Below are 51,586 nucleotides of genomic sequence, written 5' to 3' on the forward strand. Positions count from 1 at the left end.
CGTCGGATCGCAGCAGCCGTCCGGAGCGCACGCGACCGTCCACTGTGGGGTACCCGCCCACATCACGCAGGTTATAGGTCCCGTTCACGGCGATCCGTGGCACAGTGCTCATTCGCCCAGGTGGTTCTTCGCCGACATGGCGCGGGCAGCCTCACGTGTCGCTTCGCGTTCGCGCAGGGTCTGCCGTTTGTCGTACTCACGTTTACCCTTGGCGATGGCGATCTCGACCTTGGCCCTGCCGTCGCTGAAGTACAGCTTCAGAGGGATGATGGTGTACCCGCCCGGCGCGACCTTGTGGCTGATCTTGAGGATCTGCGCTTTGTGCAGCAGCAGTTTGCGTTTGCGGCGAGGCGGGTGATTGTTCCAGGTGGCGCCGGTGTACTCGGGAATGTGCACGGCGTCGAGCCAGGCTTCGCCTCCTTCGATGAAGGCGTAGCCGTCGACGAGCGACGCCCGGCCGGCGCGCAGCGATTTGACCTCGGAGCCGCTCAGCACGAGTCCTGCTTCAAAGGTGTCTTCGATCAGGTAGTCGTGGCGCGCTTTGCGATTGGTGGCCACGACATTTTGGCCACGTTCTCTTGGCAACGGTTTGCTCCGACGGTCGGTGTGCGGCATCGAGCCGCGAGGGATCTGCCACGCCGGTCGCGCGACAGCCCATCAGTCTAACAACAGGACGGATGCCGCGCGGCCGGCTCCCGCTAGATCTTCAGATAGCGCTTGATCGCGAAGTTCGCGGACAACGCGGCGAGCAGCATGCCGAGCAGGATGAGCACCGGCACGACGATGAACGCGTCTGCGACGCCGACGAAGCTGACGAACGGCATCCGCGGTGCCAGGTATCCCGCGATGAAGTAGTGCACGATGCCGACGACCGCCGCCCCGGCGAGCACGGACCCGATCACCGCGGAGAACACACCCTCGAGGATGAACGGCGTCTGGATGAACCTGTTCGATGCTCCGACCAGTCTCATGATGCCGATTTCCTTGCGCCTGGAGTACGCAGACAGGCGGATCGTCGTTGCGATGAGGAGCACGGCGGCGACAAGCATCAGCCCGGCAATGCCGATGGCCGTGTAGCTGGCCACGTTGAGTACCTGGAAGATGGCGTCGAGGTATTGGCGCTGGTCGGTGACCTCTTCGACGCCGGCCGTGCTGGAGAAGGCCTCGACGAGCACCTCCGACTGCGATGGGTCCTTGAGGTTGACCCAGAAGGTCTCGTTCAGCTGTTCAGGAACGACGAGCGCTGCGAGGTCGTTGCCTTCGAACTGCTGCTGGAAGTTCTCGTAGGCGAGTTGGTGGTCCTCGAAGTAGAACTCGTCGATGAACGGGGCAAGGGTTTCCCCTTCGAGCTGTTCGGTGACACTCGCCTTCTGGTCGTCGGTCGCAGCCCCTCCCGCGCAGTTCTCGGTCGCTGAATCGGCGGTGCACAGGTAGACGGCCACCTGTGCGCGGTCGTACCAGTAGTTCTTCATCTGGCCGATCTGCATCTGCAGCAGCGCGGCTGTGCCGACGAAGGTCAGGGAGATGAAGGTGACGAGGATGACCGAAATCACCATCGAGACATTGCGGCGCAGGCCAGTCGTGGCTTCCTGCCAGATCAGTGAAAGCCTCATTTGACGGGCCCCACGCTCTGCTCGTCGTCAGTATCCGGGTCATCGGCGGCTCGCAGCCCGAGACGCTCGGCCAGCGACAGGTGATCGGTGACGGCGCTGAGGTCCTGCGGTTCTGAGCGCGGCAGGTTGACGGCTCCCGTTGCCGCTGCCGGCGCGATGCGGTCGGTCTCACCCGTCTCCGTTCGTGACGGAACCATGCGGCGCGGAGTCGGCACGGGCTCGTGCACGGGCGTGTTGATCAAGATCTGGTGTGCCTCGGTTTCGGCATCGGCCTGCGCAGTCGCTTCGGCGACTTCGCGGCGTGCGGCCTGGGCGGACTGGCCCTTCGCAACGGCGGGTTTCAACTCGGGCACGACTCCGGTCGTGCCGTACCCGCCCTCGAGCTCGTCGCGTACGATGACGCCGTCGACGAGTTCGATCACCCGGCGCTGCATCTTGTCGACGATGCCAGCCTCGTGGGTGGCCATGAGCACGGTGGTTCCTCCGGCATTGATGCGCTCGAGGATCTGCATGATGCCGGCACTGGTCGCCGGGTCGAGGTTTCCGGTCGGCTCGTCCGCGAGCAGGATCTGCGGCTTGTTCACGACGGCCCTGGCGATCGCTACGCGCTGCTGCTCGCCACCGGATAGTTCATGCGGCAAACGGTCGCCCTTGTTCTCGAGGCCCACCATCTTGAGCACGTCGGGCACGGCTTCCTGCACGTACCCGCGCGACTTACCGATGACCTGGAGCGTGAACGCCACGTTCTGGAAGACCGTCTTGTTAGGAAGCAGGCGGAAATCCTGGAATACGACGCCGAGATTGCGCCGGAAGTACGGGATCTTGCGGCTCGAGATCGACCCGAGGTCGTTTCCGAGAACAAAGATCGACCCATTCGACGGCTTTTCCTCCTTGAGGATCAGCCGCAGACAGCTCGACTTCCCGGAACCGGATGCACCGACGAGGAAGACGAACTCCCCCCTGGCGATCTCCAGATCCATCTCGTGGATTGCCGGTCGCTTGGTGCCGGAGTATTTCTTCGTGACGTTCTCAAACCGAATCATGACGATTCGAGCCTAGGCAGGCTTTGGCGCGTTCCGGGCGTGACACGCCTATGCCCGCCGTGTTGGCGGAGAGGCTCAGTCCTCCGCCGGCTGTTTGCGCCAGCGGATGCCGGCGGAGATGAATCCGTCGATGTCGCCGTCGAACACGTTCTGCGGGTTGTTGACCTCGTGCTCCGTGCGCAGGTCCTTGACCATCTGGTACGGCGCGAGGACGTAGGAGCGCATCTGGTCGCCCCAGCTCGCCGTGATGTTGCCCGCAAGCTCCTTCTTCTTCGCGTTCTCCTGCTCGCGCTGCACCAGCAGAAGACGGGACTTCAGCACCCGCATCGCCGCTGCACGGTTCTGGATCTGGCTCTTCTCGTTCTGGCAGCTCACCACGATGCCTGTGGGCAGGTGGGTGATGCGCACGGCGGAGTCAGTCGTGTTGACCGACTGGCCGCCGGGGCCTGACGAGCGGAACACGTCGATGCGGATGTCGTTGTCGGGGATGTCGACTTCTTCGGTCTCGGCCATCAGCGGAACGACTTCGACGGCCGCGAAGCTCGTCTGGCGCTTGCCGGCCGAGTTGAACGGGCTCATGCGCACCAGTCGGTGGGTTCCGGCTTCGACGCTGAGCGTTCCGAAGGCGTACGGGGAGTCGATTTCGAAGGTTGCGGACTTGATGCCGGCTTCTTCGGCGTAGCTCGTGTCGAGCACGGTGGCCTTGTATTTGTGCTGTTCCGCCCAGCGCAGGTACATCCGGAAGAGCATGTCGGCGAAATCGGCGGCGTCGACGCCACCCGCTCCAGCCCGGATTGTGACGACGGCGGGAAGCGGGTCATATTCGCCGTTGAGGAGGGTCTGCACCTCGAGGTCGCCGATCTGCTTCTGCAGGTCGACGAGTTCGCTGCGTGCTTCGGTCGCTGACTCTTCGTCACCTTCGGCGATGGCGAGACCGACGAGGACCTCGAGATCGTCAAGCTGGTTCTCGATCGCGGTGATCCGAGCAAGCTCGGACTGCCGATGGCTGAGCGCGCTCGTGATCTTCTGCGCCTTGTCGGTGTCGTCCCAGAGATCGGGGACACCCGCCTGTTCGCTGAGGTCGACGATGTCGGCGCGCAGCCGGTCAAGGTCGACGACTTGCCGGATGTCGGCGAAAGTGGTGCGGAGAGCGGCGATCTGGTCGTTCAGGTCTAGATCTAACATGTCGGCTCCAGCCTACCTTCCAGCGCGACCCCGCGGTCAGGCACGCGAACCGCCAGACATAGACTCGAAGCACGATGGCAGACGACACCCCGGCATTCAGCATCCGCTCCGTCGCCATCGTTGTTTTCCTCCCGACGCTGCTGTTCTCGATCGGCGAAGGTGCGCTCATCCCGCTCATCCCGGTCGCGGCCACCAACCTCGGTGCCAGCCTCGCGATTGCTGGCGTGATCTCGGGGATGCTCATGATCGGTGAACTCGCCGGCGACATCCCGAGCGGGTGGCTGGTCAGTCGCGTCGGCGAACGGCCGGCGATGATCGGTGCTGCCCTGTTGTCGATCGTCGCCGTCCTCGGGGCGGTTCTCGCCCCGAACCCGTGGCTGCTTGGCGCCTCGGTCTTCGTCCTCGGCCTGTCAACGGCCGTGTTCGCTCTGGCACGACATGCCTTCATGACGAGCTATGTGCCGCTCAGATATCGGGCTCGGGCGTTGTCGACGCTCGGCGGCGTGTTCCGCGCCGGCCTGTTCATCGGCCCGCTGATCTCCGTCCCGGTGATTCATGTCACCGGAGGCGCGCAGGGTGCTTTTTGGATCATGGTCGTCTCGTGCCTCGCCGCCGTGCTCATCCTGATGTTGCTTCCTGACCCCGAGTCGCTGTTCGGGGCAGAAGCGAAGGCCCGCAGAAGTGGGCACACTCACACGGCAGGCCAGGATCTCGCAGCCGAGGAATCACACGGCCTGTTCCGTACTCTCTGGCGGTTCAGGGGCGTCCTCGCCCGTATGGGTTCCGGAGCAGCGCTGATCGGAGCCATGCGAGCGGCGAGAACGGTGATCATTCCGCTGTGGGCGGTGAGCCTCGGGGTCAGCGAAGCGAACACCGCCCTTCTCATCGGCCTCGCCGGCGCGGTCGACTTTGCCCTGTTCTATGTCAGCGGGCAGGTGATGGACCGGTTCGGGCGCGCCTGGAGTGCTGTTCCGTCAACCATCGGTCTCGGTGCGGGGATGCTGATCCTCGCGCTCACCCACGACACACCACATGCCGTCGTGTGGTTGATCATCGCCGCCGGTGTGCTCTCCCTCGCGAACGGGCTGGGCAGTGGCATCCTCATGACACTCGGAGCCGACCTCGCTCCCCCGGCGCATCCGGCCCCGTTCCTCGGTGCCTGGCGGTTCACCGGAGATGCCGGATCGGCCGCAGCTCCCCTGATCGTCGCCGGCCTGACCGGCCTGGTCTCGGTGTCATTCGCGGCGGGTGCCGTCGGTATCGTCGGGTTGATCGGTGCCTGGCATCTGGCGCGGATGATCCCCCGCTACATTCCGCCGCGTCCTCGACCCGGGGCTTAGCCCAGCGACCCCCAGGCACTCCCGCTGATGAGGACGACACAGATCAGCGTCACCAGCGCGATCGCTCCGAAGACACTGGCCATCGCCACCAGCCGCCGGGAACCGGGTCTCACGGCGAACCGGACGATGAGAAGCCCCACGTAGAGAGCGACGACAAGGGCAACGCCGGTCCAGGCGACGACCGGTGCGAGCCCGACGAGTGTGAGGAGGACGGCAACACAGATTGCCGCGAGAACGGTGCCGAGCAGGATCCAGATCAACCCGGTGGATGTTGTCAGAGCGGCCTGGCTGCGCACTCGCGTGGGGTCGGTCATCGCCGTCACGCTTTCTTCGAACGCCAGTCGTTGCTCGTGAGATGTGAGCCGCCCTGTGGTCCCATCTGCAGCATGCCGCCGTCGACGGCCCAGGACGCACCGGTCACATAGCTGGACAACGGGGAAGCGAGGAATGCGATCACCGCGGCCACCTCACGGGCGTCGCCCGGTCGGCCGAGTGGGACCCCCGGCCGCTTGTGGTCGTGCGGGTCCTCGTCCTCCTGGTCGGTCATGCCGGTGGAGATCTCCCCTGGAGCGACCGCGTTTGCGGTGATTCCGTACTCGCCGAGTTCCAGAGCAAGCGTTTTGATGAGGCCACCGAGCCCGTGCTTGGCCGCGTCGTATGCGCTCGACCCGTACCGCGGCTGGTGCTCGTGCACGCTCGTCGTCGCGATGATCCGGCCACCGTTTCCTGCGTCGACCATTCGTCTGGCCGCACGCTGGATGGCGACGAACGCGCCGTCGAGGTCGGCAGAAACGGTGTGCCTCCACTGCTCGAGGGTCATGCCGAGGAACGGGACGTTGTCACCGAGTCCGGCGTTGTTGACGAAGACGTCGATCCCGCCGAGCTCGTCGCACAGTCCGTCGACCGCATCCCCGCAACGATCCAGGTCGGTGGTGTCGAGATGCGCGACGATCGCGCGTCTCCCCTGTGCGCGGACCTCTGCCGCCGTCTTTTCCGCGCCGGCCTCGTTGCTGCTCCAGGTGATCCCGACGTCCATTCCGGCTTCGGCGAGCGCGATGGCCGTCGCTCGCCCGATCCCTGAACTCGATCCGGTCACGATGGCGAAGCGGGGGCTGAATGTCATAAGGCTGATCTCCTGGTCGGGGACACGGGCTGTGTGTACTCCACCGAACACCCCCGCTCTCCTGGCCATCAAGCCCTTGACAGCATGATCGGTCGATACCGCCCAGCCGTCACGCCAGTGCGGTGACCGTGATCCGCCCGCCGTCAGGGGCGACGAGGGTGATCGTCGCGGTGAGCGGCCCGGCCAGGGGAATCCAGATGTCGTACACGCGTCCGTGGCCGTCCGACCGTCTCCAGCCGAACTGGATCCCCCCGCGCGGGAGCGGTGTGCTGCTCATCGGAATGTCCGGAAGGCTGATCGAAGCCAGCAGTGGCCGTCCGACGAGGCGCGGGTCCAGAGGAAACGGCGTGCGGCGCGGTCGCTGCGTCGCCCGCACGACGAGTTCGTACGGGGGAACCACGTCGACAGGCGCGTCGCTGCCGACCACGACGGCGACCCCGCGACCGACAACGGTGATCACGTCGATGAGCGAGAGGTCCAGCAGCGGCGGTTCCACCCAGCCGGGCACCGTCTCGGTTCGCTCCGTCACCCGGCCGAACGGATCGATGATCCGCACGGCGACCTCCACCGGGTCGGTGGCCACCGGGCGTGTGAACCAGACGGCGAGCGGCGAACGACCGGATGCCCTCGGCCCCCGCTCCACGATCACCGCGGTGTCCGCTTCGGCCGGGGGGCTGAGGAGTGGGGTTTCCGGTACTGATTGCAGCGCCACGAACGGCAGCGTCTCCGACCGTGCAGTCACCCCTACACGGTGAGCCCCCGCCGGAACGGGGCGCACCGGTGCTGACGTGGACGTGCGGAGGACGATTCCGGTATGGGCGGCATCCGTCTCGACCGCGATCGGCGCGAGGTCAGGGGGACCGTCGGGCCGCGCGCTGAACGACACGACGTCCGAAGGGTCCGACGGCATTCCACGAACCGCCTCCACCGGCACCTGGTCGACCGGGATGGCGATCGCGCGGACGAACCAGTCGTCCCAGCTCTCCGGAAACGGTCCGGTCCAGGCTGCCGTGTACACCGGGTCTCCGGTGACAACGTCCGGCGGGCCGGCCGTCGGGTCCGCCGCTACCTCAGCGAATGCAGGACCCATCGTGTCCGCACGACGCGCCGCACCCTCGGAACGCGTCCGGAGCAGTCGGAATCGGGCCACAGGCAGGGGGCTCGAACTCGACATCTCGATCACCGTGTTGCCGGTCGCATCCGGGCGTGACCGCACAAGGGGTGGAGCCGGATGCCGAAGCCTGGGAGCCATGGCGACGCGAACGGCGGTCTCGGCCGGTCCTGACGGCCACGGCGATTCGACTCCGGAGTCTGTGACGGTCGTCACCGCGAACAGGTGGATGTCTGTCGACCCTTTCGGCAGGACGGCGTCGAAGTCCCGAACGGCTCCGTCGAGTTCGGTCAGCCGACGGAACAGCTGGCGTCGCCTGTTGTCCGGAAGGGCGTCGTATGCCGTGCGGAGGGCATGCAGTCGGGCGCCGGGCGGATCGGTGTCCGCAGCCCGGGGAGCCAGCCCGACACTCTGACGCAGTGCCGTTTCCGCGCACTCCCAGATCGCGGTGGTCCTCACCGCGGCACCGGCGGGAAGCGACCAGGCGACACGGGCGTGCGCCCGCCCTTCAGCGTCTGGCAGACTCGCCAGCGGAACGCCCGGAAGCGGCGGGAGTGGGAGCGGCTCGACCGGAACAGGACTGGCCGCGCTCGCGAGCGCGGGGTGCGCCACATCCGGCGTCCAGCCCGACGGCGTGACCCCGACGAACAGAGCGCGGCGAACCCAGATCTGCACGCCCCACCGCCGGGTGGCTCCGAAGTCGAGGGTCGGAACGTCGGCGTGGACGGCGAAACGGCGCCCGCCGTCGCCCTGAGCGGGCCCTGCGGTTTCCTCTGCGGTGCCTTCTGCGTTCAGAGCGGTGACGTCGCAGCCGATGCCGGTGGGATCGTCACCAGCGAAGTCGACGCCGAGGTCGCGCTTGAAGCAGTTCGCCGGAATCACGGCTGTCGGCGACAGGCCGACCGGCGGGTCGCTTGTCGGCGTCAGCATCGGGAAGAACACGGCGACGATGTCGATCGACCGCGTCCTTCGCTGCAGCCATTCCGTTGCCACTTCGAGGTCCAGCTTTGACGGACACGTCGTGGATCCGGCGAAGCGGGTGGTGAGCGCGACCGAGACGAGCCGCGCGCCCTCGGGGCCGGGTTCGTCTCCGCTGTACGGAACATCACTCCAGCGCGACCACACGCCATACACATCGCTCACGGCGACCGCATAACCGACCTGCCGGCCCCCGCTGCCCAGCAGGATCTCGGCGCCCCCATCGACGACGCTCGTTGAGTCGCTCCCCGGCTTGGGTTTCGGCGCGTCTGCGCTGAGCACGAGCGGACGCCATCCACTGGGGTCTCGCCGCTCGATCAGCGCTTCGGCATCCCCGGCACCGGCGGCGTACCGGGCGAGCGCGGACTCCGTCGGGATGCCGAGGCCGGCGGCCGTCGGGGTGAGCTTCCAGTTCAATCGCACGGTCTCCCGCCACGCGAGATCCGCTTCCGCTGGCGGAACGAGTCCCGACCGCCCCGCTGTGAGAGCGGCTGGAGACGGTGTTTGCGCGTGCGCGATTCCCTGGGGGGCGTAAGCGGCGAACTCGGCCGAGCCGGTTCCCATCGGCGCGATTTCGCGGTAGGTGGCCGTGATGAGGAAATCAGAACCGCCGACGCCGATCTGTTCGGGGAGCATCCGTTCCTGCGAGTAGCAGCTGCCGAACCCCGTCACGAGGTTGAGAAACGCATCGCTGTGTGCGGGGATGTTGAGCGCAGCCCACGGTTTGGCGTCCGCCTTCGTCGCGAGCGCCGATTGTCTGGTGCCCTGCCGGGGTGGGGCGACTGCCCGCACATTCGACAGTGTCCACTGGTCGTACTCGGGAACGGTACCGTCGTACATTCCCGCGATCTCAGGCAGCACGAACTTCTGCACTTCCTCGATGAGCGCGTCACTGTCCGGGGCGGACCACTCCGGTGCCAGACGCCCGGCCTGGGTCACGGGATGCCAGCCGAACGGCGGGCCGCCACGGAGCAGGCGGGAAGCTGCGGCGTCTCGCGGGGCCATCAGATCGTCGATGGGCCCTTGGTCTGAGGTGTCATATTTCGTTCCCCAGCCGCGCTCGACCGGCAAGCCGACGATCTCGATCGGCTTCCAGGCGTCGTCATTGATGACGTCGTCGAGGCGAGTGATCGCCACCTGAGGGTTGGACCCGTTCACCAGGAGCCCCATGACGGCACCGGACGTCGACAGCTCAAGGGTGACTGAATTCGATGAGGGCTGCACGGCGACGGATGCAACGGCGTCGTAGAGCGACGGCGAGGTGCGGAAGAGGAACAGCCCGACCGGCTGGTTGATCGAGTCGACGTCACAGCGCACGCGAATTCGAGCAGCCTGTGTTCCGCCCCACCAGAAGGCGAGACCACCTTCTGCCTGCCAGGTGATGACGTCGACCGTCTCCATCCGGTCGTCCTGCCTCCCCCGGGTCCAGACCGTGAAGGGCCCGTACGGCACACCCAGCTCTTTCGCGGCCGCCCAGGTGACGCGGATGTCCCCCGCTCGGGCCCTCAACTGTTCCGGTTTCAGTCCGCGGAGCGGCGAGTGGTGGCCCCGTTGCGGCCTGGTCATCTTGTCGGCGATAAACGGCCAGTTCAGGCGCACAGCTTCGGCGCGGAACCGGAACACGTCGGCGATGCGAGACATCAGTCCTCCACCTCCCAGGGGGCACGCAGCAGCGAGATGCGCGCCGCGGTCACGAACGATTCGGGGGTTCCGGCCAGCTGGTCGGCGGCCGTTCGAAGGTCGAGCCGAGCTTCGGTGCCACGAGATCCAGCGGCAAGGAGCACAACGGCCCTGGTTCCTCCCGGTCCACGGATGATCCGGCTGATCCCGGCCCGTGGCGGGTCAGAGTCCGCAGGCGGCGCTGTTCCCGGCACGACGCTGAGCCAGTCGGCCGGTCGGCCCGCCCAGTAGGTGTGACTCGGGTCGGGCGAGTCCGGCGGGGCGGGGATCACCGTTGGAACGACGCGGGACCGCCAGAGCGGTTCGCTGCACTCCAGGACGACTGCGAACGGCTGAGGTACGGCATCCGTCGTCCAGAGCACCTGGACCCGCGGGAAGTCTGGAACCTGCGGCACGGCCAGTCCCGCCGCCTGGAACGCCTCGTCGACCTGGGCGCCTGTCGGGGTTGTCGGAAGTCCCGCGATCGGCCCCGTTAGCGGAACGACACGGTGCTCCACCGGCGCCGGCGAGATGAAGCCGGCCAGGCCGGCGGCGCTCTCGAAGCGCGATGTGGTGAAGCCGATGCGGTGCACGAGACCGGTTGTGGTCGGGGGCGATGCGGTCGGCACCGCGTGGATGTCGATGAGGTAGTCGGTGAGTGGCTCGAAGTCGTAGTCGAGGGTCAGCGTGTAGGTGTGCGAACCGGACCCGCTCGACGGCACACAGCGCTGGCCCGTTTCCCCGAGCATCTCGCGCACCGCCTGCTCCCACGGCGTCTGCACGCCGAAGGTGGCTCCGATACTTCCGAATGGGGCGGCGGCTTCGACAGGGATCACGAACGACGCGGCGGAGCCGCCTCCTGTCGGTGGTTCGGGGTGGTGCCCGGATGCCGCCCGCACGACGAGGCGCAACTGCTGACCGTAGGCGTCGAAGAGGGCGGCGACCTTCTGGGTGGCGAAGGCGATGCGGACCTTCTCGGTGAGAAAAACACCTACGTCATCCATCCCGGGCGTCGTGGCGAGAATCCACGGTGAGAGGTCTTTCGGCGACTCGGATGCCGGGTCTGCCTGGAACCGGTACGACTGCGTTTCCTCCGCTCCCCAGGTGGGGTCGGGGCTCGCCGCGGGCTGGACGTCCCCGTCGGCGGATGCCGCCTTCCAGGTCACGTGCACGGTGTAAAGCTCGCCGGGGACGAGGAGCGCGTGGTCGTCCGGCGCCTGCGTGAGCGCGTTCGACAGAGCCTGCCGATCGGATTCACGTGAGGTGCTGTCCCAGTCGTAGCGGCGCTGCTCGCTCCGCAGCATCCCCTCTGCGGCTACGACGTAGAACGCGGGGAAATCGCCGCTCTGACCGGCGTCGCGATCCCACCCGACGACCAGCCGAGACGCCCGGTCGGGGAGATCCCTGAGGCTGATGAGCACCGCGTAGAGGCCCTGTTGTGACGTTGCGGCGACCCGGGCTGCGATCCTGCCTGCCCGCTGTACCGGATCTGCCCAGGGGCCGGCCGGGTCGACCCAGCCAGCGGGCAGAGGGTTGCCTGCATTGATGAAGTGGCCGGTACCGATCCGCTCCTCCCCGAGTTCTCCGCCGTCCGCATCGCGGACGGAGACCACGGCGTTCCCGCCGAGCCCCCGTTCCGGGACGAGAAGGAGAATGCTGACATCCACGAACTCGTCCGTCCCGACGTCGATGGTGACGGCATCCGCCAGTCGGTCGGGCGAAAAAGCTGTGTCGTTCCAGACCTGCTTCACCCGTTCCTTGTCAGCGTCGGGGCCGAACGGAGCCGGTTCGGCCTCATCACGTTCGGGCGAGCGGAGGATGCGGCCCTCGCAGTCGAACGCCGTGCGGCGGCGGGGGTCTCCGGTAGACGGGTCCCAGGAATTCTCCTGACGGATGGCAACGAGGTCACGGAACAGACCGCCGGAAGCAAGCTGTGCTGTCACGTCGGCGAATGCGGCGCTGGGGAGCACCCGGTTGCTGAATGTCAGCGGCTGCCCGGTCTGCCAGTACTTCATCGGGTCGTCGGCCGTTCCCGGGCGGCCGTTGTAACAGGGCACGGCATCACCGATCACCGTTGCGGGCTGGGTGGCCTGGACCCGATCCGTCACCGGGTCGATCCGCCACGGCTCCGTGATGTCGACCCGGCCGGCGACGGGAATGGAGCGCGGGCGATCCGGGGGATCTGGCCAGGCGACGCCGTCGAGCCGCCAGCCAACCGGGCTCGGCCCTGTCGGGCACCGATCGAAGGTCCAGAGCAGTCGGGCCGGTGGTGCGGCGTTCCCACACACCGTCCCCCAGCGATGTTTCACCTGCGTCGTGAGCGCTTCGCCGTACGGGACCGCCGCCGAGTGCGGAGTGGGCAGCCAGTCGAGCAGAGCGAGGGTCGGTCCGGCCACCGGTCCGGCATCGGCGGGAGCCGCCCACCAGGTCGACGGAGTCTTGCCGGTCGCTGGGGTGAGGGGGCCGTCGAGTGTCACGTTGACGAGCTCGTACCGCCACCATCGGTCGCCGATCCGCGTCCACGGGTTCGCCGCGGCGCCGGAAGTTCCGAATGCGGCCGCGCCGAGGACGATCGGGCCGGCACCGGTCGGGGCGGTCCGGAAGGTGATGGCCGGGATGGCGTCGAGCGGAACGGTGGGCAGCTCATCCGGTGCTCCCGCCGACGGGGTGATGTCAACGGCATCCGACAGTTTGCCGTCGATCGAACTGTTCGCTCCGGTGCCTTCGAGCTTGGCCGGAGTGCGAGCGATGAGGCTCACGCCCATAACGAGCGGGAGCGGATCGGGTGTGGGCGTGGTCTCCTCGCCGATGGTGAGCTCCACGCAGCCTTTCACTTCGAAGAAGAAGAAGTCGACGCTGCCGCACACTTCACCGTGCACGTACGGTTCGGTGACCCACACGTCGCCGACCTTGCGTTTTCCGACCTGCACGACCAGTTCGGCGCTCGCGCTGATCCCGACGATCCAGAGCCGCAACTCCCCACGTACGTAGATGATGCCGCCGAGGTAGAACGGGTCGAGACCGAGGATGGCGTCGAACCCGGCGGCCACCTCGAGGTACAGGCCGACCGCCTTGCTCCCCATCAGCACTGCCTGAAGGTGGAACCCGGTGGCGACGGCGATGCCGCTCGGCACAGCAAGTGCCGGATCAGTGGGGAGACTGATGCCGTTTCCGTGCACCATGAGGTAGCCACTGCCTGAGAGGACGTCGAGCACCTCGACGGTGACACGGTCGGTGTAATTCCCCAGCTCAACGAACCAGTCCTCGGGCTGCTGGCTGTTGAAGAAGGCGGTGATCGGCACCCGGATCTTGAGGACGCTCTCGATTTCGTATGCAGCGACGATGCCGATGGTGATCGTGCCTCGACCGAAGTCGATATCGAGCACGGCCAGGAACGTGGCGCTCTGGTTGCTGTCCAGAACAGGCGGCAGCGAGAGCACGTCGGCTTTCATCACCAGCAGCAGTCGCGGACCGGGGACCTCGATGATGACGATGCCCTTGAGGTGCACGGTGAATCCGGCGTCGACGGTGCCGACGAGCATCCCGGCCGCGAAAGCGTAGCTCCCCGGGGTGAGTTGCCACCCCGTCGGGTCCATCACTCCCCCTGGCCTGGCGAACTGATCCTGCAACCAGACCAGGGCGGGAACCTGCAAATCGGTGCGCTCCTTGCGCGCGTAGTTGACGCCCACGCCACCCATGAATCCGTAGATCCCCAGGCCCGAGTTGCCGAGCAGGATCGGGACAGGGAATTCGACCTCGGCGCCGATGAGCACGCCGGTGACGCCGTCGTCGTTGCTCTCGACGGCGAGGACCGCGGACGCACGGATGTTGACGGGAACGATGGTGAGGTCGAAAGCGCCCTTGAACCCCTGATCGGTGAACTCGATCGACCCGGTGCCGTGAATGGTCCCAGGGATGTCGAGGGATGCCGCCAGTTTGGTCAGTTGCACGTCGAGCGTGGGACTGTCGAGACGGGCACGAACCCGCACGGTGTCCACCGTGACGATGCCCAGGTCGACGCCGAGCCCGACCTCGATCTCGAGGTAGGTCGGGTTGTCGCGGCTCACCCGGAAGCCGAGGATTCGGAGCAGCTCGTCGAGCGGAGGGGCCGCGCTGAGTGCCCCGGCGGGGACGTCGAGTGTGTAGCCCCTGCTCGGGTCGAACACCGGGAGCGGCACGTACTCGAGGTCACCTCCCGTTCCTTCGGTTCCCCACTGTGAGCGCACACCGACCGCCTTGTATCGGGTGGTCACCGGGTGGGCCTGGTCGACACGGACGATACCGAGGTCGAAGCTGAACACCACCTCCAGGTCGAGGAGCACGCTGACCTGGGTGCCACTGTCTGCGACGGTCGTCGTGCCGTCCGGCCCGACGATGCCATCGCTGACGGTCAGTTCGCCCCCACGGAGGATGAGGGTGTGGGTGTGGATGAGGTCGCTGGCGCCGAGCGCGACGCTGCCGAGGGCGACGACAGCGCCTGCCGCCGGCGACAGTTGCGTGGCAGACGAGGTGAGCGGCGCCAGAATGCTCAGGGCACCGAGAATGTTGAGTGCCGTGGCGTTTGCGGTCGCCTGATCCATTTTCGCGAGACCGTCGAGGTCGGCATCCAGCGCCCGGAATTCCCCGGTCATCTCCCACGCACCCCGGTCCTCGCTGAGCCGCAGTCGGAGGAGGAATACGCAGATACCGTCTGACGGGTTGCGCGCCCCGGTCCGCAGGGCCGGCTGTCCGTTGCGTTGCAGGGCGGATTCGGCGGCGGTTTCGATGTCGAACTCGCCGTAGATCTCACCGCGGATGAAGGTGCTGCGCACGAACTCGACCCGCACACCGATCTTCCGGAAACAGTCGGGGCGCTGCTGCGCGGGAGGTTTCGGATCGGTGTCGGTCGGCGGCGGCGTCGCCCGACGCCGGATTTCTGCCGTGCAGATCTCGGGAGCGGCGGGGGGTTCCGAGTACACTCGCGCCCGCCACCAGCCGGAGGCTCCCGCAGCGGGGATGGGTGGAGACGTGACGCCTGTCGGGCCGAGCGGCGCCTGGGTGCGGGCGGGGTCGTGCCCGAAAGCGGCGCCCTGGACCACATTTGTGAAACCGATGCGCCGGAGAATCGAGATGGCCATGTCGCGGCGGCGTTCGCTGAGCTCGCGGTTGTCGTCCTGTTCCGGTGACGAGTTGTCGCCCTCGTACGAGGCATAACCGTCGACGGTGAGCTTCGTACCCGCGCCGATCGCTGCGAGCCGGTCGCTCATGTGCCGTGTGAACGTGACGCTGGATCCGTGATGGTCACGGTCGGCTGCGGGTTCGGCGTGCGTGCGGCTTTCGTTCCGTGCGTATGGGTCGCCGTCTGAGGGGTGCGGACGGTCGAAGAGGAAGAAGCAGTCGGCGACGGCACGCTGAACCGCGGTAAACGTCGCGGTGACCACGACGGTCCCGCCAGCGCCGACAGGGACCTCAGCCGTTTCACCCGTCGACGTTCCGCCCGGCCAGGACCAGGCGACACTGTCGCGTGGTTCGAGTCGCACGGTGACGGTGGATGCCGACACGGCTTCGCGGACGATCACGTGCGAGTCCCATCGGGCGGGTGTCACGGTCACCAGGGAATCACCGGCACCGCCCGTGGTGACGGATGCCGTACGCCGCGTCGCGGTGAACGTCCGGGTCGTCTCGTGGGCGGCGGAATCGCGTGCCGAGACGGTGATCGTGATGGTGCCCGTCGCCGGTGTGGTGACCGCAGCACGGTCATCATTCGTTCCGATGCCGTTGACCGAGATGGCGATGCTGATCGGTGCGAGGCCGCCGGCCGTGTCGACGAAGATCGTGGAGGTCTCGGGGAGCTGGGCGGTGCCGGTGCCCGGGTCGGCGATGTACTCCCCGGACGAGGTACCGAACCGCACGGACAGCGACGGGGTCTGACCGCGGTTGACGACTTCCGCCTCGAAGATGCCGGTGACTCCTTCATGTTCGCCGATGCCGACCCACAGGTTGCGCACGCCCGCGCTGACCGCGAGCCCTTCAACACCGCTGGGTGAGACGAACAGCCGGATCTCGGGCAGATAAAGTCCTTGCCACGCATCGGGGAGCACTCGGGCTGTGGCCGGGACTCCGCTCGGCCCTTCAGTCCCTGACAGGTCGAGCACGGCGGTGCGGTAGGCGAAGCCGACGGTGTCGCCCGGGCCGATCAGGGCGTGCGGTGGTTCCATCCGGACGAAATCGTAGGTGTTTTCCGTCGGTGAGCCGGTCGTTGTCGCGGAGAGCAGTTTCGCCGCGGTCGATGCACCGGCGAGCTGCATCACCCTGATCCGGGTGGCGGGCAGCACGAACGCGACCGTCGGCTGAGCCGGATCGGCACGCAACTGGCCCCGGGAGTCGACGAAAGCTCCGCGAAGGAACGGGGTGCGGATGGCAATCGACGGGGCGCCGACGATGATCCGCCACCCGCTGTCTCGTGTCCCGCCAGGACCGGTGAGGTGCAAGCCAAGAGCGGCGGAGACGTTCGGGTCGCGGAACTCGATCGGTGTTCCGCTCGACCCGCCGCTTGTGCTGAAGCCTCCCGTGCGAGGATCGAGCGCGAGCGGACCGGTGAGATTCATCGTTGCGGTGTAGACAGACCACGTGCCATCGGCATCCGTCTCTTCGACCGGTCCGGTGCCGTCGACGCTTTCGAGAGTGGATCTGAGGCCGTCGAGATTTCCGGAGTTCTGGGCGCCTGCCGGGAGTTCGTCCCAGAGTGACATGTCCACCACCTAGCTCGCAGGCGCGACGCGCCTGCTATGAATAGTGCTCAGGTTCGGGTGTGGCTCACCATATTCCCGCGAATCGAGCGCCGTCAACCCGCTCCCGGGTGCGAAATTCCGAGCGGATGGCGGTGTCTGTCTGGGTCAGAGAAAGGTCGCAGCGAACGCCGGTGAACAGCTCGCGGGGACGCCGATTCGCGCGGCGCGCGTGCGGCTCCCGCTGAGGATGGATGCCCGGAGAGCCGGCTCCTCGACGAGGTGGAACGCGAGTTCGCCTTCGAAACGAGCGACGGTCGAGCGCAGCTCAGGGCCGGCGAGGCCGAACCACCCGGCGAGTGCGGTTTCGAGGTCGGTCTCGCTCTCGTTCACCATCGCAGCCAGTCGCGTGATCGGGGCGTCGACGGCGCCCCCGCGCCTCGGGATCGTGTCATCGGGAGAAGGGAGCGTGGCGGCAAGCAGACCGGCAGCATCAACGATGCCCGACCCGAAATCGCCCGCATCCCAGCCCTCAGGCACTCGCGAGCCAGCGGTGACGAGAACCCGACGAAAGGCATCCTGAAGCCCTGCGCCGTATCGCGCCCGCAGCGCCTCAGGGCCGTGGTGTGCCAACCAGAGAGCGGCCGCGCCGGCGACGTGCGCGACGGCGTAGGACGAGCCGGAGGACCGGAACACGCTGGCGTGCGGTGTGCCGTCCACCCATTCGTAACCCGCGACGTGCACGCCCCAGCCGGGAGCGCTGACATCGACGGCTCGTCCCCGCGAGGATTCCGGCCACGGCTGGCCGTCCGGACCTGTCGCCGCGACCGCCAGGCAGTTCGGGTAGGAGGCTGGCGCCACGACGATGCGCACGTTGTTGCCTGCTGCGGCCATCACGAGCATCCCGGCGTCGACCGCCCGCTGGATCGCGGCCCGCAGGCCGAAGAACCCCTTGCCGCCGACGCTGATCGACACGAGGTCGCACCCGGTGCTGCGGGCGTGGTCGACGGCCCGGGCGACGTCACTGTCGAAAAGCTGGACAACACTCTCCACCGCGCGCAGCGGCACCACGCGTGACCCGGGAGCCACACCGACGATTCCCCGCTCTTCAGTTCCCTGTCCTGCCATCACGCTCGCCGTCGTTGTGCCGTGGCCGGGGAACGGCAGCGGCCACGGGGAGTGGTCAGGGTCCATCAGCGGGTCGAGGGCGTCGTCGTCATCGTCGATCAGGTCCCGATCGGTCTCGAGGTCGAGTGCGTCACGACCGAGTCGAGGATGCACCGTGTACCCGGTGTCCGGGTGCCCGATCCGGATGCCGGCACCCCGCGTCGGTTCAATCGACCAGGCGTCGTCGCAGCGGATGGCGTCACGTGCCCATCGACGCACCTCGCTGCCCGGCGGGAACTCCGCGGCGTCGGACGACCGGAGAGCGTCGACACTCCGGCCGAATGCGGTGACAGGGAGATCCGCCTCGGCGCGGCTGGCCACGCCGGTCGTGAGGATCTCCTGCACCAGCGTGTGGGCGCGGCGCGCGTACTCGGGTGTGCCCACGTGCTCATCGACCCGGCCGCGGATCAGCCACAGCTCGCTGTCATCCGTTAGGAGTGTGTCGATGCGCCAGCCGGGAAGCGAGCCGTCGAGCACCTCACGCAGGGGTCCGGGTGGAGTCGACAGCGGCTGCGAGCTCTCGAGGCCGATCCGCAGTTCGTGCACCCGCTGCGCTGTTCCGGCGTCGTTGCCGTCCATGTTGCACATCCGCTCCGGTCCGTCTGGACCGGAGCCTAGCCACGCCAGACGCGCCCGGCAAGATCGGCCCCGGCATCTCAGCGGAACACCGACCGCGCGACGGCCGTCACTTCCAGCCGAATGCCATCGGGCACGAACAGGGTCAGCACGGGTGGTTGCCAGGCCGATGACACCGTTACCGTGGCACTTCGCCCGTCGTGCGAGACGGCATCCTCGAGCACAAGCTGGTCGAAACTGCCGATCGGATTGTCGTCGAGGAACCCGGCGACCGCCGAGCGCACCGCGGGCGAGCGGAGGGTGAGTGTCGGTTCGCCCCCGTCGAGAGAGACCTCCGACAGCTCAAACGCCTCGGCTCCGACGAGGGCAGCGGCGTCGGCGAGGCTGTAGAGGCGCTTCCGTTCGAGGTACAGCGACGTCGCTGCTGCCGCCACGAGAATGAGCACGAGCGCCATCATGCCGAAGAAGATCGCGAGGAGAAGGGTCGAGCCGTTTTCGGTGTCCGTACCGCGCAGCATCCGTCTCATCGTTCAGACCAGAAGCGCGAGACCTGCTGCTTCGCCGTCGCCTGGATTGGAATGGTTGCAGCGGTCGACAGGTCGAGCACGTCGGGAACGAGCGGCAGTGTCACATCGATCCGGATCGTGACGGTGACCACCGAATTGCGCGCGGGACACTCTCCCGTGCTCGTTCCGCCGCACGAGATGGCAACGGATGCCGCTTCGGCCGGGATGCCGTAATCGGCCAGGCCGAATTCGACGGCGCGAGCAGCACGAACCGACGCTTCGTCCGGACTGGGCGCCTGCACGAAAACGCGGGCAGCCTGGCGCGCCGCGCCTTCAGCAGCGAGGGCACCCGCCTGGACGGACGCGAGCGTGACGATCAGGTAGACGAGAGGCACAAGCAGGATGAGCCCCGCAGTCACGAACTCGAGCGCCGCGGTCCCATCATCAGCGCCGACCCGCCGGGCCGCGGAAGCCTCAATCCTCGAGGGTCTCGATCGCCGCATGACCGCTCACCTCGAGTGCTTCCTCTGCTCCGACCAGGCCGATGACCGGCAACCGCGTGACCACCGTGATCTCAACGCTGGCATGCCCGAGAAAGGTACCGGTCCGTGCTGAGACGTTCCTGGCGAAGTCCGGCCCGATGGCGACCGTGATGAGTTCTCGGGTGCGCTCGATGCCATCGGCCGGGCCGTTGTCGGCGAGCGCCGCAAATCGTGCGCCCTCCGCTGCGGCGTCGAGAACCGTGTTCCGGATGTGGAGGGCCAGGCCGAGTTGAAGCACCGCCAGGGTCAGGACGGTGAGCAGCACAGCCACGAACGTGAACTCGACGACAGCCGAACCGGCCTCGCTCTTCCAGGCCGGGCTGCTCACGGTCACATCCCCGAAACCCGGGCGATGGCCTGCTCGAAGATCTGGCTGAGCGCCGGCCCGGCCAGGCTCCAGATGAGGACGACGAGGCCAGCCGTCATCAGCGTGATCAGTACCCACCCGGGTACGTCTCCGGAGTCGTCGGTCACTCGGGCGCGCAGCGATCGGCGCCAGGTGGACAGGGTGCTCATGATGTCTCCTTCACTTCGACGGATGATGGCCGGGTCAGAATCCGGACTGGAGTACGAAGATTCCCGGGTAGATGGCGAACAGGATCGACAGCGGGAGTATGAGAAAGACGAGCGGGACCAGCATCGCCACCTCTTTCTTGCCGGCGATCTCCAGAAGACTGCGCTTCGCGTCGTCCCTTGCGTCCTGTGCCTGGGCGCGGAGCACCTCCGACAGAGGGGAACCACGCTCAAGCGCTGCGCTCAGCTGTTCGACGCATCGGGTGAAAGCTGGGAGGTCGATTCGGCGTGCGCCGTCGTTCAGCGCTGTTGCGAGTGGGATCCCGGTATGGACGGCACTGGCCACCACCCGGAACTCCCTGCCGAGTTCGCCGGACCCCACCCGGGCGATACGGCGCAGCGAGTCGAGGATTCCCTCTCCGGCCGACAGGCTGAGACTCATGAACTCGAGCACGGTCGGAAGCTCGGCAGTGATCCGGGCCAGCCGTCCGCGCGCGGACCGCTTGAGCTGAAAGTCTCGCAGAACGGCACCACAGACGGCGCCGATCACCGGGGCGAGTGCGGCGACGACGCCCGGGAGAGTTCGGTCACTGCTCCCGACGGTTGACACGACGAGACCGAGAGCGGCGCCGACCAATGCCCAGGCGAGTTGCTCCGCCCGGAAGCGTCGAACGGTGATGGTCCGCCCGGCCTGGCCGAGTCGTTTCTGGACGAGCGCGTTTCCGCCGAGAAGCGTTCCGAGCGCGTCCGCGAGTCTGATGATGGTCGGCGCGAGAAGTGTCCCGAGGATCGGTACCGGGTCCACGAGTCGTTTGAGAGTGAACAGCCGGGCCGGTTCCGAGACGTCGACGATGTAGGGCGCGACCCGATCGGCGAGAGTCGGCCCTCCCATCCGCGGCAGCAGCGCAACGACCGAACAGAGGCCGAGTCCCAGCACGACACCGAGCACGATTGCCCATGCCGATGCCGCGCTCACTGGAACCACCGCCTCTCCTGCGGCAGTCGGCCAATTGCCAGCATCATCCGATACGCCAGCAGGGACACCGCCGCGCCACCGGCGATGAGTACGGCACCTCCTGCCGAGTTGTACGCGAGTGCCGCTTCCGGGCGCGTTGCGAGCAGCAGAAGGATGCACCACGGTGCGGCGACGCCCAGCCTGGCCGCATTGCGGATCCAGGATTGCCGCGCTTCGACTTCGGCACGAATGGCGATGTCTTCACGCAGATAGGCGGCGAGACTGCGGAGCACCACGGTGAGATCGGTTCCTCCGACATCGCGGGCCATCCGCAGGGTTTCGATGATGCGGTCGGGAACCGGGTCGGCGAGGTTTGCTTTCAGGCGGTCGAGGCACCCACCGAACGAACCGGTGCGGCGGTAGTCGCCTTCGAAGTCGAGAAACTCGCCACGGAGTGACTCCGGGCCGGAGTGGGCAAGACTCGCAACGGCATCCGGGAGCGCGAGGCCGGAGCGAACGGCGCCGACCAGGTGATCGACGACGTCGGGCCAGAGCGAACGGTTCAACGCTCGGCGGGCGCGGGCACGCCAGATGACCGCGACCGCGGGAAGAACCCCACCCACCACAGCGGCGCACAGCGACAACGCCCCGACGCCGATCAGAGCCTGAGCGAGCCCGCCGGTGAGGATGGCGATGAGCAGCGACAGGGTGACGAACACCGCTGGAGGAACTCGACCGAGTCCGGCGAGCGCCAGTGTCGAGGTGAAGCCGCCACCGCCGGGAGCAGCCCTGACCTTCTTCTCGCGACGTCGAGGGACGAGCCAGGGTGAAACGGCGAGCAGTATCCCGGCGGCGAGCAGGCATCCCAGCAGCAGCCACATCATGCGCCTCGCCGAAGGATCGCCGCCGGGTTGATGCCGGCGTTCTCGAACTTGACGACGCGAGTGGGATGGCTCCCGGTCGGTTCAAGGAGCCCGTCGCGGAGCGCGAACAGCACACTCGCCTCGATCACCGGCCCGTTCAGGGCGCCGCTCGGTGCGACGATCTGCGTCACCCGGCGGAACCCGCCGCGGTCCATTTCGCAGTGGACGACGACATCGATGCACCCGGCGACCGTCGGCTGCACGAAAGAGGAATCGATGTTGCGCCCCGCGAGCAAGGGAAGCGTTGACAGCTTCACGAGAGCGTCTCGAGCGGAGTTGGCGTGAATCGAGCACATCCCCGGAACCCCACTGTTGAGTGCGATGAGGAGGTCGAGACTCTCCGCCTCACGCACCTCCCCGACGATCAACCGGTCAGGGCGCATCCGCAGCGCCTCCTTGATCAGCCGCCTCAGGGTGATCTCCCCGGTGCCCTCGAGGCTGGGCTGACGGCACTGCATCGCGACCACGTCGCCGGCGGCGAGGTCGAGCTCGAAGGTCTCCTCGACGGTGACGATGCGTTCGTTGCTGCGCACGCTCGACAGCAGAGCGCCAAGCAAAGTCGTCTTGCCAGCCTGGGTGGCACCGGAGATGAGGATGTTCTGCCCGGCCAGCACGCAGCAACGCAGGTATTCGGCCGCCTGCACGCTCAGCGAACCGTTGGAGACGAGGCTCGTGAGGTCGCGAACCTGCCGACTGAACTTGCGGATGTTGACCGCCATGTGCCGCCGCGTCACGTCCGGGATCACGACGTGCAGGCGTGACCCATCGGGCAGTGAGGCGTCGACGAACGGCGAACTGAGGTCGACGCGACGGCCGGTGCTCTGCAGCATCCGTTCGACCAGATCGCGGACCCCGGATTCGGTCAGAACGGTGTTCGTCAGTTCGGGGATGCCGTTCCGTGCGACGAATACGCGGGTGGGCGCGTTGATCCAGATCTCTTCGATACCGGGGTCGTCCAGGTACGGCTGAATCGGTCCGAATCCGGTGAGCGACGCAACCACCTCGCGCTCGGTCGCGCGCTCATCGGTGAGCAGTGGGAGGGTGCTGCCGAGCGCTCGTTCGCTATAGCGACGGACCTCTTCGCGTGCATAGTCCTCGGCGAGCCCGAGCGAACCGGCAAGGTCGACGCCTTCCCGTGTCACCCGGTCGCGCACGCGGCCGGTGATGATCTCTGTCGCCGACGTCATTGCAGAAGTCTGCCGAAAAGCATCCGGGGTCCGTGCGCGTTATCCACAGCCTCGGTGCCCCGCCCCAGTACTGGGTCACAGGATGCTGGGAATGCTGCCCCTAAACTGGTATTTGTTCGCGGGAGTGGTGAAATTGGCAGACACGCAGGATTTAGGTTCCTGTGCTTTCGAGCGTGTGGGTTCAAGTCCCACCTTCCGCACGATCTGATGGCCGACCGGCCCTGACGACCACCGAACTATCGGAGTAGTTGCGCATGATCCACACCGGGCTCATCCCCTGGCTCGACCCAGCGACCATCATCGACGGTGCCGGACCATGGGCGCTGCTCGTGATCTGCCTGATCGTGTTCGCCGAGACCGGGCTCCTCGTCGGCTTCCTGCTCCCTGGTGACACGCTGCTCGTCATCACCGGCATCTTCACCTTCGGCGGCATCATCAACATCGACATCTGGTGGGTCGCCCTCGCCATCGGGTTGGCGGCGTTCCTCGGCGGTGAGGTCGGCTATCTGATCGGCCATAAAGCGGGGCCGCGCATTTTCGAGCGCAAGGAATCCGGCATCTTCAGCATCGAGAACGTGAAGCGCACCAACGCGTTCTTCGAAAAGTTCGGCGGTATCGCCGTCATCCTCGCGCGGTTCGTTCCGATCATTCGTACGTTCGCACCGGTCGCTGCAGGCGTCGGCCACATGAACTACAAGAAGTACACGCTCTACAACCTCATTGGTGCCCTGATCTGGGGCGCAGGGCTCACATACTTCGGCTACCTTCTCGGGTACATCCCGCCGGTGGCTGCGTTCGTGCAGGAATATATCGACGTCATCCTCATCGGCGCCGTGGTCCTCACTCTCATCCCCACGATCTGGCACTACATCCAGTCAAGCCGCAAGGCGAAGCGCGCCGCGGCCGAGGGTGAGGATGTCATCACCGACGACGACGAAGCACGCCAGATGGTGCTCGACGCCGAGGCGTTTGACCAGAAGCCCGACCACCACTAGCCGCAGAGCGCAGCCGGCATCGCTCGCGCGTCGTCAGGAATGACGCGGATGCTCGTGCCCGGCGTGTTTTGCCGGCTCGAGCTGGAACGTCGAATGCTCGACATCGAAATGCTCGGCGAGGCACTCAGACAGGGTGTCGAGCATCTCGCCTGCGCGACCCTCGCTGAAGACTGCCGGTTCGACGACGACGTGCGCGGTGAAGACATGCTCCCCTGTCGTGATCGACCAGACGTGCACGTCGTGCACGTCGATTACACCTTCGGCACCCCGGATGTGCGTGCGGATGAGTTCGACATCCGTCTCGGGAGGCGATGATTCGTTGAGCACGCGCCAGACGTCACGCAGCAGCAGCCACGCCCGGGGAAGGATGCCTGCGGCGATGACGAGCGAGGCGATGGCATCGACCTGCACGAACCCGGTGAGCAGAATGATGACGGCTGCGACGATCACTCCGACCGAACCGAGGAGATCGCCGAGCACCTCGAGGTAGGCACCGCGCATATTGATCGACGTCTTCGCCGAGCTGCGGAGGATCACCATCGACACGGCGTTGGCGATCAGGCCGATCACAGCCACAACGAGCATCGGCGCCCCGAGCACCTCGACGTCCCCAGGGTCGAGCAGTCGCGACACGCCGGTGACCGCGATCGACACCGCCACCGCTGCGAGAATGAGCCCGTTCGCGAGGGCACCGAGCACCTCCACCCGACGATAGCCGTAGGTGTGGCGCTCCGTCGCCGGCCGTGCGGCGATGCTCAAGGCGACGAGGGCGATCGTGAGACCGGTGAGGTCGCTGAACATGTGGCCGGCGTCGGCCAGCAGGGCGAGCGATCCGGTGAGGATGCCGCCGATCACCTCGGCGATGAGAACGACGGCAACGATGAGGATGACGAGCACCAGCTTGCGCCGGTTCGTCGTGTGGGTCGCGTGATCGTGTGCCATGTCACTCCAACGCTAATCCCCCGCAATGCCGGATGACCACCTGCGCACGCTGATAGGAATGATCGCCGTTCTCAGTGCCGTGCCGCACCTTCAGGAGATGCCCGCACCTTCGGTGTTCAGGAGATGCCTCCAAGTTCAGGAGATCCAGACGACGCGCCGTACTGAGAGCGCTCCCTCTCGGCGTGTCGCAGTGGATCTCCTGAAATTGGAGCGAAGTCCGGGCCCCTGATGAAAACGACGAAAAGTAGGTCTACATGTTCATGGGCCATCGCGATCGACGTACCACGGAGTTCACGCGGGTGACGGAGTCATCGAGTGATCGTCAGGGCCAGGCGTCAGGGCCAGGTCAACGCCATCCTGCTGCAGGCGCCACGTCTTTCACGATGGATTCCAGGAGCGATGCACAAAAGGCCACCCCGAGCTGATTGGGCACCGTGATGAGCAGGGTGTCGGCCTCGGCGACAGCCTCGTCCTGCGCGAGCTCTGCGGCGATGACATCCGGCTCGCCGACGTAGCTTCGGCCGAACCTCGCCAGTCCCCCGTCGAGCACTCCGACCTGGTCGCGCGACTCCGCCTGCGCTCGGAGACCGAAGTAGTGCCTGGTTTCGTCGTCGATGAGCGGAATGATGCTCCGGCTGACCGAGACGCGAGGCTCGCGAGCGTGACCTGCTGTCTGCCACGCGTCCCGGAACATCCGGATCTGTTCGGCCTGAAGCTCGTCGAACGGCACCCCGGTGTCCTCGGTCAGGAGCGTGGAACTCATCAGATTCATCCCCTGCTCCGCAGCCCACACGGCCGTGGCTCGAGACCCCGCACCCCACCAGATGCGATCAGGCAGGCCCTCCGACCGCGGCTCGATCGCGAGCGGCTGCTCGACACCGGTCATTCTTGGATTCGACCGGGCAACACCCGTGCCGGCGATGGCCGACCGGAACAGATCGGTGTGCTCGCGAGCGAGATCGGCATCCGTCTCGCCTTCCGCCGGAACGAAGCCGAACGACTCAGAGCCGCGCATCGCCGTTTCGGGTGACCCTCTGCTGAGCCCGAGCTGCAGCCGTCCGCCGCTGATGAGGTCGGCCGCCGCAGCCTCTTCGGCCATGTACAGCGGATTCTCGTAACGCATGTCGATGACGCCGGTGCCGATCTCGATGCGCTTCGTCCGCGCGGCTATCGCCGCAAGCAACGGGAACGGGGATGCCAGCTGCCGGGCGAAATGATGCACGCGAAAGTAGGCTCCGTCGACTCCGAGGTCCTCGGCTGCAATGGCCAGGTCGATCGATTGGAGGAGGGCGTCGCCGGCGGTGCGCACCTGCGACCCGGCAACGGGCTGCCAGTGGCCGAACGAGAGAAAACCGATTCCTGTCATGGCACGTGCAGCGCACTGGAAGCCTGAGCTATTCCAACTGGCATCACCCGACCACTACCGGCTGTCTCGTTCGGCCTGGCGTTCGGCGCCCTGCGCCTCGCGTTTCTGCCCTCCGGTGGTCTTCTGCTGCGAACGCGCACGGCCGCCGGAGGTCACCGAGGCGTCGTCGATTCCGGATGCCTCCGGCCCGGTCGATCTGCCGGCTTGAATTCGCGCCAGCCGCTCGTCCTTGAGCTCCTCAGCCGCCACGTGCGCCACGCGGGCGAGTTCGGCGCCGATGATCGACAGGGCTTCCCCGAACACCTATGCCCGCGCGCGCCTTGTCGGACCCGAGCAACACACGGGAGTCCTCCAGTTCGCGGATCAGGTCAGCACCCACAGTTATTGGTCCATTTGGCGATGGTGGTGTGTCCGACCGCGGCGGTATGAAGCGCAGACCATTCCGGCCACCCGATCGGAACCGGTGAAGACCGGTCAGACCGGGCGATTCGCTATCAGAGCAGGCTGCGGAGCGTCGGGATCAGATCGGCGAAAGCCCTCGCCCGGTGGCTGATCTGGTTCTTCACCTCGGGTGACAACTCAGCGGCAGAGATGTCGTACCCGTCCGGCACAAAGATCGGGTCGTAGCCGAAACCGTTCGCGCCGGAGGATGCTGCTGCGAGGTGACCGGGCCAGACGCCTTCAGACACGTGCTCGAAGCCACCGGCGCGCAGCGCTTCGGGCACCACGAGCGCGATGGTGCAGTGAAAGCGCGCCCCCCGGTGTTCCGCGGCGATGTCAGCGAGCTGCGCGAGGAGGAGATCGAGGTTGTCCCTGTCGCTGTGGCCGGGGCCCGACCAGCGCGCCGAGAAGATGCCCGGGGATCCCCCCAGCACGTCGACGGCGATACCGCTGTCATCCGCGAGAGCGATCCGCCCAGTGTGGGCGGCGGCGGTTCGAGCCTTGATCAGCGCGTTCGCGCTGAACGTGACGCCGTCCTCGACCGGCTCGGGCCCGTCGTACGCGACGACCGTGATCTCGGGCATTGCCGCCCCGAGGATCCGCTGGAACTCCTGCACCTTGTGCTGGTTGTGTGTCGCCAGCACGACCTCGAGACTCATGCCGAGTCGCGGCCGAGAGCTGCGACCTGCATGGCAGTGAGATCGACAGCCCCGCCGAGAGCCAGGTCGAGCAGGGAATCCAGTTCGCGCCGGTCGAATGGTGCGCCCTCTGCGGTGCCCTGCACCTCGACGAAGAGGCCACGGCCGGTGACCACAACGTTCATGTCGGTCTCAGCACGCACGTCTTCGACGTATGCGAGGTCAAGCATGGGCGCCCCGTCGATGATTCCGACCGAGACAGCGGCGACGCTGTCGATGAGCGGTGTCGCCTTCTGACCGATGAACTTTTTCTCACGGGCCCATTCGATGGCATCCGCGAGGGCGACATACGCGCCGGTGATCGCAGCGGTGCGGGTGCCACCATCAGCCTGGAGAACATCACAGTCGATGACGATGGTGTTCTCACCGAGCGCCTTGGTGTCAATCACGGCGCGGAGGCTGCGGCCGATCAGCCGGGAGATCTCGTGGGTGCGGCCGCCGATCCTGCCCTTGACTGATTCGCGGTCCATCCTGCTGTTCGTCGAGCGTGGCAGCATCGAGTACTCGGCGGTGACCCAGCCTTTACCCTTGCCTGCCAGCCAGCGCGGAACGCCGTTCGTGAACGAAGCGGTACAGAGCACTTTGGTGTTGCCGAAGGAGATCAGCGCCGACCCCTCCGCCTGCGCACTCCAGCCGCGCTCGATCGTCACCTCGCGCAATTCGCTCGGGGTGCGGCCGTCTTTGCGGATGGTGTCGGTCATGGGTTACTCCCTGGTGGGCGCCGGAAGGCGCGGGTGGCGGACGGGTTACAGGCTGGTGGAGGAAGAGGATGCTCGCAGGGCGGAGAGGTCGATGACCCCGGTCTGCACGAGGTCGACGTGCGAAATCTCGCGGCCGATGAGCCGATGGGCGAGCTGGAGGAAGTCGTCTTCGCTTTCCCCCGTCGCCTCGTAGTGGTGCGCGGGTGCGTCTGGGCTCGTTCGTTCGAGGCCTCTCGACACCAGCTCACGGTAGACGTCGTTCGCCGTCTCGGTGTCGCTGGAGACGAGGGTGACGTCCGAGCCCATCACATACGAGATCGCGCCCTTGAGAAACGGGTAGTGGGTGCAGCCGAGCACGACGGTGTCGACGCCGGCGTCCTTGAGCGGCTGGAGGTACGCCTGCGCGGTCCTGAGTACTTCCGGGCCGGTCGTGATGCCGCTCTCGACGAACTCCACGAACCGGGGGCAGGCCTGGGTGAACAATTCGAGATCGGGCGCGGCGGCGAATGCGTCTTCATATGCGCGCGAGTTGATGGTGCCGTCGGTGCCGATCACGCCGACGCGTCGATTGCGGGTGCTGCTGACGGCGGTGCGAACGGCCGGCTGGATCACTTCGATCACGGGCACCGAGTATCGCTCTCGAGCGTCGCGAAGCATGGCGGCGGATGCCGTATTGCACGCGATCACGATCATCTTGACGCCCTGCGCGACGAGGTCGTCGAGCACCTCGAGCGCGTACCGGCGCACATCGGCGATCGGCTTGGGACCGTACGGTGAGTGGGCGGTGTCGCCGATGTAGAGGATCTCTTCGTTGGGGAGCTGATCCTGGATCGCACGCGCCACGGTGAGCCCGCCGACGCCGGAGTCGAAGATCCCGATTGGCGCGTCATTCACACTCCCAGCCTACTCGCCGCATCCCGCCGTCGAATTCGGTGTCGCCATCGCTAGGCTGACGGGGTGAACTCAACGCCGTTCCCGCGCTCGACCGCGCTGCACACCGACCGCTACGAGCTGACCATGGTCGATGCGGCCATCCAGCACGGAACCGCAGACACCGAGTGCATGTTCGAGGTCTTCGCCCGCAGGCTTCCCGGCGCGCGGCGGTACGGCATCGTCGCAGGCACCGGGCGGTTGCTCGACCTCATCCGCGACTTCCGTTTCGAGAACACCGAACTCGATTGGCTGCGCGACAACGACATCGTCACAACTCGCACCCTCGACTGGCTCGCCGACTACCGGTTCTCTGGCAGCATCTGGGGGTATCGCGAGGGTGAGGCCTACTTCCCCAATTCCCCGATCCTCATCGTCGAATCGAGCTTTGCCGAGGGTGTCCTGCTCGAGACTCTCGCGCTCAGTGTGCTCAATTACGACAGCGCGGTTGCGAATGCGGCAACCCGCATGGTGACGGCAGCGCGGGGTCGCCCCCTCGCGGAGATGGGCTCGCGACGAGCCAACGAGCACAGCGCCGTCGCTGCCGCGCGTGCCGCATACATCGCTGGCTTCGGCGCGACGAGCAATCTGGAGGCCGGACGCACCTGGGGAATCCCGACCATGGGCACGGCAGCACACGCGTTTACGCTGCTCCACGAATCAGAGGACGATGCGTTCCGCGCCCAGGTGGCAGCCGTCGGATCGGGAACGACGTTGCTCGTCGACACCTACGACGTGATGGAAGGCGTCCGCGCTGCCGTCCGGGCCGCCGGAACCGAGCTCGGGGCCGTCCGCCTCGACTCGGGTGATCTCCCCACCCTCGTCGTCGAGGTCCGCGAGCTGCTCGACTCCCTCGGGGCGACCGGCACGAAGATCACCGTCACCAACGACCTCGATGAGCACGCCATCGCCACACTCGCAGCCGTTCCGGTGGACTCGTACGGAGTGGGAACATCCGTCGTCACCGGGTCGGGCTCCCCCGCCGCAGGCATGGTCTACAAACTTGTCGCTCGCCGCGGTACGGACGGCGACTGGGTGTCTGTTGCGAAGAAATCACCGGACAAGGTGAGCGTGGGTGGCCGCAAGTTCCCGGTGCGTCGCCTCAACGCAGCAAACGTCGCGGTGGAAGAGCTTATATACGTCGGAGACGGACCTGAGACGAGCGATCAGCACGCGACCTCAGAGCGGCCCCTACTCGTCCAGCTCATCGACCAAGGCGCGATCGACACCCGGTTCACCGGCGCGGAAGGAACGCGACGCGCCCGTGATCATCGCGCTCGCATCCTCGCGGAACTGCCGGCAGACGCGTCGCGGCTGGGTCGCGGAGATCCGACGCTGCCGACGACCTTCCGCAGCTGAGAACCCGTTACTCGGACTTCATCTTCTCGTAGATGGCCTTGCAGCTCGGGCAGACCGGGAACTTCTCCGGGTCACGGCCGGGCGTCCACTTCTTGCCGCACAATGCTTTGACCGGCTTGCCGCTCATTGCGGACTCGAGGATCTTGTCCTTCTTCACGTAGTGCGAGAAGCGCTCGTGGTCGCCGGGCTCGACGCCCTCGTTGTTGAGGAGCTCTTCGAGCTCGCGGTCCAGGACCGAAGTTCCACCGGCATCCGAAGGGGAACCGGGATCTGCGATGCTCAGGCGTACGTCAATCATGGGTCGATTCTACCCGCGTCCCTCGCCGACGTGACCCTGTCCCCCGGATTCCGCCGTCTGCTCGGCTCAGTGGCTGAGCGCGAACGCCATGATCTCGGGTGCACGACGGTCGAAGACGCGGCCACCGGCCCAGACTCCGACGATCACGGCGATCAAGCCGGCACCGACGCCGAAGAACAGTGCTGCGAGGTGGTACGACGGGTCCTGCGTGAATCCCAGGAACGCGAAGACGAGCGCAGGAGAGGCGACGACGATCGACCCGAACAGACCGATCGACTGGGCGAGGCCGGCGAGTGTTCCTGATGCCTGCGGCTGCTGGAACGGGCTGTCTCCGGGAAGCGCGGCGGGGTACGGCAGCCGTGCCGAGATGTAGCTCGACAGACCCACTCCGCCGAGGAACAGCGCCGTGGAAACACCGAGCATCGACGGGAGCGCCGACCAATCGCCGTAGAGCAGGATACTGACCATCGAGCCGATGACGACGAGGGGGATGCCGATGAGCAGCACCGGGAACATCCGGCCGAGCCGGTCAGCGTAGCCGCGCACGCCCGAGACGAGGTGCAGCCAGATGGCCGTCGAGTCGAAGGCGAGGTCGTTGTGGAGCGACCAGCCGAGGAAAACGGCCATCACCGGCAACGGGAGCAGCGCGAGCGTCTGCAGCGGAACCCCGATGATGAGGAACGGCAGGATCATGATGACCGGCACGATCGGGATGATGACGATCGACACGAGATAACGCGAGTCCCGTGCCCAGTAGCTCATACTGCGGGCGGCGATGACGGATGCCGGTCGGCCGCGAAGCACGTCGAACCAGCCCATGCCGCCGTAGGTCTTGACGACCTGCTCGCGCTCGGGGGTGACGAGCATGTGTGCGACGAGGCGGTCCCAGCCGAGCCAGAGAAGGGCGACGGTGGCCGCAGCGATCAGGAGCTTCAGCAGCGCTCCCGCGATGTCGCCCAGTGCCGCATCGCCGGGGATCGCCCAGACGGCGCCGAACGGCGTCCAACTGACGACGTCAGCGGCATCGCCGAGAACGATCGCGCCGTCGCGGCTCCAGTCCACGCTCGACAACAGGATGACGGCAGGAGCGATGAGCACGAGCACGAGGGTGCCGATTACTCCGGTCAGCTCCCGCGAACGACGGGTGGCGAGCAGGAGAGACGCGAGTGCTGTCATGACGCGGGCTGCGAGGACGCACGTCGCGACCGCGAGGGCAGCAGAGATGACGGCGAAGATCGCCGGAAGGACCCCGCGTGACCAGGTCGCGACGGTGAATCCGCTCAGGATGAAGATCACCGCGGAGGGAACGCTGACCAGTGCAGCGACCATGAGACCGGTCGACAGTTGTCGCGGCTGGATGCCGAAGAGCGCGAATCGGCGCGGGTCCATGTCGTCGTCGACACCGAACACGAGAGGAAGCAAGACGAAGCCGAGTACGACGAACGACCCGGCGATGACGAGGAGATTTCGTGTCAGCTCATCAGGGGCGAATCGGAGCGCGACAAGACCGCTGCCGATCACGACGATGAGTCCGATGCCCGCGACCGTGCCGAACACGACGCCGAGAATCTGCCACGCACTTCGCCGGAACCCGTTGGCCAGCAGTTGCAGCCTTAGTCCGAGAAGCTGTGCAACCATTCCATTCCTTCTGCGGCCTTGCGACCGCCGGCAAGTTCGACGAACCGGTCTTCGAGCGTGCCTTCGCCGCGAACATCGTCCACGGGTCCTGATGCCAGCACCTGGCCGTTGACGATGATGGCAACGTGGTCGCAGACGCGCTGAATGAGATCCATACCGTGGCTGGAGAGCACGACGGTGCCGCCATGGGCGACGTACTTCTGCAGGATCTCGATCACATTGGCCGCAGAAACCGGGTCGACGGACTCGAACGGCTCGTCGAGGACGAGTAGCCGCGGTGAGTGGATCATCGCCGCGGCGAGTGCGACCTTCTTGGTCATGCCGGCGGAGTAATCCGTGACCAGCCTGTTGAGAGCATCCTCGAGCCCGAATGCCTTCGCGAGGTCCTTCACTCGTGACCGGACGGTAGCGCTGTCGAGGCCGCGCAGCACTCCCGAGTAGTACAGGAGCTGAGCGCCGGTCAGACGGTCGAAGAGACGCAGCCTGTCGGGCAGGACCCCGATCGAGCGTTTCGCGGTATCCGGGTCTGCCCACACGTCGACGCCGTGAACTGAAATGGCGCCGGAGTCCGGTCGCAGCAATCCGGTGACCATCGAAAGCGTGGTGGTCTTCCCTGCGCCGTTCGGCCCGACGATGCCGTAGAACGACCCCTCGTGCACATCGAGATCGATGCCGTCGACGGCCACCGTGTCGCCGAATCGACGGGACAGCCCGGAGATGCGGAGAACGACCGGTGATGTCGAGAGATCGCGATGAACAGTCCCCGCCGTTTCGGCCGTCTCTGCAGCGTTTTCGGCCTTCTCCGCAGCGTCTTCGGCTTCGATCTCGTCGAGGATCTCGTTCACCAGCGCTGCGTCGATCACGTCGTCGTCGGTGACAGGAGCAGGCTCCGCGGCCACCAGCGCAGCGGCAATCACAGCGTGCTGTGCTTCGATCTCGTCGGCACCGAACGCGTCAGCACCGACTTCGTCAGCACCGACTTCGTCGGCACCGATCTCCGCAGCACCGAGGTTGTCAGCGCCGATCTCGTCTGTACCGAGGTCGTCGGCAACGAAGTCGTCGGCATCGATCGTTTCCGGGCTGTCATCGACCGGCACATCGAGAACGGCAGTGGCCTCGGCGACAGCCTCGGACTCCCGTGACCTCTCGTCAGTCTCGACCACGGTCGGTTGTGCATCAATCGCAGAGGCATCCGGCGTCGGCAACGACTCGACGACGGCCTCGGGAGTCGTACCGACGGTCGTGGTGACTGAGGTTTCCGTCGAGGTGCCGAAGTCGACGGCCGGTTCACTGTCGCCGGGCCCTTCGGTGTTCGCCGGTGAGGCGGGCACGAGAGTGAGGAAGGGCCAGCGCTTGCTCCAGACGAAACGCATCGGTTCCTGGTCGTCGAAGATCGACTTCTTTTCGGGCGCCTGGGGCATGGTCTCGAACTTGAGAGCGGCGTCTTCGGGACTGAGTGTGGGCAGCGGCGGGATCTCGCCGTCTGAACCGATGACCGGCTGCGCGATGGTGGGGTCGGGATCGATCGACGGGTTGGAGTCGTCGACGACCGTGTCGATGCGACCGGTCGCGCCTGGGGCGCTGATGGCGATGTCTCCGGAAGTCACCTGGGCGGCGATGGTCAGCGGGCCCCGCTTGACGGGCGTGCGCTTGCCCCTGCCAGGGCCGGTTCCCGTGGAAAGCTGGCCGGGCCTGCGGGGCGCTGGGTTCTTAGAGGGCGCTGGGTCAGTAGAGGACGCCGGGTTCTTCGAGGACGCCGGCGAGCCTTCGACCCCGGTGTCGAGCTCGATCTCGATCTCGATCTCGCGAGGCTGTGACGGCGTGACCTGCTCGTCGCTCCCAGTGATCTCGATCGACTCTGCGTCGCCCGTCGTGGGAGCAGCCGGGATGCCGCTGGCCGGGACATCGGCGTGGTCGGCAACGCTCACGTCGTCGACGACTGCCGGTTTGGCCGGGGCCAAAGCCGCATCGTGCGCCGGTTCGGCGGCGGATGCGGCGGGCTTGCGCTTCGCCGTCGCCGCGGGTTTGCGAGCAGTGGACGACGTCGGGGGCGTGCGGGGCGCTGCGCGCTTCTTCGCCGGTGGCTTCGGCGTGACCGCCTCGGACTCCCCATCCGTCGAGCCTGAGGCCCGCGGGGTGGGCGTCGCGGTCGGTGCGCCGGGTGCCTTCTGGGCTGGTGTCTTCTGGGAGGGTTTTTTTGCCGCGGGCGTGCGGGGCGTCGTGGTCTTCGGAGTGACCCTGGCCGTGGCCGCTTTCGCGGCCGGCTTGCGGACAGGTTTCTCGGGGGCCACCGTTTCCTTCATCACGGTCTCTGAGCCGGCAGACTCGACCGTCGCGGTTTCCGGAGAGTTCGAGTCCTGCTCGGTGGCTGTGTCGGCCGTGGTTTTCGGGGCAGCGACTTGAGGCGCCGCGGGTTTCCGTGCGGCGGGTTTCCGTGCGGCCGGCTTGCGAGCCGCGGCGGCACGAGGCGTCGCACTCGACGTCTTCTGTGACGCTGTCGCTGCGGGTTTCACCGTCGGCGCCGAGGCATCCGACTGCTGCCCGACGGTCGATGCATCCTGCATCTTCTGGTCGGGCGCGTCCTGGGGGGAATCGGGCTCGGGAGTCACTGGTACAACCTACCAAGAGGCCACCGACGATTCGAGGCCGAGTCCGACTTCGACCGTAATCCAACCTGTTAAACCCCCGAGTGCCGTATTACGATACGACAACAAGGTTCTGATTATTGCTGCCCCCAATAGGGGTGCCGCGCTATCGTGGTCGATGGCATAACGGGGTGTCATTTCATCGACTTACAGGTTAATTCCAAGCAAAGGTTGCCATCGCAGGCAGCCGGGGGGCCTGAATCTATCTTGAGGAGAATCTCGTGACGACCCAGGTTGTAATTCTTGCAGCGGGCATGGGCAGCCGGCTCGGCCGCTCGCTTCCGAAGCCGCTCACCGAGTTGAGCGACGGCCGCACCATCATGCAGCAGCAGTTCGACAACATCCACCACGCGTTCGGCAAGAACGTGAAGGTGACGATCGTCGTCGGCTACAAGCTCGAGCACATCATCGAGGCCTTCCCCGATGCATCGTTCGTCTACAACGAGCAGTACGACCAGACCAACACGTCGAAGAGCCTGATGCGCGCACTGAGTGCCTCCCAGCCCGGTGGTGTGCTCTGGATGAACGGTGACGTAGTCTTCGACCCCGCCGTCCTCGACCGTGCCGCCGCCATGATGGCTCGCGACCAGTCGTTCGTCACGGTCAACACCTCGAAGGTCTCCGACGAAGAGGTCAAGTACACGACCTCAGCCGAGGGCTACATCAAGGAACTGTCGAAAACGGTTCGCGGCGGCCTCGGCGAAGCGGTCGGCATCAACTACATCTCGCGCGACGATAAAGCGAACCTGCTTCGCCAGCTCGCCCGCGTCGACGACCAGGACTACTTCGAGCGTGGCCTCGAACTCGCCATCGAACAGGACAGCCTGCTCGTCGAGCCCGTCGACATCTCGGACCTCTACGCGGTCGAGGTCGACTTCGCCGAGGACCTGGAACGAGCGAACCTTTACGTCTAGCACTCACAGACACACTGACCGGCACGCGTCCCTGACCGTGCCGGTCTTTGTTTGCCGATAGGTTTGTGGCTGTGAGTTCACCCGCCGACGTACGACCGCCACAGCGCTCGTACTTCACTCGCTACCGGCACGCGCTCTGGCTCCTGACCAAGAGAGACCTCCGCGTCCGGTACTCGACGAGCGTTCTCGGCTACTTCTGGTCGATCCTCGACCCGCTGGTCATGGCCGGAATTTACTGGTTCGTCTTCGCTGTGGTCTTCGATCGCGGAGGCCGAATCGGCGAGCAACCGTACATCGTCTTCCTGCTGATCGGTCTCCTGCCCTGGATGTGGTTCAACGGCGCTGTCTCCGACAGCACCCGAGCATTCCTTCGCGAAGCAAAGCTCGTGCGATCGACATCGATCCCCCGCACCATCTGGGTCAACCGGCTGGTGCTTTCCAAGGGCATCGAGTTCGTCGCCTCGCTTCCCGTTCTCGCCCTCTTCGCCATCTGGTACGGCGCCCCGCTGAGTTGGGAAGTGGTGTTCTTCCCGCTGGCCATCCTCATCCAGTGCACTCTGACCATCGGTATCGGTCTGCTCGTCGCGCCCCTGGTCGTGTTCTTCCGCGACCTCGAACGCGCCGCCAAGCTCATCCTCCGGTTCCTGTTCTATGCCTCCCCCATCGTCTACGGTCTGCGAGACCTCCCGACCGATGTGCAGCCGTTCGCCGTCTTCAACCCCCTGGCCGGCATCTTCTCGCTCTATCGGGCGGCCTTCTTCCCTGAACAACTCGACTGGTACGCGGTCATCGTCTCCGCCGGGATGTCCCTTCTCTTCCTCGCTATCGGCCTGTGGACCTTCAAACGGTCCGAACGCACCGTACTGAAGGAACTGTGATGCCGGAACCCGTGATCCGAGTCGACAACGTCGGCATCCGATTTCGCCGCAACCGCGGTGGAAGACGCAACTTCAAGGATCTCTTCTCCGGTCGGGGCCGTCGCTCACGACCCGGCGAGTTCTGGGCGTTCCGCAATGTGTCGTTCGACGTCCAGGCCGGCGAGGCCATCGGCGTTGTCGGCAGGAACGGGCAGGGCAAGTCGACGCTCCTGAAACTCGTCGCAGGCGTCGTACTCACCGACGAAGGCGAGGTGAAGGTCAACGGTGGCGTCGCCCCACTGATCGAGATCACCGGGGGTTTCGTCAACGACCTCACCGTCCGAGACAACGTGTACCTCACCGCCGGCCTCCACGGCATGACGCGCGCAGAGATCGCAGCGCGCTTCGACGAGATCATCGACTTCGCTGAGATCGGCGACTTCATCGACACCCCGTACAAGCACCTCTCCAGCGGCATGAAGGTGCGTATCGCGTTCAGCGTCATCTCAATGCTCGAGGAGCCGATCATCCTCGTCGACGAGGTCCTGGCCGTCGGCGACCGAGGTTTCCGGGAGAAGTGCTACCGCCGAATCGAAGAACTCCTCGCCGGCGGTCGCACCCTCTTTTTCGTCTCGCACAACGAGAAGGACCTGCGCCGATTCTGCACGCGCGGCCTGTACCTCGACAAGGGACAGCTCCAGCTCGACGGGCCCATTGCCGATGTCCTTGACCGGTACAACGCCGAATACCACCGCTGAGCTCCTGCCGAAACCCCGGAGGCCGATCCTGCCTCTTCCCAGCACGCAAACCTAGACTTGTGCCTGCACCGCACCACCGATCGTGCCGCAGGGGGACGAATGACCACACAAGATGACCGCGTGAGAATACTGGGTGACGCACCGGTGGCATCCGAACCGGAGAACGGCCCGGCCTGGCTCCGCGCTCTCGACAAAGCGCTCTCGGTTCAGCGCCCGGTCGTCGTCGCCCACATTCGGGCGCTGCGACGTTCACACCCCAACGCCACACCGGCCCAGCTGGTCCGTATTCTCGAACGTCGCTACCTCACGGCGATCACCACCGGCGGCGCCGCGGTCGGTGCCACCGCGATGGTTCCCGGTTTCGGAACGGGCATCACGCTGACGCTCGCCGGGGCGGAAACAGTCGGGTTTCTCGAGACCACCGCCCTGTTCGCGCAGTCGGTCACCGAGGTGCACGGCATCGCCCTTGACGACCCGGTGAGGGCGCGCGCGCTGGTGATGACGCTCATGCTCGGCAAGTCAGGTACCGACCTCGTACGGCAGTTCACCGGGCAGGCCCTGAGCGGAGGCCCGGGCCGCAAGGTGTTCTGGGGCGAGATGGTAGCCAAGCGGGTTCCGCAAGCGATGATGGGTCCGGTCGCCGACGAGCTCAAACGCCGGTTCATGAAGCACTTCGTGCTCAGCCAGGGTTCGTCGCTCATCGGCAAGGCGATGCCATTCGGCATCGGGGCGGCCATCGGTGGAATCGGCAACAATGTGGCTGGTCGCCAGGTCGTCACTGCCGCGCGAACGGCATTCGGCCCCGCACCGGTCTACCTGCCGCTCGAGCTCGAACCCCGTGATCGCCGTGCGCGGCCGACGATGCGGGAGCTCCGCGAACGGCTGCCGCTCCCGCGCCGTCGTCGCTCGAGAGATGCGGACGAGATCCAGCCTTAGCGCAGGTCGTCGTCGTCTTCGCCGGTCTCTTCGGACTGGTCGTGGTCGTCGGGCAGCGATAGTTTCCTCGGAACGGTGCTGATCGAACCGGTCTGCGCGGTGGCCCCGAGCTGGGTCGACTCGTCGTCAGCGTGGACAGCAGCGTAGCGATCCCACTCGTCCATCAGATGCTGGACGGCGCTGTGGAACCGTGCGGTTGCGGCACCAGGTGTCGGATCACCGAAATACCGCCGCACCCAGTAGTCGAGCCGACCGACCGTTTCGGGGTCATGCAGCAGCCGATCGGTATGACCGACGACCTTCGACGACTCGGATGCCTCCAGCCACTCACACGCTGAGAGGTAGCCGGCGGTGTCGACCTGGGCTTCCGGGTCAGCGGGGCGGGTGATCATCAGGGGTTTGCCACTCGCCAAACGGTCGTAGACCATCGCCGAGATATCGACGATGGCGACGTCTGCCGCTGACAGCTGCCAACCGAGGTCCGAGCCGGTGTCGTGGATGTGATGTGCGCCCGGGTCGGACGCGTTGGCGGCCGCGATCATTCCGATGATCTCGCGATTGGCGGCTCCGTAGGCGTGATCGACGACGCCGCTGCGGGGATGCGGGCGATAGATCAATCGGTGCGTGCCGGTTGCGAGCAACGCCCGGACCAGGTCGACACCGTGGCTGGCGATGGAGCCGTAAGCTGCTGCTCGCCTGTCGCCTTCCCAGGTCGGCGCGTACAGCACCACCGTGCGCTCATCCGGTGTGTACGGCAGGATTCCCGTGTAGTGGTCGGCCTGCGGACGACCGATCGGGATCGCGCGCTTGTCGAAGTCGAAATCCCAGAGCACTTTCTGCAGCCGGGCGATCGCGGCATCACCGGCAACGAGACTGTAGTCATAGGCCTTGAACTGGTTCGTCGTCATGTACATCTTGTCGCTCTCACCGTGGTTGATGAAAACGTGCCAGCGCTGGCCGTACCGGAACATCTGGAAGTTCTTCGTATTCTGATTGACATAGAACACGATCCGGATGTCCTGCTCGGCCAGGGTGCGTTCGAGGGCGACGACGGTGCGCACGTAGGCGACGGGAAGCGGTGACTCCTCGAACAGTCGCGTCGCGGCTGTCGCTCCGCGGCTCAGCACGACGACGGGCCAGGTGCGCCCGAGAACTTCGAGCGGCTTGTACCACTGCCGGATCTGGTACATGTTGACCTGGCTGTCAGCGAAGTACACCGCGATCTTGTACTTGCCGGGCTCGAGGGGAGGCAGCTGCGCGAGCCGGTGAGACAGGGCAGCGCGGGCGCGACGGTTGGCGAGAAGGTCGCGGCCAAGTTTCACGGCTTTCCGTGCATCCCTCACAACACCCATGGAATCCAGCCTAACCATCTAGATCACCGGCGGTCGGCCCGCGCGGGTCATCCGCCACACCGTCGACCAGCGAATCGGACGCCGTTCCCCTGCATCGGTGCGCCAGCCCTCGCGCCAGCCGCCGAACCACGGGCGAAGAGCCGCCGGTTGCCGCCACCAGCGCAGCAGGTGAACACCCGTCCACGCTCCGACGTAGAGCGGAATGAAAGGCAACGGCAGATTGCGCCGTGCCAACCACACCCGGTTGCGCGCGTTCAGGCGGTAGTACTCACTGTGCCGGGTCTGGACCACGACCGGATGGTGGGCCTCGAGATCACCGGCATACCAGGCTCTCCTGCCCTGGTCCCACACGCGCCAGGCGAGCTCGATGCCCTCGTGAGCGTAGAAGAAGGGGGCCGCCCAGCCGCCGGTCGCGTCGAAGACGGCGCGAGGAAGAAACACGGCCGCCTCGAGACAGGAGAAGACATTTCCCGGGTCGCTCGCGTCACCCTTCCGAATCCGCGGAATCCAACGACGCGGTGCCGGTTTGCCTGTGGGGTCGGTCAGGCGCGGCTGGACGAGTCCGATCCCGGGGTCCCTGCCGACGAGGGCGATGCAGTCGGCGAGGAATCCGGCATCCGGAATGGAGGCGTCGTCGTCGAGGAAGAAGATGAACTCCCCCGAGACCTTTTTCGCGCCGCTGTTGCGCCCGGCCGGGATACCGACGTTCTCGGGCAGAGCGAGGCCACGGACGCCGTCTGGAAGACCCTCCGGCTGCCAGCCGTTGCCCACGACGACGATGTCGAGTTCGACGTCGCGCTGCTCCTGCATGCTGCGGATGCCGCGGTGCAGGTCATCAGGGCGGGTGCCCTGGGTGAGGATGACGACGCCGACCTGCGGCAGCCCCTCAGGCACGGACACGCTTCGACGACATGATCGCGATGAAGTGGCCGAACAGCGTGACGACGCCGAGTGCGAGGAGCAGAACGAGAACACCGCGCATCGCGGTCAGTTCACCGATGAACAGGCCAACGACCGCAGCCGCGAAGATGACCATGGTGAGTTCGACGGAATGGAAGATCCGGTGGAACGGGAGGAACTTCGCCACCTTGCGCGCCGCAGCGAGAATTCCACCGCTCGGAGCGGATTCCCCCTCGGTGTAAGTGAGCTTCGGGGCACCGTAGTTGGCCCTGGCGACCCTGACCATGTCGTTGAGCGCCTTGTTGAGCACGATCACCAACGCGAGGAGCGCTCCGAGTGTCGTATAGAGGTAATCAGCCGGGGTCTCGAACGGGTAGCCGGCAGCGCGGATGGCCAGAGCGAGCGGGATCAGGGATTCCGTCGAGTAGTGACCGACAGCATCCAGGAACGCTCCAGCAGGCGACGAGGTGCGCCGCCAGCGGGCCACTTCGCCGTCGCTGCAATCGACGAGCATCTGCAGTTGCCCGAGCAGGAGGCCGAGGAGCGCACCCCAGATTCCCGGGATGAGAAGCGCGCCGGCAACCGACCAGCCCGTGAGGATCATCAGGCCGGTGACACCGTTCGCCGAGATGGGCGTGCGGAGGAGCAGCCAGGTCAGGTACGGCGAGATGCCGCGCAGGTAGAGCGACGCCGTCCAGTGCTCGGCATTGCGGCGCCCGCGCACTTCGGGCGGCTGCGCCACCTCGCGCAATTCCGCGATCGAGCGGGGTTTGAGCGGGCGATCAGTCGACGCGTCCGACACTCGTCCCTCCCGTTCGTTCGTTTTTCAACGCTGAGATATTGCTCGCCAGCGACAGGAAGCCGGGCACGAAGCCCACTCCCCAACAGAAATGAATACAGGGCAACACTACGAGAAACCAGAGCTGCGAACGGATGCCGTCCCGCCGCGCGACGATGCCGGCCGCCGCGAGAACCAGCAGCAGGTAGAGGGCGGGGATCAGCCAGCCGAGAAGGAGTACCGTCGGGTTGCCTGTCGCGGCCTGCACCACACCGACGAGCCCGAGGAGCGCACCGAGCCCGACCCCGACCACCATCACCGGCGGAGCGAAGTAACGCAGGGTGTTCGCGGTCGGGAATCGGCGGGTGAGTTCTCCTCGCCACATCCCCGTCGAAAAGAACTGTCGAGCCAGCGCCGAGAAGCTGGGTCGTGGCCGATACGTCACCTTCAGTTCGGGGGTGAACCAGACGATCCCGCCCGCGGACCGGATTCGTCGATTGAGTTCCCAGTCCTGGCCCCGCTTGATGCGTTCGTCGAACATGCCGACGCGTTCGAGCGGTTCACGTCTGAACACGCCGAGGTAGACGGTGTCTGCGGGGCCTTCGGCTCCGCCCACGTGGTGCGGGGTGCCGCCGAGGCCGACCCGGCTGCCGTACGCCCGGGCAACAGCGCGCTCGAACGGAGTCGTTCCCTGCGCATCCATGATTCCGCCGACGTTGTCCGCTCCGGTGCGCTCGATGGCCTCCACGGCGATTCTCGCGTAGTCGGGCGGAAGCACCGAGTGCGCGTCGACGCGGACAACGACGGGGTACCGGGTGGCCTGAATAGCGATGTTGAGGCCGGCGGGCGTCGAACCGACGGGGTTCGACAGAACCCGGATGCGAGGATCCGCGCGCGAGAGTTCGTCAACGAGTTCGTTGGTTCCATCGATCGATGGGCCCACTGCGATCGCGACCTCGAACGGCCCGGCGTAATCCTGGTTCAGCAGACTGTCGACGGCGGCTCGAACATGGGTGACATCGTTGAGCACCGGCATGACATACGAGACCCCGACGAGATCGGCGCGTGCGCCCGTCGATGTGCTCTCGGCCATGGTCTCCACTCGATGAATTCGTCGGTCGAGCCTATCAGTGGGGCCTTCGGCTCGACGCGCTCCTGCAACGCGAAACGCCCGCGAACTGCTGTTCGCGGGCGTTTCGGTGTGCGGGTCAGAGAACGAGTTCGCCGAGGGTGACCTCGACGGTCTTCGTCTTTCCGTCACGGACATACGTGACCTCTGCCGTTGCATCTGCGGCCAGGGCACGAACCTGTGCCGTGAGATCGGTCGCGTTGGTGATCGGCTTGCCGTCGAGGTTGGTGACGATGTCACCGGCGGCGAGACCTGCTTCGGCTGCGGCTCCGCCTGAGCTGACGTCGCTGATGAGCGCTCCGACGACCGGGCTGTCTGCCGAACTCGCGGCATCCCCGACGCTGGCGCCGAGCAGGCCGTGTGAGGCTTCACCGTTCGCGATGATCTCGTCGGAGACGCGCTTCGCGATGTTTGCGGTGATGGCGAACCCGACACCGATGCTTCCGCTCTGGCTGGAGGTCTCGGTGCTGCCCGCACTCGCGATCGCGACGTTGACACCGATGAGCTTGCCATCGCTGTCGACGAGCGCCCCGCCGGAGTTGCCGGGGTTGATCGAGGCATCCGTCTGGATCACCGAGAGCGAGATGACCGACTGGGTCTGCGGCTGGGCGTCGGGCTCCTGGCCCGGGATGTTGAATCCCCAGACGTCGTAGGGGCTGTCGGTGCCGTCGTCCTCGGTGGAGTCTTCTGGCACAGCCGACGAGGCGACCGTGATGCTGCGGTTCAGGGCGCTGACGATGCCGTCGGTGACGGTGCCGGCGAGGCCCAGGGGTGCGCCGATGGCGACGGCGGCGTCCCCCACGTTGAGGTCGTCGGAGTCAGCGAACTCCATCGGGGTCATCCCGCTGGCATCCTCGAGCTTGATCACGGCGAGGTCGTAGACAGGATCGGTGCCGACGATGGTGGCGGTGTAGAGCTTGCCGTCGTTGTCGGTGACCTGGATCTGCGGGTCGGCGAGCTTGCCGTCGAGGGTGACGACGTGGTTGTTGGTGAGGACGTAACCGTCTTCACTGAGAACTATGCCGGATCCGCTTCCCCCTGAGTCGGTGCTCTGCACCGCGAGGGTCACGACGCTCGGGGACGCCGTCGCTGCGATAGCGGTCGCCCGCGTCACATCCGAGGTGTCGTTGATCGTGACGTTCTGCGAGCCGGTGGCGCCGGAGCTGACCGTCGAGCCCTGGTTCTCCATCAGAAGTGCAGCAGTGCCTGCTCCGGTCGCTCCACCGACGAGCGCGCCGATGGCGAGACCTGCGACGAGCAATCCGACGCTCGAGCGGCGTTTGGTCGTCTTCGGCGCGGGCGCTCCTGCCTGAGCACCAGCGAAAGCCTGGCCGTGCTGGTCTGTCGGGAAGTGCTGGCCGGCGAACTGGTGCTGGCCGGCGGCCGGTGGCAGCACCTCGGTCGGGTACCCCGTCGGGTTCGTCGGGTACGCAGCGGTCTGGTGAGCCGGCGCGTGGCTTTGTGCATCGCTGTTCTGAGCACCGACGCCGAACGCGGCACCGGGTGCCTGCGGGTACGCATCGGTCGGGGCAGCCTGTAACGGCTGCTGCTCGGCTGCCTGCGGGAAGTAGGTAGGTGCCGGTGGAATGTACTCGTCGTTGTCGGCTACGGGATGCTGGCTGGAAGCCGCGTCGGGTGTCGAGGCTGCGGCGGTCGAGTCGCCCGCGGCGGGATCGCCAGTGGCCGGCGTCTCGCTGGGGGTGGAGACGGCATCCGCTTCAGGGCGGAGCCCCTCGGGCTCACGGGCGTCGTTCGAATCCTGCGGGTGATCGTTCATGTCTTGCTCCTTCCAAGCACAGACAGCTTCCACCGCCAAGCTGGGCGTTCCATAAGCGCACACTGTGAGCGCTCTATGGTCCTGCCGAGACATTGCCAGCGTCTCGTCGTCGCCTGTCTGGTCGCGGCCGAGGAGCTGAAGTCCAGCCTAGAAGCTGGGATCAGCAGCCGGGACCATCCGGGTTCCGGTTGCACTCGTGCTCGACCAGAACGGTCTTCGCATCTCCGGCGAGCGCCGCCACGATGGTTGCCGGTCCTGGCAGTGTCCCGGCGATGCTCCGCCAGGGGAGGGAAGCGACGCGAAACTCGACGGTGTACGAGACCGTCACGGAGATTCGGTACACGCCCCTGTCGTCATAGACGTGGCTTGTCGGGGTGGGTGAGAACTCAGGAAGGCCGAGCGAAGCCCAGGTGGCGCCCGGCACCGTCGACCTCGACGATGTGCCGTCGCCCCATGACCAGGCGTAACTCGAAGGGGTGAACCGAACAGCGAGCGGGTAGCTGAAGAGACTGCCGGAGACGACATGGGTCTGCGTGCGTGCGATGAAATTGGCGGGGAGGCCGATCAGCATCCACCCGTCGGGTTCCATGCTGAGGGTGGGCGCGACCGGTCGGAAGCTCGCCAGATCACTGAGCGTGATCGCCTCGACCGCGCAGAGCGGGCCGGTTGCGCACTCGAAGTCACGGCTCGGAACCGATGGTCCCGCCTCTCCCCCGTTGCCGCCGTTGGAGTTGTCTCGGCCGCCACCCCCACCGTTGCCGCCGTTGCCTCCGCCGCCGTCGGTTTCTCCATCACCGCGGATGATGGCCTCGCCGCCGTCGATGGCCGAGTCGGTGCAGAAGCCGTAGACCTTGTCTTGGACATCACAATCAGATGCGGCCTCGGCCACCCCGCCTGATGCAGTGAAGCCACAACTTATCGCCACCGCTGCGGCGGCCATTACTAACAAATGTTTGGCGACCACGAATTCACCTTTGAGACTACGAGCGGAGTTCCGGCGTCTTGAGACTCTCGGAATCGAACATTGAGACCTACCAGCTGCGGCCAGTCGTCTGGCGTGACGTCACTATCGCTAGAATCAAGAATTCGTACAGCGGAGAGGTCGCGGCAGAGGTTTAAGGAGATTTCAATCCCGTCTGCCGACGACTCAAAAGAGGCGACTTCGATGATCTCGAAGGAAGACGATCCATCCGTATGCCAGCCATTTTCGTCGATCATTCCTGGTTCGGCCAGCTCTTCAAGATGTTCAGGTGTGGTCAGCTCGCCCAGGGCGCTCATATCTCCGCCCCCGGTTGCTAGTGCCTCGTCGAATGCAGCGTTGTACTGCTGGTACACATCGGTGGCCGCCGCCAGCGCTTCCTCCTCGGATGCGAAGATCGAAGTGTCCGTCGGCGTCGGTGTCGGCGGAGTTGTGGTTGCACATCCGCTGAGGACGAGAGCGACCAGAACGCAACCGAGTGGGACCGCGAGCGCTTGCCGCAGCATCCGTCTGGTGTTTCCCGACCCGTCATTGGCCATGGCGACAGGGTAGAACAGACCTCTCGGTTTCGGGAGACTTATCCACAATCGGCAAGAGAGCCGCTGCCCGTGCTGCACTTTTGTGCTCGTGCTGCACTTTTGTGCTCATGCTGTAGTTCCATGCGCGCCGATTCCGTCGATGCTGCACTTTCTTGTCGATGCTGCAGTTGCAACTGCAGCATCGACAAGAAAGTGCAGCATGGGTGACGACACAGGGCGGCAAGCGCATGCAGCTAGCCTTGAACTCCGGAACAAGGGAGATACGGCATGGCAGAGCACGGTGCCTGGCAACGAGCAGCAGCGGGCGCGGGCCTGCTTCAGCCGGACGGTTCGATTGCAGCGACGATCTTTGCCGAGATGAGCGCGCTCGCCGTGACGACCGGCGCCATCAACCTCGGCCAGGGGTTCCCCGATGAGGATGGTCCAGACGAGGTTCTCGACGCCGCTCGCAAAGCCATCGCGGACGGGGCGAACCAGTATCCGCCTGGCCGCGGCATCCCCGACCTGCGCCTGGCCATCGCCGAACACCAGCAACGTTTCTACGGCATTGCGCTTGACCCCGACAGTCAGGTGCTGGTCACAGCCGGTGCGACCGAAGGCCTCGCCGCAGCGATCCTCGGCCTGACCGAGCGCGGCGACGAAGTCCTGACCTTCGAGCCGTTCTACGACGCCTATGGCGGGCTGATCGGCCTCGCCGGCGCCGAACACACCACCGTGCCCCTCCGCTGGCCGGACTTTCAACCTGATCCTGGAGACCTGCGCCGCGCCGTGACCGACCGCACGCGCCTCATTTTGGTCAACAACCCACACAACCCGACTGGTGCCGTCTTCGACCGCAGCACCCTCGAACTCATCGTCGAGCTCGCCATCCGCCACGACGCGATCATCGTGACCGACGAGGTGTACGAGCACCTCACCTATGGAACACAGCACGTTCCTGTCGCCTCACTGCCGGGCGCCTCCGACCGCACGATCACCCTGTCCTCCGGCGGCAAGACGTTCAACACCACCGGGTGGAAAATCGGCTGGGCAACCGGGCCGGCGAACCTGATCACAGCGATCACGACGGTCAAACAGTTCCTCACCTACGTGAACGGTGCCCCTTTCCAGCCCGCAATGGCGACCGGACTGCGACTGCCTGACGCGTTCTTCACCACGATCGCCGACGATCTCGCCGCGAAGCGCGACATCCTCGCCGGAGGGTTGCGACAAGCCGGATTCGACCTCTCGCTCCCCCAGGCGTCGTACTTCATCGTCGCGGACGCATCCGCCCTCGGAGTGACGGATGCCGTCGACTTCTGCCGCCGGCTTCCTCACCGCGCGGGTGTGGTCGCTGTTCCGATCACCGCATTCGTGCACGAGAGCCACCGTTCCGAGTACCAATCGCTGGTGCGGTTCGCGTTCTGCAAAAAGACGTCGGTGCTCGAAGAAGCCGCTGCCAGGCTCGCGGTGCTCAGCGCCTGACCGTCACCCGCAGCGGGTCACCGCAGCGGGTCAGTCGCATCGGGTCAGTCGGAGCGGGGTACAACGCTGAAGCGTCTGGCCCGCAGCGCCGGGTTGACAGCGCGGACCTGCGCGATCGTCGCGGCTGACGCGAAGCCGACAGCGACATCCGTCTCGGTTCCGACGCCGGCGATCGGCACTCCAGACGGGTCGACGACCATGCTGTTGCCCACACCGATCGGGGGAACGTGGTCGGCTGCAGCCAGGTACACCGTGTTCTCGATGGCCCGTGCGGCCACGAGCGTGCGCCAGTGGTGTTCCTTGAGCGGCCCGCGCACCCACTCGGCGGGAACGAGCACGACATCCGCTCCTGCGTCGACGATCCTGCGGGTGACTTCAGGAAAACGGATGTCGTAACAGGTCTGGATGCCGAACCGCAGCCCACCCGCGTCGAAGAGTTCGGGCTCGTCGAGATCGCCAGGCACGACCCAGTCGCTCTCGCTCTGCCCGAACGCGTCGTAGAGGTGCTGCTTCCGGTACCGAGCAACGAGTTCCGCCTGAGGCGAGAGCGCGACGATCGTGTTCGCGAACCGAGCCGGGTCCGTCGTCGTCTCGACCAGCCCGGCAACAACGTGGATGCCGAGTTCCTGCGCCAGACCGGCGAGGGACCCTACGAAGATCCCGTCGATCGGCTCGGCATGGGCGACGAGCTCCTCACTCAGCGGATTGCTGAAATAGCTCGAGTACTCAGGGAAGACGACAACGGATGCTCCGCGCTCCACCGCGCGCTCCGCCAGAACGCGCATGGCGAAGAGGTTCGCCTCCGTGTCGGCCTCTGGAGCGAACTGGGCAACAGCGATACCGACGGGCTCATGTTCGGTCATGCACTCAGCTTAGGCAGGTGTTGGGGGATGCGGCGGATAGACCGATCCGGATTGCCGTCCAGATCTGTCATGTGACGACGGCTTTTTCGTGCACAATGAGTACATGGGATTCCTGGTCTACGGCGACGGCACCGAATATGAAATCGATGACCGGGCACTTGCGCACCTCAAGATCGTCATCGGCTCGAAGCTCCGGCGGCAGGAGGGCTTCTTCGTCAGCTGGGAGCACACTCCCGAGGAGGGCTCCGGCCGTGTGTCTGTCTGGGTTTCACCGTCGGTGCCTATCCAGTTCCGCTTCGTCGGCGGCAAAGCGCCCGAGCTCAATCGTCAGTGGCTCGAGGTCCTCGCCGACTCATCGTTCGGCCCCCGCGGTCTCCACCTCATCAGCGAGGCCGAGGCCAACAAACAGGTCGCCACGCGCAAACCGTAAGTTTCATGAGGCGATCGCATGCCTTGGAAGAACCTGTGCGTTTCGCGCGCCGGCGACGGATGCCACTTCGCTGCAATTCATGAGCATTTCTACACGTTGTTGCAGATCCTCCGCATCCGCATGCCAATGTGAGCGTGATACTCGTGGAAAAGATCACATTGTGCGTCCGGCGCCGTTACCGTTTTGTTAACTTAGGTCGCTTAAGGGATGAAATTCTCTGTCACTTCGCGTAAGGTTGGGGAAATCCAACCGCTTGAACCTGAGCGACCGGACAGTGCGTGAGTGCCTCCCACTCGTCTTCTCACGCGGTTTCCCGATACATGTTGCAAGACGAGGCAGCACCTTTTTTGTGTGCCGCCAGTGAGGTCCCCGGAGAATACTTTGGCGAATGATGGTGCCCCCCAGTCGCGAGACGGTCAGCTGACCCGACGAGACCGGCAGCGAACCATCCGCGAAGAGACCCGCGAGACCACCGAACTTCCCAGCCGTCGCAGCCTGCGCCAGCGCGCCGCTGAATCGGTCGTGGACGACGCTCCTGTCGCCGCTGAGCCGACGCCCCTTCGTCGCCGTCGTGATGCGCGTGCGGCCATTCAGGCCGAACGCCCGACCACCCCGGAGGATGTTTCCGTCGTCGAAGAGACGATCACGCTGTCGCCCGTTTGGGCCGACCAGGACGTGGACGGTTCTGCTGCTTTCGATCTCACCGAACTCGTTCCTCGGAACGATGCGGACTTCACCGAGATGCCGGTCCCTGCGACTGCACCCGAGCCGACTCCGATCGCCGAAGATTCCGTCGACGCGTTCGTTCCGCTCGAGGCGCATCACTCCTCGATCGCTGCGGCATTCATTGCACCCCCGACTGCACCCCACCGGCCCCTGTCGATCAACCTGCCGGTCGACGACGCCGCCCCGGTCCGCGCTCGCGACACCGACAACCAGGGAGTCCCCCGCACCGGGCGTCGACGTTCCTTCCGGTCACCGGCAATCGTCGCCCTCGCTATCCCAGCTCTGCTGGGAACGGTGGCGCTTCCCGCCTACGCGTTCTCACCCGGCTCCGGCACAGCCGCCATCGCCGACGCGAACGCGGCTCTCACAACAGATGCACCTGCGACACAGTCGCTGACGGTGAGCGACGACGTGACGCTCTCTGAGATGGCTCGCGACAGCTACTCGGCCACGAGCGAGGCCGAGCTCGAAGCGAGCTACGCGTCGTCCAGCTACATCTACGACAGCGCCGCTGCCCTCGCCGCCTACCTGGCCCCGTCGTCCACCGGCTGGTGGCGTCCCCTGCCGGGCGAGATCACGTCGAAGTACGGCCCCCGCGGCCTGATCTGCAACGGCGCAGGCTGCTCCAGCTCGTTCCACGAGGGCATGGACTTCGGCGGCGCATGCGGAACGCCGATCAAGGCAGCCGCTGCGGGTACGGTGTCATTCACCGGCAACGCCGGCGCGTTCGGCAACCGGGTCATCATCGACCACGGCGACGGACTTCAGACCATTTACGGTCACCTTCTCGGCGGTTCGTACAAGGTGGCTGTCGGTGACGTCGTCGAGGGTGGCATGGTCATTGCCGAGGTCGGCGCGACCGGCGTGGTCAGCGGATGCCACCTCGACCTCAAGGTCGCCATCGACGGCGAACACACCAACCCCGCACCGTTCCTGCGCGAGCACGGCGTCGTCGTCTGATTTCCGGCCTCTCGGGGCCTTCTCGATGCCCGTACGGCGAAATTTGCTTGCCATTCAGCGCCAGACCCGCCAAAATCGGCACTAACCCGTCGGCAACGGCGGGCAGGTCATACGACACCGCCGCGCGGGTCGTTGACGGGGGCATCGGATGAAGCGAGTGACGATGGGTACCTTGACGTACGACGGCGTGATCGTCGAGTTCGACGATCGGCTCCTCGCGCATCTCCAGATCGTGATCGTCCAGAAGCTCCGCTGCGGTGAGAGCTTCCTCCTCTCCTGGAAGGATGCCGTCAGCATCGGCAACGGGCGGAGCTCGGTGTGGCTGCATCCGTCGATCCCTCTCTACTTCAAGTTCTGGGGCAGCAGGCCGCCTACCATCAACCGCCAGTGGATCGCCGAACTCACCGCATCGGCCAACAGCTCCCACGGCCTGGTCGTCTTCGGAGAGGACGGCTCACACCAGCCGACAGCAGGCCGAGGCACCGAGCCAACCGCGCCACACACACCTGCGGCTCCTGCAGATTCACCGCCCCCCGAGCACTGACGTGGCCAGGACAGCGGCGTGCTACCTGTGAAGTCAAGCCCTTATTGAGCGGTCGGGACGTACGGTTTACTGTAAGTGACCATTCACTGAGTTCTCGTTGATCACGACGGGTTTAGCGTCGTGGCTGGTCATGATCCGCGGGAGATTCCATGACCATTGAGGCTGTTCGGCCATCTGCCAGCGTCCAGAAACAACTCTCTGTCGTATGGGTTCCCGTCGCCGCCGGACTCTGGGCCGGCAGCACCGACGGCAACTTCGTCGGGCTGATCGAGAAGGTCGCCGATTCCGGTTTCACCGCCAGGGACGGACGCAGCGCCAACCTCGGATTGTTCGGAAACCTCACGGACGCGAAGCGTGCCGTTGAGCGGCAGTTGCGCTGATCCACGAACACCTCGCAACGCGACAACCGGCCAATAGCCCACAAGAAAAACACGAACGGATTTTTGGAGTGGTCCCCGAAAGTTGGACACGATAATTGAACCCTAGGCGATGGCGGTTGTTTGGGTGCGGTATTCGTCCGGGCTGAGGTAGCCGAGCCG

The 51,586-nt window shown here is 66.0% G+C and carries 46 protein-coding genes and 1 tRNA gene (1 of these 47 cut by a window edge); 13 read left to right on the plus strand and 34 right to left on the minus strand.

Translation table 11 applies throughout. The features are described from left to right. From IWX78_RS15080 to prfB, 5 genes are all read right to left on the minus strand, one after another. Window positions 1–112, minus strand: partial view of a tyrosine-protein phosphatase gene (locus IWX78_RS15080; protein ID WP_196834462.1) — the beginning only. Its footprint begins 623 nt before the window's first position; the window shows 112 of its 735 coding nt (coding positions 1–112); it begins with the start codon at window positions 110–112; the stop codon falls past the left edge of the window. Further along, the gene (smpB, locus tag IWX78_RS15085; RefSeq protein WP_196834463.1) at window positions 109–585 is read right to left on the minus strand and encodes an SsrA-binding protein SmpB; all 477 of its coding nucleotides are present in this window, start codon (window positions 583–585) and stop codon (window positions 109–111) included. Before smpB ends, IWX78_RS15080 begins: the two co-directional genes overlap by 4 nt. A gap of 113 nt (window positions 586–698) precedes the next feature. After that, window positions 699–1,613 carry a permease-like cell division protein FtsX gene (ftsX, locus tag IWX78_RS15090; protein ID WP_196834464.1) on the minus strand — a complete coding sequence of 305 codons (915 nt, stop codon included), beginning with the start codon at window positions 1,611–1,613 and terminating at the stop codon, window positions 699–701. Further along, complete coding sequence (gene ftsE / locus IWX78_RS15095; protein WP_196834465.1) at window positions 1,610–2,656, minus strand: cell division ATP-binding protein FtsE; 1,047 nt, start codon at window positions 2,654–2,656, stop codon at window positions 1,610–1,612. Before ftsE ends, ftsX begins: the two co-directional genes overlap by 4 nt. Window positions 2,657–2,731: 75 nt before the next feature. Next, the gene (gene prfB, locus IWX78_RS15100) at window positions 2,732–3,841 is read right to left on the minus strand and encodes a peptide chain release factor 2 (RefSeq protein WP_196834466.1); all 1,110 of its coding nucleotides are present in this window, start codon (window positions 3,839–3,841) and stop codon (window positions 2,732–2,734) included. 74 nt (window positions 3,842–3,915) lie between these two features. On the opposite strand from prfB, the gene IWX78_RS15105 reads away from it, so the two are divergent. After that, window positions 3,916–5,181 (plus strand): MFS transporter, encoded by a 1,266-nt coding sequence (locus IWX78_RS15105; RefSeq protein ID WP_196834467.1) that lies wholly within the window; start codon window positions 3,916–3,918, stop codon window positions 5,179–5,181. On the opposite strand, the gene IWX78_RS15110 is transcribed toward IWX78_RS15105, so the two are convergent. From IWX78_RS15110 to IWX78_RS15165, 12 genes are all read right to left on the minus strand, one after another. Continuing rightward, complete coding sequence (locus tag IWX78_RS15110) at window positions 5,178–5,495, minus strand: hypothetical protein (RefSeq protein ID WP_196834468.1); 318 nt, start codon at window positions 5,493–5,495, stop codon at window positions 5,178–5,180. The genes IWX78_RS15105 and IWX78_RS15110 overlap by 4 nt on opposite strands. A gap of 5 nt (window positions 5,496–5,500) precedes the next feature. Next, window positions 5,501–6,304 carry an SDR family oxidoreductase gene (locus IWX78_RS15115; RefSeq protein ID WP_196834469.1) on the minus strand — a complete coding sequence of 268 codons (804 nt, stop codon included), beginning with the start codon at window positions 6,302–6,304 and terminating at the stop codon, window positions 5,501–5,503. A 109-nt stretch (window positions 6,305–6,413) separates the two neighbouring features. Beyond that, entirely contained in the window at window positions 6,414–10,034 is a 3,621-nt protein-coding gene (locus IWX78_RS15120; protein WP_196834470.1) for a hypothetical protein, read from the minus strand. Beyond that, a complete protein-coding gene (locus IWX78_RS15125; protein WP_196834471.1) occupies window positions 10,034–16,783 on the minus strand; it encodes a hypothetical protein in 6,750 nt (2,249 codons plus the stop codon). Before IWX78_RS15125 ends, IWX78_RS15120 begins: the two co-directional genes overlap by 1 nt. Window positions 16,784–16,927: 144 nt before the next feature. Further along, window positions 16,928–18,505 carry a S8 family peptidase gene (locus IWX78_RS15130; protein ID WP_196834472.1) on the minus strand — a complete coding sequence of 526 codons (1,578 nt, stop codon included), beginning with the start codon at window positions 18,503–18,505 and terminating at the stop codon, window positions 16,928–16,930. A 77-nt stretch (window positions 18,506–18,582) separates the two neighbouring features. Beyond that, the gene (locus IWX78_RS15135; protein ID WP_334684773.1) at window positions 18,583–19,020 is read right to left on the minus strand and encodes a pilus assembly protein TadG-related protein; all 438 of its coding nucleotides are present in this window, start codon (window positions 19,018–19,020) and stop codon (window positions 18,583–18,585) included. Window positions 19,021–19,025: 5 nt separating this feature from the next. Next, window positions 19,026–19,427 (minus strand): hypothetical protein, encoded by a 402-nt coding sequence (locus IWX78_RS15140; RefSeq protein WP_196834474.1) that lies wholly within the window; start codon window positions 19,425–19,427, stop codon window positions 19,026–19,028. Window positions 19,428–19,482: 55 nt separating this feature from the next. Then, a complete protein-coding gene (locus IWX78_RS15145) occupies window positions 19,483–19,878 on the minus strand; it encodes a TadE/TadG family type IV pilus assembly protein (protein ID WP_196834475.1) in 396 nt (131 codons plus the stop codon). 2 nt (window positions 19,879–19,880) lie between these two features. After that, window positions 19,881–20,066: a hypothetical protein gene (locus IWX78_RS15150; RefSeq protein ID WP_196834476.1), complete on the minus strand. Its 186-nt coding sequence runs from the start codon at window positions 20,064–20,066 to the stop codon at window positions 19,881–19,883. A gap of 34 nt (window positions 20,067–20,100) precedes the next feature. Next, on the minus strand, window positions 20,101–21,048 hold the full coding sequence (locus IWX78_RS15155) for a type II secretion system F family protein (protein WP_334684774.1): 948 nt from the start codon (window positions 21,046–21,048) through the stop codon (window positions 20,101–20,103). Next, window positions 21,036–21,902, minus strand: a complete 867-nt coding sequence (locus tag IWX78_RS15160) for a type II secretion system F family protein (protein ID WP_334684775.1) — start codon at window positions 21,900–21,902, stop codon at window positions 21,036–21,038. The genes IWX78_RS15155 and IWX78_RS15160 overlap by 13 nt, the downstream gene beginning before the upstream one ends. Beyond that, complete coding sequence (locus IWX78_RS15165) at window positions 21,899–23,128, minus strand: CpaF family protein (protein WP_196834477.1); 1,230 nt, start codon at window positions 23,126–23,128, stop codon at window positions 21,899–21,901. Before IWX78_RS15165 ends, IWX78_RS15160 begins: the two co-directional genes overlap by 4 nt. 118 nt (window positions 23,129–23,246) lie before the next feature. On the opposite strand from IWX78_RS15165, the gene IWX78_RS15170 reads away from it, so the two are divergent. Together IWX78_RS15170 and IWX78_RS15175 are read left to right on the plus strand one after the other, a co-directional pair. Further along, window positions 23,247–23,328: transfer RNA gene (locus IWX78_RS15170), tRNA-Leu, on the plus strand. A 54-nt stretch (window positions 23,329–23,382) separates the two neighbouring features. Beyond that, window positions 23,383–24,123 carry a DedA family protein gene (locus IWX78_RS15175; protein ID WP_196834478.1) on the plus strand — a complete coding sequence of 247 codons (741 nt, stop codon included), beginning with the start codon at window positions 23,383–23,385 and terminating at the stop codon, window positions 24,121–24,123. 33 nt (window positions 24,124–24,156) lie between these two features. Here IWX78_RS15175 and IWX78_RS15180 read toward each other — a convergent pair whose 3' ends face one another. From IWX78_RS15180 to murI, 6 genes are all read right to left on the minus strand, one after another. After that, complete coding sequence (locus IWX78_RS15180; RefSeq protein ID WP_196834479.1) at window positions 24,157–25,065, minus strand: cation diffusion facilitator family transporter; 909 nt, start codon at window positions 25,063–25,065, stop codon at window positions 24,157–24,159. Window positions 25,066–25,411: 346 nt separating this feature from the next. Next, on the minus strand, window positions 25,412–26,431 hold the full coding sequence (locus tag IWX78_RS15185; protein WP_196834480.1) for an LLM class flavin-dependent oxidoreductase: 1,020 nt from the start codon (window positions 26,429–26,431) through the stop codon (window positions 25,412–25,414). A gap of 54 nt (window positions 26,432–26,485) precedes the next feature. Next, window positions 26,486–26,734: a hypothetical protein gene (locus IWX78_RS15190; protein ID WP_196834481.1), complete on the minus strand. Its 249-nt coding sequence runs from the start codon at window positions 26,732–26,734 to the stop codon at window positions 26,486–26,488. A 191-nt stretch (window positions 26,735–26,925) separates the two neighbouring features. Then, window positions 26,926–27,531, minus strand: a complete 606-nt coding sequence (gene rdgB, locus IWX78_RS15195) for an RdgB/HAM1 family non-canonical purine NTP pyrophosphatase (RefSeq protein ID WP_196834482.1) — start codon at window positions 27,529–27,531, stop codon at window positions 26,926–26,928. Further along, complete coding sequence (rph, locus tag IWX78_RS15200) at window positions 27,528–28,271, minus strand: ribonuclease PH (protein ID WP_196834483.1); 744 nt, start codon at window positions 28,269–28,271, stop codon at window positions 27,528–27,530. The genes rdgB and rph overlap by 4 nt, the downstream gene beginning before the upstream one ends. A 45-nt stretch (window positions 28,272–28,316) precedes the next feature. Further along, complete coding sequence (gene murI / locus IWX78_RS15205; RefSeq protein ID WP_196834484.1) at window positions 28,317–29,165, minus strand: glutamate racemase; 849 nt, start codon at window positions 29,163–29,165, stop codon at window positions 28,317–28,319. Window positions 29,166–29,228: 63 nt separating this feature from the next. Between murI and IWX78_RS15210 the strand changes: the two genes are divergently transcribed. Next, window positions 29,229–30,560: a nicotinate phosphoribosyltransferase gene (locus IWX78_RS15210; RefSeq protein ID WP_334684776.1), complete on the plus strand. Its 1,332-nt coding sequence runs from the start codon at window positions 29,229–29,231 to the stop codon at window positions 30,558–30,560. 7 nt (window positions 30,561–30,567) lie between these two features. On the opposite strand, the gene IWX78_RS15215 is transcribed toward IWX78_RS15210, so the two are convergent. From IWX78_RS15215 to IWX78_RS16395, 3 genes are all read right to left on the minus strand, one after another. Beyond that, a complete protein-coding gene (locus IWX78_RS15215; protein WP_196834485.1) occupies window positions 30,568–30,858 on the minus strand; it encodes a DUF3039 domain-containing protein in 291 nt (96 codons plus the stop codon). A 66-nt stretch (window positions 30,859–30,924) separates the two neighbouring features. Beyond that, entirely contained in the window at window positions 30,925–32,496 is a 1,572-nt protein-coding gene (locus IWX78_RS15220; protein ID WP_334684777.1) for a hypothetical protein, read from the minus strand. Then, a complete protein-coding gene (locus IWX78_RS16395) occupies window positions 32,472–35,105 on the minus strand; it encodes an ABC transporter ATP-binding protein (protein WP_334684778.1) in 2,634 nt (877 codons plus the stop codon). The genes IWX78_RS15220 and IWX78_RS16395 overlap by 25 nt, the downstream gene beginning before the upstream one ends. Window positions 35,106–35,362: 257 nt before the next feature. Between IWX78_RS16395 and IWX78_RS15230 the strand changes: the two genes are divergently transcribed. The 4 genes from IWX78_RS15230 to IWX78_RS15245 all read left to right on the plus strand — a co-directional run bounded on the left by IWX78_RS15230 (window position 35,363) and on the right by IWX78_RS15245 (window position 38,606). Further along, window positions 35,363–36,055 carry a phosphocholine cytidylyltransferase family protein gene (locus IWX78_RS15230; protein WP_196834486.1) on the plus strand — a complete coding sequence of 231 codons (693 nt, stop codon included), beginning with the start codon at window positions 35,363–35,365 and terminating at the stop codon, window positions 36,053–36,055. A gap of 71 nt (window positions 36,056–36,126) precedes the next feature. Continuing rightward, complete coding sequence (locus IWX78_RS15235; RefSeq protein WP_196834487.1) at window positions 36,127–36,933, plus strand: ABC transporter permease; 807 nt, start codon at window positions 36,127–36,129, stop codon at window positions 36,931–36,933. Continuing rightward, on the plus strand, window positions 36,933–37,670 hold the full coding sequence (locus IWX78_RS15240; protein ID WP_196834488.1) for an ABC transporter ATP-binding protein: 738 nt from the start codon (window positions 36,933–36,935) through the stop codon (window positions 37,668–37,670). Before IWX78_RS15235 ends, IWX78_RS15240 begins: the two co-directional genes overlap by 1 nt. A 99-nt stretch (window positions 37,671–37,769) precedes the next feature. Further along, window positions 37,770–38,606, plus strand: coding sequence for a hypothetical protein (locus tag IWX78_RS15245; protein ID WP_196834489.1), 837 nt, complete (start codon window positions 37,770–37,772; stop codon window positions 38,604–38,606). On the opposite strand, the gene IWX78_RS15250 is transcribed toward IWX78_RS15245, so the two are convergent. The 7 genes from IWX78_RS15250 to IWX78_RS15280 form a co-directional block, all read right to left on the minus strand. Then, window positions 38,603–39,958: a CDP-glycerol glycerophosphotransferase family protein gene (locus IWX78_RS15250; protein WP_334684779.1), complete on the minus strand. Its 1,356-nt coding sequence runs from the start codon at window positions 39,956–39,958 to the stop codon at window positions 38,603–38,605. The two genes, IWX78_RS15245 and IWX78_RS15250, sit on opposite strands and share 4 nt — an antisense overlap. An 18-nt stretch (window positions 39,959–39,976) precedes the next feature. Beyond that, the gene (locus IWX78_RS15255) at window positions 39,977–40,852 is read right to left on the minus strand and encodes a glycosyltransferase family 2 protein (RefSeq protein ID WP_334684786.1); all 876 of its coding nucleotides are present in this window, start codon (window positions 40,850–40,852) and stop codon (window positions 39,977–39,979) included. Beyond that, on the minus strand, window positions 40,845–41,660 hold the full coding sequence (locus IWX78_RS15260) for a CDP-alcohol phosphatidyltransferase family protein (protein ID WP_196834490.1): 816 nt from the start codon (window positions 41,658–41,660) through the stop codon (window positions 40,845–40,847). Before IWX78_RS15260 ends, IWX78_RS15255 begins: the two co-directional genes overlap by 8 nt. Next, window positions 41,641–42,729, minus strand: a complete 1,089-nt coding sequence (locus IWX78_RS15265) for a glycosyltransferase family 2 protein (protein WP_334684780.1) — start codon at window positions 42,727–42,729, stop codon at window positions 41,641–41,643. Before IWX78_RS15265 ends, IWX78_RS15260 begins: the two co-directional genes overlap by 20 nt. A gap of 115 nt (window positions 42,730–42,844) precedes the next feature. Then, entirely contained in the window at window positions 42,845–44,542 is a 1,698-nt protein-coding gene (locus IWX78_RS15270) for a S1C family serine protease (RefSeq protein WP_334684781.1), read from the minus strand. A gap of 160 nt (window positions 44,543–44,702) precedes the next feature. Next, window positions 44,703–45,506, minus strand: a complete 804-nt coding sequence (locus IWX78_RS15275) for a hypothetical protein (RefSeq protein ID WP_196834491.1) — start codon at window positions 45,504–45,506, stop codon at window positions 44,703–44,705. Next, window positions 45,485–46,060: a hypothetical protein gene (locus IWX78_RS15280; protein WP_196834492.1), complete on the minus strand. Its 576-nt coding sequence runs from the start codon at window positions 46,058–46,060 to the stop codon at window positions 45,485–45,487. The genes IWX78_RS15275 and IWX78_RS15280 overlap by 22 nt, the downstream gene beginning before the upstream one ends. Before the next feature lie 267 nt (window positions 46,061–46,327). On the opposite strand from IWX78_RS15280, the gene IWX78_RS15285 reads away from it, so the two are divergent. Next, window positions 46,328–47,524: an aminotransferase class I/II-fold pyridoxal phosphate-dependent enzyme gene (locus tag IWX78_RS15285; protein WP_196834493.1), complete on the plus strand. Its 1,197-nt coding sequence runs from the start codon at window positions 46,328–46,330 to the stop codon at window positions 47,522–47,524. A 44-nt stretch (window positions 47,525–47,568) separates the two neighbouring features. Here IWX78_RS15285 and IWX78_RS15290 read toward each other — a convergent pair whose 3' ends face one another. Further along, the gene (locus IWX78_RS15290; protein ID WP_196834494.1) at window positions 47,569–48,387 is read right to left on the minus strand and encodes a carbon-nitrogen hydrolase family protein; all 819 of its coding nucleotides are present in this window, start codon (window positions 48,385–48,387) and stop codon (window positions 47,569–47,571) included. Between the two features lie 88 nt (window positions 48,388–48,475). Here IWX78_RS15290 and IWX78_RS15295 point away from each other — a divergent pair, with 88 nt between their 5' ends. From IWX78_RS15295 to IWX78_RS15310, 4 genes are all read left to right on the plus strand, one after another. Beyond that, a complete protein-coding gene (locus tag IWX78_RS15295) occupies window positions 48,476–48,817 on the plus strand; it encodes a DUF7882 family protein (RefSeq protein ID WP_334684782.1) in 342 nt (113 codons plus the stop codon). Window positions 48,818–49,198: 381 nt separating this feature from the next. Further along, window positions 49,199–50,503, plus strand: a complete 1,305-nt coding sequence (locus tag IWX78_RS15300; RefSeq protein WP_196834495.1) for a M23 family metallopeptidase — start codon at window positions 49,199–49,201, stop codon at window positions 50,501–50,503. A gap of 163 nt (window positions 50,504–50,666) precedes the next feature. Further along, window positions 50,667–51,047 carry a DUF7882 family protein gene (locus IWX78_RS15305; protein WP_334684783.1) on the plus strand — a complete coding sequence of 127 codons (381 nt, stop codon included), beginning with the start codon at window positions 50,667–50,669 and terminating at the stop codon, window positions 51,045–51,047. Between the two features lie 149 nt (window positions 51,048–51,196). Further along, window positions 51,197–51,427, plus strand: a complete 231-nt coding sequence (locus IWX78_RS15310) for a hypothetical protein (protein ID WP_196834496.1) — start codon at window positions 51,197–51,199, stop codon at window positions 51,425–51,427. Window positions 51,428–51,586: the final 159 nt, after the last annotated feature.

Source organism: Mycetocola sp. CAN_C7, from assembly GCF_015752285.1.
In the GTDB taxonomy this organism is placed as follows: Bacteria; Actinomycetota; Actinomycetes; order Actinomycetales; family Microbacteriaceae; genus Mycetocola_A.

Excerpts from the sequence above, each read along its gene's own strand:
- ftsX (WP_196834464.1), bottom strand. The coding sequence starts at position 1,613 with ATGAGGCTTTCACTGATCTGGCAGGAAGCCACGACTGGCCTGCGCCGC.
- ftsE (WP_196834465.1), bottom strand. The coding sequence starts at position 2,656 with ATGATTCGGTTTGAGAACGTCACGAAGAAATACTCCGGCACCAAGCGA.
- prfB (WP_196834466.1), bottom strand. The coding sequence starts at position 3,841 with ATGTTAGATCTAGACCTGAACGACCAGATCGCCGCTCTCCGCACCACT.
- IWX78_RS15105 (WP_196834467.1), top strand. The coding sequence starts at position 3,916 with ATGGCAGACGACACCCCGGCATTCAGCATCCGCTCCGTCGCCATCGTT.
- IWX78_RS15110 (WP_196834468.1), bottom strand. The coding sequence starts at position 5,495 with ATGACCGACCCCACGCGAGTGCGCAGCCAGGCCGCTCTGACAACATCC.
- IWX78_RS15115 (WP_196834469.1), bottom strand. The coding sequence starts at position 6,304 with ATGACATTCAGCCCCCGCTTCGCCATCGTGACCGGATCGAGTTCAGGG.
- IWX78_RS15120 (WP_196834470.1), bottom strand. The coding sequence starts at position 10,034 with ATGTCTCGCATCGCCGACGTGTTCCGGTTCCGCGCCGAAGCTGTGCGC.
- IWX78_RS15125 (WP_196834471.1), bottom strand. The coding sequence starts at position 16,783 with ATGTCACTCTGGGACGAACTCCCGGCAGGCGCCCAGAACTCCGGAAAT.
- IWX78_RS15130 (WP_196834472.1), bottom strand. The coding sequence starts at position 18,505 with ATGGACGGCAACGACGCCGGAACAGCGCAGCGGGTGCACGAACTGCGG.
- IWX78_RS15135 (WP_334684773.1), bottom strand. The coding sequence starts at position 19,020 with ATGCTGCGCGGTACGGACACCGAAAACGGCTCGACCCTTCTCCTCGCG.
- IWX78_RS15150 (WP_196834476.1), bottom strand. The coding sequence starts at position 20,066 with ATGAGCACCCTGTCCACCTGGCGCCGATCGCTGCGCGCCCGAGTGACC.
- IWX78_RS15160 (WP_334684775.1), bottom strand. The coding sequence starts at position 21,902 with ATGATGTGGCTGCTGCTGGGATGCCTGCTCGCCGCCGGGATACTGCTC.
- IWX78_RS15165 (WP_196834477.1), bottom strand. The coding sequence starts at position 23,128 with ATGACGTCGGCGACAGAGATCATCACCGGCCGCGTGCGCGACCGGGTG.
- IWX78_RS15175 (WP_196834478.1), top strand. The coding sequence starts at position 23,383 with ATGATCCACACCGGGCTCATCCCCTGGCTCGACCCAGCGACCATCATC.
- IWX78_RS15180 (WP_196834479.1), bottom strand. The coding sequence starts at position 25,065 with ATGGCACACGATCACGCGACCCACACGACGAACCGGCGCAAGCTGGTG.
- IWX78_RS15185 (WP_196834480.1), bottom strand. The coding sequence starts at position 26,431 with ATGACAGGAATCGGTTTTCTCTCGTTCGGCCACTGGCAGCCCGTTGCC.
- rdgB (WP_196834482.1), bottom strand. The coding sequence starts at position 27,531 with ATGAGTCTCGAGGTCGTGCTGGCGACACACAACCAGCACAAGGTGCAG.
- rph (WP_196834483.1), bottom strand. The coding sequence starts at position 28,271 with ATGACCGACACCATCCGCAAAGACGGCCGCACCCCGAGCGAATTGCGC.
- IWX78_RS15215 (WP_196834485.1), bottom strand. The coding sequence starts at position 30,858 with ATGATTGACGTACGCCTGAGCATCGCAGATCCCGGTTCCCCTTCGGAT.
- IWX78_RS15220 (WP_334684777.1), bottom strand. The coding sequence starts at position 32,496 with ATGGTTGCACAGCTTCTCGGACTAAGGCTGCAACTGCTGGCCAACGGG.
- IWX78_RS15240 (WP_196834488.1), top strand. The coding sequence starts at position 36,933 with ATGCCGGAACCCGTGATCCGAGTCGACAACGTCGGCATCCGATTTCGC.
- IWX78_RS15245 (WP_196834489.1), top strand. The coding sequence starts at position 37,770 with ATGACCACACAAGATGACCGCGTGAGAATACTGGGTGACGCACCGGTG.
- IWX78_RS15250 (WP_334684779.1), bottom strand. The coding sequence starts at position 39,958 with ATGGGTGTTGTGAGGGATGCACGGAAAGCCGTGAAACTTGGCCGCGAC.
- IWX78_RS15265 (WP_334684780.1), bottom strand. The coding sequence starts at position 42,729 with ATGGCCGAGAGCACATCGACGGGCGCACGCGCCGATCTCGTCGGGGTC.
- IWX78_RS15270 (WP_334684781.1), bottom strand. The coding sequence starts at position 44,542 with ATGAACGATCACCCGCAGGATTCGAACGACGCCCGTGAGCCCGAGGGG.
- IWX78_RS15280 (WP_196834492.1), bottom strand. The coding sequence starts at position 46,060 with ATGGCCAATGACGGGTCGGGAAACACCAGACGGATGCTGCGGCAAGCG.
- IWX78_RS15285 (WP_196834493.1), top strand. The coding sequence starts at position 46,328 with ATGGCAGAGCACGGTGCCTGGCAACGAGCAGCAGCGGGCGCGGGCCTG.
- IWX78_RS15290 (WP_196834494.1), bottom strand. The coding sequence starts at position 48,387 with ATGACCGAACATGAGCCCGTCGGTATCGCTGTTGCCCAGTTCGCTCCA.
- IWX78_RS15305 (WP_334684783.1), top strand. The coding sequence starts at position 50,667 with ATGGGTACCTTGACGTACGACGGCGTGATCGTCGAGTTCGACGATCGG.
- IWX78_RS15310 (WP_196834496.1), top strand. The coding sequence starts at position 51,197 with ATGACCATTGAGGCTGTTCGGCCATCTGCCAGCGTCCAGAAACAACTC.